The organism is Paraburkholderia sp. GAS42 (genome assembly GCF_050436565.1).
Taxonomy (GTDB): Bacteria; Pseudomonadota; Gammaproteobacteria; order Burkholderiales; family Burkholderiaceae; genus Paraburkholderia.
The window spans coordinates 170,483-227,559 of the sequence record NZ_JBNDML010000002.1; the positions used below are offsets into that span (position 1 = coordinate 170,483).

51 protein-coding genes and 1 pseudogene (1 of these 52 cut by a window edge) are annotated in these 57,077 nt (G+C 61.6%); 23 read left to right on the plus strand and 29 right to left on the minus strand.

The window, feature by feature from the left end; genetic code table 11:
* On the plus strand, window positions 1–1,130 hold the 3' portion of the coding sequence (locus P3T16_RS03375; RefSeq protein WP_429341171.1) for an aromatic amino acid transaminase. 82 nt of this gene lie to the left of the window's left edge; 1,130 of the gene's 1,212 nt are visible here — the last part of the coding sequence; its start codon lies beyond the left edge, outside the window; it ends in the stop codon at window positions 1,128–1,130.
* 52 nt (window positions 1,131–1,182) lie between these two features.
* On the opposite strand, the gene P3T16_RS03380 is transcribed toward P3T16_RS03375, so the two are convergent.
* Entirely contained in the window at window positions 1,183–2,100 is a 918-nt protein-coding gene (locus tag P3T16_RS03380; RefSeq protein ID WP_429341172.1) for a pyridoxal-phosphate dependent enzyme, read from the minus strand.
* 282 nt (window positions 2,101–2,382) lie between these two features.
* On the opposite strand from P3T16_RS03380, the gene zwf reads away from it, so the two are divergent.
* The gene (gene zwf, locus P3T16_RS03385; protein ID WP_429341173.1) at window positions 2,383–3,846 is read left to right on the plus strand and encodes a glucose-6-phosphate dehydrogenase; all 1,464 of its coding nucleotides are present in this window, start codon (window positions 2,383–2,385) and stop codon (window positions 3,844–3,846) included.
* Between the two features lie 195 nt (window positions 3,847–4,041).
* Here zwf and P3T16_RS03390 read toward each other — a convergent pair whose 3' ends face one another.
* The 9 genes from P3T16_RS03390 to P3T16_RS03430 all read right to left on the minus strand — a co-directional run bounded on the left by P3T16_RS03390 (window position 4,042) and on the right by P3T16_RS03430 (window position 15,117).
* A complete protein-coding gene (locus P3T16_RS03390) occupies window positions 4,042–6,279 on the minus strand; it encodes an NADP-dependent isocitrate dehydrogenase (RefSeq protein WP_429254205.1) in 2,238 nt (745 codons plus the stop codon).
* Between the two features lie 216 nt (window positions 6,280–6,495).
* Window positions 6,496–7,548, minus strand: a complete 1,053-nt coding sequence (locus P3T16_RS03395) for a phytoene/squalene synthase family protein (protein ID WP_429341174.1) — start codon at window positions 7,546–7,548, stop codon at window positions 6,496–6,498.
* Between the two features lie 100 nt (window positions 7,549–7,648).
* A complete protein-coding gene (locus P3T16_RS03400; protein ID WP_429341175.1) occupies window positions 7,649–8,767 on the minus strand; it encodes a purine-nucleoside phosphorylase in 1,119 nt (372 codons plus the stop codon).
* Window positions 8,768–9,053: 286 nt separating this feature from the next.
* Window positions 9,054–10,514 carry an efflux transporter outer membrane subunit gene (locus P3T16_RS03405; RefSeq protein WP_429341176.1) on the minus strand — a complete coding sequence of 487 codons (1,461 nt, stop codon included), beginning with the start codon at window positions 10,512–10,514 and terminating at the stop codon, window positions 9,054–9,056.
* Window positions 10,515–10,525: 11 nt separating this feature from the next.
* Window positions 10,526–11,668, minus strand: a complete 1,143-nt coding sequence (locus P3T16_RS03410) for an ABC transporter permease (RefSeq protein WP_429254210.1) — start codon at window positions 11,666–11,668, stop codon at window positions 10,526–10,528.
* Window positions 11,665–12,609, minus strand: a complete 945-nt coding sequence (locus P3T16_RS03415; RefSeq protein WP_429341177.1) for an ABC transporter ATP-binding protein — start codon at window positions 12,607–12,609, stop codon at window positions 11,665–11,667. Before P3T16_RS03415 ends, P3T16_RS03410 begins: the two co-directional genes overlap by 4 nt.
* Window positions 12,606–13,565: an HlyD family secretion protein gene (locus P3T16_RS03420; RefSeq protein ID WP_429341178.1), complete on the minus strand. Its 960-nt coding sequence runs from the start codon at window positions 13,563–13,565 to the stop codon at window positions 12,606–12,608. Before P3T16_RS03420 ends, P3T16_RS03415 begins: the two co-directional genes overlap by 4 nt.
* Before the next feature lie 520 nt (window positions 13,566–14,085).
* Complete coding sequence (locus P3T16_RS03425; protein ID WP_429341179.1) at window positions 14,086–14,346, minus strand: DUF4148 domain-containing protein; 261 nt, start codon at window positions 14,344–14,346, stop codon at window positions 14,086–14,088.
* 180 nt (window positions 14,347–14,526) lie between these two features.
* Window positions 14,527–15,117 (minus strand): thiamine phosphate synthase, encoded by a 591-nt coding sequence (locus P3T16_RS03430; protein ID WP_429341180.1) that lies wholly within the window; start codon window positions 15,115–15,117, stop codon window positions 14,527–14,529.
* A 141-nt stretch (window positions 15,118–15,258) separates the two neighbouring features.
* On the opposite strand from P3T16_RS03430, the pseudogene P3T16_RS03435 reads away from it, so the two are divergent.
* A pseudogene (locus tag P3T16_RS03435) lies at window positions 15,259–16,042 on the plus strand (hypothetical protein).
* A gap of 119 nt (window positions 16,043–16,161) precedes the next feature.
* Here the strand turns inward: P3T16_RS03435 and P3T16_RS03440 are convergent.
* A complete protein-coding gene (locus P3T16_RS03440; RefSeq protein ID WP_429341181.1) occupies window positions 16,162–17,070 on the minus strand; it encodes a LysR family transcriptional regulator in 909 nt (302 codons plus the stop codon).
* Between the two features lie 164 nt (window positions 17,071–17,234).
* On the opposite strand from P3T16_RS03440, the gene P3T16_RS03445 reads away from it, so the two are divergent.
* Window positions 17,235–18,113 carry an aldo/keto reductase family oxidoreductase gene (locus tag P3T16_RS03445; protein WP_429341182.1) on the plus strand — a complete coding sequence of 293 codons (879 nt, stop codon included), beginning with the start codon at window positions 17,235–17,237 and terminating at the stop codon, window positions 18,111–18,113.
* Window positions 18,114–18,231: 118 nt separating this feature from the next.
* Window positions 18,232–19,293, plus strand: coding sequence for a DMT family transporter (locus tag P3T16_RS03450; protein ID WP_429254218.1), 1,062 nt, complete (start codon window positions 18,232–18,234; stop codon window positions 19,291–19,293).
* A 42-nt stretch (window positions 19,294–19,335) separates the two neighbouring features.
* Here P3T16_RS03450 and aroQ read toward each other — a convergent pair whose 3' ends face one another.
* Genes aroQ through P3T16_RS03465 form a run of 3 tightly spaced genes read right to left on the minus strand, consistent with a single transcriptional unit; the run spans window position 19,336 to window position 22,306 of the window.
* Window positions 19,336–19,773 carry a type II 3-dehydroquinate dehydratase gene (gene aroQ / locus P3T16_RS03455; protein ID WP_429254219.1) on the minus strand — a complete coding sequence of 146 codons (438 nt, stop codon included), beginning with the start codon at window positions 19,771–19,773 and terminating at the stop codon, window positions 19,336–19,338.
* Between the two features lie 37 nt (window positions 19,774–19,810).
* Window positions 19,811–20,866: a Gfo/Idh/MocA family protein gene (locus P3T16_RS03460; RefSeq protein WP_429341183.1), complete on the minus strand. Its 1,056-nt coding sequence runs from the start codon at window positions 20,864–20,866 to the stop codon at window positions 19,811–19,813.
* Between the two features lie 33 nt (window positions 20,867–20,899).
* On the minus strand, window positions 20,900–22,306 hold the full coding sequence (locus tag P3T16_RS03465; RefSeq protein ID WP_429254221.1) for an MFS transporter: 1,407 nt from the start codon (window positions 22,304–22,306) through the stop codon (window positions 20,900–20,902).
* 339 nt (window positions 22,307–22,645) lie between these two features.
* On the opposite strand from P3T16_RS03465, the gene P3T16_RS03470 reads away from it, so the two are divergent.
* From P3T16_RS03470 to P3T16_RS03490, 5 genes are all read left to right on the plus strand, one after another.
* Entirely contained in the window at window positions 22,646–23,602 is a 957-nt protein-coding gene (locus P3T16_RS03470; RefSeq protein ID WP_429254222.1) for a LysR family transcriptional regulator, read from the plus strand.
* Between the two features lie 182 nt (window positions 23,603–23,784).
* Window positions 23,785–25,230 (plus strand): NAD-dependent succinate-semialdehyde dehydrogenase, encoded by a 1,446-nt coding sequence (locus tag P3T16_RS03475; RefSeq protein ID WP_429341402.1) that lies wholly within the window; start codon window positions 23,785–23,787, stop codon window positions 25,228–25,230.
* 200 nt (window positions 25,231–25,430) lie between these two features.
* Window positions 25,431–25,679 (plus strand): hypothetical protein, encoded by a 249-nt coding sequence (locus tag P3T16_RS03480; RefSeq protein ID WP_429341184.1) that lies wholly within the window; start codon window positions 25,431–25,433, stop codon window positions 25,677–25,679.
* A gap of 61 nt (window positions 25,680–25,740) precedes the next feature.
* A complete protein-coding gene (locus P3T16_RS03485) occupies window positions 25,741–26,373 on the plus strand; it encodes a DNA-3-methyladenine glycosylase I (RefSeq protein WP_429341185.1) in 633 nt (210 codons plus the stop codon).
* Between the two features lie 19 nt (window positions 26,374–26,392).
* Window positions 26,393–27,073 carry an alpha/beta hydrolase gene (locus P3T16_RS03490; protein WP_429341186.1) on the plus strand — a complete coding sequence of 227 codons (681 nt, stop codon included), beginning with the start codon at window positions 26,393–26,395 and terminating at the stop codon, window positions 27,071–27,073.
* Here P3T16_RS03490 and P3T16_RS03495 read toward each other — a convergent pair.
* Together P3T16_RS03495 and P3T16_RS03500 are read right to left on the minus strand one after the other, a co-directional pair.
* A complete protein-coding gene (locus tag P3T16_RS03495; RefSeq protein WP_429341187.1) occupies window positions 27,044–28,057 on the minus strand; it encodes a nucleoside hydrolase in 1,014 nt (337 codons plus the stop codon). The genes P3T16_RS03490 and P3T16_RS03495 overlap by 30 nt on opposite strands.
* A complete protein-coding gene (locus tag P3T16_RS03500) occupies window positions 28,054–28,443 on the minus strand; it encodes a cytidine deaminase (protein ID WP_429254226.1) in 390 nt (129 codons plus the stop codon). Before P3T16_RS03500 ends, P3T16_RS03495 begins: the two co-directional genes overlap by 4 nt.
* Before the next feature lie 227 nt (window positions 28,444–28,670).
* Between P3T16_RS03500 and P3T16_RS03505 the strand changes: the two genes are divergently transcribed.
* From P3T16_RS03505 to P3T16_RS03515, 3 genes are all read left to right on the plus strand, one after another.
* Complete coding sequence (locus tag P3T16_RS03505) at window positions 28,671–29,375, plus strand: YceH family protein (protein ID WP_429341188.1); 705 nt, start codon at window positions 28,671–28,673, stop codon at window positions 29,373–29,375.
* A 78-nt stretch (window positions 29,376–29,453) separates the two neighbouring features.
* Window positions 29,454–30,254: an exodeoxyribonuclease III gene (locus P3T16_RS03510; RefSeq protein ID WP_429341189.1), complete on the plus strand. Its 801-nt coding sequence runs from the start codon at window positions 29,454–29,456 to the stop codon at window positions 30,252–30,254.
* Between the two features lie 277 nt (window positions 30,255–30,531).
* On the plus strand, window positions 30,532–30,810 hold the full coding sequence (locus tag P3T16_RS03515) for an HU family DNA-binding protein (protein ID WP_429254229.1): 279 nt from the start codon (window positions 30,532–30,534) through the stop codon (window positions 30,808–30,810).
* Window positions 30,811–30,906: 96 nt separating this feature from the next.
* Here P3T16_RS03515 and P3T16_RS03520 read toward each other — a convergent pair whose 3' ends face one another.
* From P3T16_RS03520 to P3T16_RS03550, 7 genes are all read right to left on the minus strand, one after another.
* A complete protein-coding gene (locus P3T16_RS03520; RefSeq protein ID WP_429341190.1) occupies window positions 30,907–31,599 on the minus strand; it encodes an aspartate/glutamate racemase family protein in 693 nt (230 codons plus the stop codon).
* A 106-nt stretch (window positions 31,600–31,705) separates the two neighbouring features.
* Window positions 31,706–31,924, minus strand: a complete 219-nt coding sequence (locus P3T16_RS03525) for a hypothetical protein (protein WP_429341191.1) — start codon at window positions 31,922–31,924, stop codon at window positions 31,706–31,708.
* A 197-nt stretch (window positions 31,925–32,121) separates the two neighbouring features.
* A complete protein-coding gene (locus tag P3T16_RS03530) occupies window positions 32,122–34,086 on the minus strand; it encodes a beta-galactosidase (RefSeq protein WP_429341192.1) in 1,965 nt (654 codons plus the stop codon).
* Between the two features lie 28 nt (window positions 34,087–34,114).
* Entirely contained in the window at window positions 34,115–34,966 is an 852-nt protein-coding gene (locus tag P3T16_RS03535; protein WP_429254233.1) for a carbohydrate ABC transporter permease, read from the minus strand.
* Between the two features lie 18 nt (window positions 34,967–34,984).
* Entirely contained in the window at window positions 34,985–35,890 is a 906-nt protein-coding gene (locus tag P3T16_RS03540) for a carbohydrate ABC transporter permease (RefSeq protein WP_429341193.1), read from the minus strand.
* A 97-nt stretch (window positions 35,891–35,987) separates the two neighbouring features.
* A complete protein-coding gene (locus tag P3T16_RS03545; protein ID WP_429341403.1) occupies window positions 35,988–37,190 on the minus strand; it encodes an ABC transporter substrate-binding protein in 1,203 nt (400 codons plus the stop codon).
* 188 nt (window positions 37,191–37,378) lie between these two features.
* Window positions 37,379–38,527: an ABC transporter ATP-binding protein gene (locus P3T16_RS03550; RefSeq protein ID WP_429341194.1), complete on the minus strand. Its 1,149-nt coding sequence runs from the start codon at window positions 38,525–38,527 to the stop codon at window positions 37,379–37,381.
* A 240-nt stretch (window positions 38,528–38,767) separates the two neighbouring features.
* On the opposite strand from P3T16_RS03550, the gene P3T16_RS03555 reads away from it, so the two are divergent.
* The 3 genes from P3T16_RS03555 (at window position 38,768) to P3T16_RS03565 (ending at window position 42,209) form a co-directional block, all read left to right on the plus strand.
* Window positions 38,768–39,793 carry a LacI family DNA-binding transcriptional regulator gene (locus tag P3T16_RS03555; protein ID WP_429254236.1) on the plus strand — a complete coding sequence of 342 codons (1,026 nt, stop codon included), beginning with the start codon at window positions 38,768–38,770 and terminating at the stop codon, window positions 39,791–39,793.
* 236 nt (window positions 39,794–40,029) lie between these two features.
* Entirely contained in the window at window positions 40,030–40,350 is a 321-nt protein-coding gene (locus tag P3T16_RS03560; RefSeq protein ID WP_429341195.1) for a DUF4148 domain-containing protein, read from the plus strand.
* Between the two features lie 311 nt (window positions 40,351–40,661).
* The gene (locus P3T16_RS03565; protein WP_429254238.1) at window positions 40,662–42,209 is read left to right on the plus strand and encodes a methyl-accepting chemotaxis protein; all 1,548 of its coding nucleotides are present in this window, start codon (window positions 40,662–40,664) and stop codon (window positions 42,207–42,209) included.
* Window positions 42,210–42,308: 99 nt separating this feature from the next.
* On the opposite strand, the gene P3T16_RS03570 is transcribed toward P3T16_RS03565, so the two are convergent.
* Window positions 42,309–43,673, minus strand: coding sequence for a TAXI family TRAP transporter solute-binding subunit (locus P3T16_RS03570; protein ID WP_429341196.1), 1,365 nt, complete (start codon window positions 43,671–43,673; stop codon window positions 42,309–42,311).
* 256 nt (window positions 43,674–43,929) lie between these two features.
* On the opposite strand from P3T16_RS03570, the gene P3T16_RS03575 reads away from it, so the two are divergent.
* On the plus strand, window positions 43,930–44,751 hold the full coding sequence (locus P3T16_RS03575) for an alpha/beta fold hydrolase (RefSeq protein WP_429341197.1): 822 nt from the start codon (window positions 43,930–43,932) through the stop codon (window positions 44,749–44,751).
* A 259-nt stretch (window positions 44,752–45,010) separates the two neighbouring features.
* The gene (locus tag P3T16_RS03580; protein ID WP_429254241.1) at window positions 45,011–45,304 is read left to right on the plus strand and encodes a hypothetical protein; all 294 of its coding nucleotides are present in this window, start codon (window positions 45,011–45,013) and stop codon (window positions 45,302–45,304) included.
* 29 nt (window positions 45,305–45,333) lie between these two features.
* Here P3T16_RS03580 and P3T16_RS03585 read toward each other — a convergent pair whose 3' ends face one another.
* Window positions 45,334–46,833, minus strand: a complete 1,500-nt coding sequence (locus P3T16_RS03585; protein WP_429341198.1) for a metallophosphoesterase family protein — start codon at window positions 46,831–46,833, stop codon at window positions 45,334–45,336.
* Window positions 46,834–47,041: 208 nt separating this feature from the next.
* Here P3T16_RS03585 and P3T16_RS03590 point away from each other — a divergent pair, with 208 nt between their 5' ends.
* From P3T16_RS03590 to P3T16_RS03605, 4 genes are all read left to right on the plus strand, one after another.
* Window positions 47,042–49,423, plus strand: a complete 2,382-nt coding sequence (locus P3T16_RS03590; protein WP_429341199.1) for an MCP four helix bundle domain-containing protein — start codon at window positions 47,042–47,044, stop codon at window positions 49,421–49,423.
* Between the two features lie 76 nt (window positions 49,424–49,499).
* Window positions 49,500–50,234: a methyl-accepting chemotaxis protein gene (locus P3T16_RS03595; RefSeq protein ID WP_429254244.1), complete on the plus strand. Its 735-nt coding sequence runs from the start codon at window positions 49,500–49,502 to the stop codon at window positions 50,232–50,234.
* A complete protein-coding gene (locus P3T16_RS03600; RefSeq protein ID WP_429341200.1) occupies window positions 50,231–50,770 on the plus strand; it encodes a hypothetical protein in 540 nt (179 codons plus the stop codon). Before P3T16_RS03595 ends, P3T16_RS03600 begins: the two co-directional genes overlap by 4 nt.
* A gap of 58 nt (window positions 50,771–50,828) precedes the next feature.
* Window positions 50,829–51,194, plus strand: coding sequence for a response regulator (locus P3T16_RS03605; RefSeq protein ID WP_429254246.1), 366 nt, complete (start codon window positions 50,829–50,831; stop codon window positions 51,192–51,194).
* A gap of 121 nt (window positions 51,195–51,315) precedes the next feature.
* Here the strand turns inward: P3T16_RS03605 and P3T16_RS03610 are convergent, their stop codons facing one another.
* From P3T16_RS03610 to P3T16_RS03620, 3 genes are all read right to left on the minus strand, one after another.
* Complete coding sequence (locus P3T16_RS03610; protein ID WP_429341201.1) at window positions 51,316–52,461, minus strand: alpha-hydroxy acid oxidase; 1,146 nt, start codon at window positions 52,459–52,461, stop codon at window positions 51,316–51,318.
* A 169-nt stretch (window positions 52,462–52,630) separates the two neighbouring features.
* Complete coding sequence (locus P3T16_RS03615) at window positions 52,631–53,425, minus strand: SDR family NAD(P)-dependent oxidoreductase (RefSeq protein WP_429341202.1); 795 nt, start codon at window positions 53,423–53,425, stop codon at window positions 52,631–52,633.
* Between the two features lie 54 nt (window positions 53,426–53,479).
* On the minus strand, window positions 53,480–54,628 hold the full coding sequence (locus tag P3T16_RS03620) for an alkene reductase (RefSeq protein WP_429341203.1): 1,149 nt from the start codon (window positions 54,626–54,628) through the stop codon (window positions 53,480–53,482).
* A 108-nt stretch (window positions 54,629–54,736) separates the two neighbouring features.
* Here P3T16_RS03620 and P3T16_RS03625 point away from each other — a divergent pair, with 108 nt between their 5' ends.
* The gene (locus P3T16_RS03625) at window positions 54,737–55,678 is read left to right on the plus strand and encodes a LysR family transcriptional regulator (protein ID WP_429254250.1); all 942 of its coding nucleotides are present in this window, start codon (window positions 54,737–54,739) and stop codon (window positions 55,676–55,678) included.
* Between the two features lie 160 nt (window positions 55,679–55,838).
* Here P3T16_RS03625 and P3T16_RS03630 read toward each other — a convergent pair whose 3' ends face one another.
* Complete coding sequence (locus tag P3T16_RS03630) at window positions 55,839–57,077, minus strand: MFS transporter (protein ID WP_429341204.1); 1,239 nt, start codon at window positions 57,075–57,077, stop codon at window positions 55,839–55,841.

Consider the following 57,077-nt stretch of genomic DNA (forward strand, 5'->3'; position numbering starts at 1 on the left):
AGGTAAACCTGAGCATCGGCGTGTATTTCGACGATGCGGGCAGGCTGCCCGTGATGAGTGCGGTGCAGGCTGTCGAAGCCTCGCTGCTCCAGACCGTGTCGCCGCGCAGCTATCTGCCGATGGCGGGTCATACCGGCTATCGTGACGCCGCCCAGGCGCTGGTCTTTGGCGCAAACCATGACGCACGTCTTGCCGGCCGCATCGCGACGCTCCAGACGCTCGGCGGCTCCGGCGCACTCAAGGTGGCCGCTGATTTCCTGCACCGGCACTTGCCGGCTTCGCAGATATGGATCAGCGATCCGAGCTGGGAGAATCATCGCGTGGTGTTTGAAGGCGCTGGCATTACCGTCAACAGCTACCCGTACTACGACCCGGACACGGGTGGTCTGCGCTTCGATGCGATGCGTGACGCGATCGACGCCTTACCCGAGCGTAGCGTCGTCCTGCTGCATGCCTGCTGTCACAACCCGACGGGCGTCGATCTCGACCGGTCGCAATGGGCTGAACTGATACCCGTACTTCAGCGCCGGAAGCTCATCGCATTTGTCGACATGGCATACCAGGGTTTCGGCGATGGACTCGAAGAAGATGCCGCCTGTGTGCGCCAGCTGGCGGACGCCGGTGTGCCACTGATCGTAGCCAGTTCGTTCTCGAAGAACTTTTCGTTGTACGGCGAGCGTTGCGGCGCGCTGAGCGTCGTCTGCCGCGACGCTGAACAGGCGCAGCGCGTGCTCGGGCAACTAACCTTCGCGATCCGCTCGAACTACAGCAGTCCGCCCACGCACGGTGCGAAGCTGGTAGCAGGCGTTCTGTCGGATGCTTCGCTGCGCGCAGCCTGGGAAAACGAACTCGCCACCATGCGGCAGCGAATCAAGGCGATGCGCGGCAAGATCCACGGCGGACTTGCCGGGCATGTCGACGAAGTGTTGCGCGAACGCTATCAATCGCAGGTTGGCATGTTCACGTACACAGGGCTGAGCGAGCAGCAGGTCGACAGGCTGCGCGATGAACATGCGATCTATCTGCTGCGCTCGGGACGGATGTGCGTCGCGGGCCTCAATCAGCAGAATGTCGACTATGTGGCGTCCGCAATCGCATCGGTAGCCGCGAATCCCGGCGCGAAGGAATAATCAAGACGTTCGTCCGACAAATCGATCGTGCTGGTACGCCCGCGTTGCGTCGTCAGGCCGCTGCAAGGAACTGATCGAGCTGGAAGGCCGTCACGCCGACCCCACCGCAGACGATCACGAGCACCTTGCTGAAACCGTTCAGTACGGCCGCGTGGTCGTAGACCGGCGCGAGACTCGCGCCACATGCGGGTTCGACCAGCACGCGGTGATCGTCGAGAAAGCGCTTGCATGCCGTCACGGCGGCGTGGTCCGTGACTGTGACAGGCCGGATATCCGCGGTCATTGCAAGGGCGAAGGCCTGCTCCGAGACCTGCTTCGCCCCCAGCGATGTTGCGACGCTGCGAATAGCGTCCAGTTCGATTCGCCTGCCTGCCTTAACCGACTGCGCGAGCGAGGCCGCACCTTCCGTCTCCACTGCGATGATGGGAACGTGTGCGAGCCCGTTGCGGCGCAGACCTTCGTGGACGCCACAAAGCAGCCCGCCGCCGCCCACCGAAAGCACCACTGCGTCGGGTTCTTCGCCGGCTGCAACGATTTCGTCGATGACCGTCGCGTGGCCGGTCCATAGCAGTGGATCGTCGAACGGATGGATGAATGCATCCGTTTCACCGACCAGTGACAGTGCCTTACCATTCGCTTCCTGCCACGTCGCGCCGTGCACGATCACTTCGGCGCCTTCCAGTGCGATCAGGTCTTTCGCCCGCTGAGTGGTGGTTTGCGGAACGATCACAATGGCAGGCAGACCAAGCCGCCGCGCGGCATACGCTACTGCGATGCCCGCGTTACCGCCAGAAGAAGAAATGAAGCGCCGCTTGCCCCGGCGTGCATATTCTTCGCACGCGTAGCCGATTCCGCGAATCTTGAACGATCCTGCAGGCTGCAGTGCGTCGAGCTTGAGAAGGACGGAGGCGCCGGCGGCGAGGCTAAGAGGCTGGGAGGTGAGTAACGGTGTTTGAATATGGAGCGGCATTGGAAATCCGGAAAACAAGGCGTACCTGAGCGTACCTGAAATGCCCGATCGATGCGTCGCCATGGTAACGGGGCGATTCCGGCCGTCGACCGTGGGAGCAGGTTCTGCCATGAGCGGCCGGCCCCAAAACCGGCCCGCTTTTTATCTGGCTCAGCGTAGACTGGCGGAACGTCGGCGCAAGACTCGCCGCTCGCCGCCGCCTTAAAGCGCCAGTTCCCGGCGGGGCTACCTTCAGCTCGCATCCGTGTCGTCAAACGTCGTTCATCTGAAAGGATTTGCACGATGGCGAAGATCTCTCCTGGAGTGGGTCCGCGGTTTCCACAGGTTGTCGTCCTCTTCGGGGCCACAGGTGATCTGGCGCGACGCAAGCTGTTGCCCGGTCTGTTCCATCTGTCGAGTGCGGGTTTCATTCCGGGTTGCCGGATCATCGCGGTCGCGCTCGAGGACATCGCCCCCGATGCTTTTCGCCAGATAGCACGCGAATCGCTCAATGAGTTTTCTTCCCGCAAGATCGTCGAGGCGGAATGGAATACCTTCGCGGGCAACCTCGATTATCTGCCGCTAGGCGCAGGCGCGAGCGCCCTCAAGGCAGCGGTCGAGAGGGCTGAGCAGACATTCGAAGGCGAGTGCCGACGCCTGCATTATCTGAGCGTACCGCCGAGCGCTGCGTTGTCCGCCGTGCGGATGCTGAGTGAGGCGGGTCTTGTCGAGCGCTCGCGGATCATCATGGAAAAGCCCTTTGGCACCGATCTGGTGAGTTCGGTATCGCTGAACGCGAAGCTGCACGAAGTGTTCGAGGAAGAGCAGATTTTCCGGATCGACCACTTCCTTGGGAAAGAGCCCGCACAGAACATTCTCGCGTTCCGCTTCGCGAACGGTCTTTTCGAACCTATCTGGAATCGCAACTTCATCGACCACGTTCAGATCGACGTCCCGGAGACGCTCGGGCTCGGCAAGCGCGCGGGATTCTACGAGCAGACGGGCGCGTTTCGCGACATGGTGGTCACGCACCTGTTCCAGATCCTCGCGTTCATGGCGATGGAGCCGCCGACATCGCTTGAGCCTTCGCCGATCAGCGAAGAAAAGAACAAGGTATTTCGCAGCATGCTGCCCATCCAGCCGGGCGACGTCGTGCGCGGACAGTACACAGGGTATCGGGCGGAGGAGGGCGTCGGCGCCGAATCGGAAACGGAGACCTTCATCGCGCTGAAATGCTCGATCGATAACTGGCGCTGGGCCGGCGTGCCGTTCTATCTGCGCACCGGGAAGCGCATGGCGGAAGGGCAACGGATCATTTCCATCGCGTTTCGCGAGCCGCCAAAGAGTATGTTCCCGGCGGGATCAGGCGTCGGCGCGCAAGGCCCCGATCATCTGACATTCGATCTGGCTGACGCATCGAAGATGTCGCTTTCGTTTTACGGCAAACGTCCGGGTCCCGGCATGCGGCTGGACAAACTGAGTCTCCAGTTCGCGATGCATGACACGGGGCTGATTGGCGATGTGCTTGAAGCGTACGAGCGGTTGATCCTCGACGCCATGCGCGGAGATCGCACGCTGTTCACGACGGCCGAGGGCATCGAGCGGCTGTGGCAGGTGTCGACCGCATTGCTCGAATCGCCGCCACCGGTTCGCTTCTATGCGCCGGGGTCATGGGGGCCGAATGCGATCCATCAACTCGTCGCGCCGCGTGCGTGGCGGCTTCCGTTCGAGCGGGCCTGGCGGGATCCAAACAAGGCGGGGAACTGACATCGTTCGAGATGCCGGCGGGATGTTGCGAGAGGGGTGTGTGTGCCAGGAAACCGGTTCGAACTGCGGGACAGTTCTCACGATACTTCGGTCCGGTCACCCTTCCGGCTGCGAGCCGGAAGGGACGATCAACGCGGTGCCTGACAGGAGCCGGGGAGCCGCGTTGATCGACTACGACAGGCGCACCCGCCGCCTTTAACCCTGAGCCGCGGCCAGCGCGGCGTTCAGCGTTTTGCTCGGACGCATGACGGCGTCGAGCTTTTCGGCGTCCGGACGATAGTAGCCACCGATGTCTGCCGCTTCGCCTTGCACAGCCGACAGTTCGCCGACAATGGTCTGCTCGTTCCCGGTCAGTTGCTTCGCCAGCGGCGCGAACTGTGCGGCGAGCGCTGCGTCATCGGTTTGTGCCGCGAGTTCCTGGGCCCAGTACATCGCGAGGTAGAACTGGCTGCCACGGTTGTCCAGCTGCCCGGTCTTGGGCGACGGATTCTTGTTGTTCTCCAGCAGCTTGCCCGTCGCGGCATCCAGCGTCGTGGCCAGGATCCTGGCCTTGCCGTTGCCGGTCTTGATGCCGAGTTCTTCCAGCGACACAGCCAGCGCCAGGAATTCACCCAGCGAATCCCAGCGCAGGTGGTTCTCTTCCACCAGTTGCTTGACGTGCTTCGGCGCCGAGCCGCCTGCACCGGTTTCGTACATGCCGCCGCCGGCCATCAGCGGGACGATGGAGAGCATCTTGGCGCTGGTGCCCAGTTCCATGATCGGGAACAGGTCGGTCAGGTAATCGCGCAGGATGTTGCCTGTGACCGAGATCGTATCCAGACCGCGGATCACGCGTTCCAGCGTGTAACGCATCGCGCGTACCTGCGACATGATCTGGATGTCGAGGCCTTCGGTGTCGTGATCCTTGAGGTAGGTCTCGACCTTCTTGATCATCTCGGCTTCGTGCGGACGGTACGGGTCGAGCCAGAACACGGCCGGCATGCCGGAGTTGCGCGCGCGTGTCACGGCGAGCTTGACCCAGTCGCGGATCGGCGCGTCCTTGACCTGGCACATGCGCCAGATGTCACCTTGCTCGACGGTCTGCACCAGCAGTACTTCGCCCGTTGCATTGTCGACGATGCGGGCTTCGCCGGCTTCCGGCACTTCGAACGTCTTGTCGTGCGAACCGTATTCTTCAGCCTGCTGCGCCATCAGCCCGACGTTGGGCACCGTGCCCATCGTGACCGGGTCGAAGTTGCCGTTCGTCTTGCAGAAGTTGATGATCTCCTGATAGATGCGGGCAAACGTGCTTTCCGGGATCACAGCCTTCGTGTCCTTCGGACGGCCGTCGGCGCCCCACATCTTGCCGCCGATACGGATCATTGCCGGCATCGACGCGTCGACGATCACGTCGTTCGGTGCGTGCAGGTTGGAGATGCCCTTGGCCGAATCCACCATGGCCAGTTCCGGGCGATGTTCGTGACAGGCGTGCATGTCGCGGATGATTTCTTCGCGCTTGGAGCTCGGCAGCGATTCCAGCTTGTCGTACAGGTTGACGAGACCGTTGTTGACGTTCACGCCCAGTTCGTCGAACAGCTTGCCGTGTTTCTCGAAGGCTTCCTTGTAGAAGATCTTCACTGCGTGACCGAAGACGATCGGGTGCGAGACCTTCATCATCGTTGCCTTCACGTGCAGCGAGAACATCACGCCGGTTTTGCGTGCGTCTTCCATCTGTTCTTCGTAGAAGTCGCACAGCGCGTTCTTGCTCATGAACATGCTGTCGATGATTTCGCCGTCCAGCAGCGGCACCTTCGACTTCAGCACGATCGTCTTGCCGCTCTTCGTGACCAGTTCCATATTCACGTCGCGGGCGCCGTTCACGGTCATGGATTTTTCGCCATGATAGAAGTCGCCATGCTTCATGTGCGCCACGTGCGTGCGCGAAGCCATGCTCCATTCACCCATGCTGTGCGGGTTCTTGCGCGCGTAGTTCTTCACGGCGGCGGGTGCGCGGCGATCAGAGTTGCCTTCGCGCAGCACCGGATTCACGGCGCTGCCGAGGCATCGGGAGTAGCGCTGGCGAATCGCTTTCTCGGCTTCGGTCTTCGGCTCTTCCGGGAAATCCGGCACCTTGTAGCCCTTGCCCTGCAGTTCCCTGATCGCGCCGACCAGCTGGTGCACGGACGCGCTGATGTTCGGCAGCTTGATGATGTTGGTGTCCGGCAGCAACGTCAGACGGCCGAGTTCGGCCAGGTTGTCCGGCACGCGTTGTTCTTCGGTCAGAAACTCCGGGAACTCACCCAGGATGCGGCCAGCCACCGAGATATCGCTGGTGGTGACGTTGATTCCAGCCGGCGCGGTGAACGTGCGGATGATGGGCAGGAATGCACGGGTCGCCAGCAGGGGCGCTTCGTCGGTGAGGGTGTAGATAATCGTGGGTTGCTGGGTACTCATCGCGTGTCTCTAGAACAGAAAACAGGGTGGGAAAAGCCGCCGGCCGCGCACACGCCGGCACCAATGACCGAATTTTGCCTGATTTTGCATTCGCAAGGACTTTGCCTCGCACTGCAAACGCAAAAACGCAAATTTTACCTGCAGACGGGGTCGGGCGTGTGAAAGTGTCGTGTGGTCGGACTTGCCGTGCGGTGTCGGCGTTGCGTATCGCTGCGTTCAGCGCCCCAACCGGTTTTCGATCCTTCCCATCAACCGTCCGGTCCAGCCACGGATCAGTCTGTCTGACGCTACGACCGGTATCGAATACGCGATGACCTGATACACCGTGTTCCGTTTCACCTTGGAGACCTTCGCCGGATCGAGCCACGCGTCGTTATCGACCAGCAGCAATAGCGTCTCCAGCCCGATCACAATGGGCCACAAACAGGCCAGCCGCAGCCGCACCGAATGCGCCGGAATGGCGAGCGTGTATTCGACCGCCTCGCGAAAATGATCGAGCGTCTTGCGGACAAGTTCGAACATGAGCGGCTGCGCGCGAACTGAATGCTTCGGCAGCAGCAGATCCTGCGGACTCAGACCGAACGGGTCCAGCATCGTCGACGGAATGTAGCAGCGGCCAATACGCAGATCCTTGCCGCAATCGCGCAGGACGTTGGTCAGTTGCAGCGCCTTGCCGAAACGTACGCCACGATTCAACGTCGTATCGGGCTCGCCTTTGAGTGTGCCCGGGATATGCGCCCAGGTCATCTTCGTCCAGAATTCCCCGACGCATCCCGCCACCAGATACGTGTACCGGTCGAGCGCCTCGAATTCGCGTAACGCGACAATCTGCCCCGACGACTCATCTGGGAACGTACGGAGATCGAATTCCATGCCTTCGGTCAGCGTCGACACGATCTCACGCACCGCGTCCCGATCGGACTCGCTCAATTGCGCGAGTACGGCCAGAGCAGGGCCGAGCGACTCGAGCAGAACCTTTTCGTCTGAATGCGTCTGCTGCGCCGCTACTTCCACGGCCATGCGGTGCAGGAGCGCATCGTCGTCTGCGGCGCCATTGACCTGCGCGCGAAGCGCCAGCAGCATCTCCAGTCTTTGCCCGGGCGGAATCAGCGAGGTATCCGCAATCGTGTCCGCAGCACGCGCCAGAAGGTACGCGAGGCCGACCGGATCGCGCATTCCGATCGGCAGTACGCGCAGCGTGAGGTAGAAGGAACGTGAGACGCCCTTCAGGAGCGGGCCGAGAAGGAAGGCCCGGGCAGGGTTACGCATAGAGGTGGGTTCGGGTCGGTATTGGAAAATCAAACGCTGCCGGATTGTACCTGGCAAACTGCTTTCGTTCGCTCTTTCCGCGACCGGCCCGCCCGACCCGTCAACGCGACGGCACCCCCTCGCGCCATTCGCCCCAGTGCGTGGCGATGTCCTGCACGAGCGGATTGCCGGCTCGATAGAGATTCTCGATAGCCGGCCCGAAGCCACCCTGCGCCGCATAGTTGAGGAGGTTATCGGAAGCACTCTGGCCGTCATAAGGCCGATCAAAATCCGAACCCGAACGGAGCGCCGCGACGCGACTCAGATCGACACGCCCGGTGCTCGCCGCGCGCTTGAGCGCCTCATACGTTGCGTTGTCTTCCTGCTGGGTCGTGCAGTACGTGCCCTGGCCATCGGTCAGCAGCTTGGTCCAGTACCGCGCGCGCTCGCCGATGTATTTACCCGACCACCAGGTATCGCCCGCCAGCGTGTCGCACTGGATCACCTTCGGCGGCTGGTTGGCCGGCGCGTAGTTGAACTTTGCGCGCGCGTTCTGCGCGTCTGGGCTATCCAGCAGCGTCACGTTTTGCGAAAGCTTGTACGCTGTATCGGCAAGCGTTGCGTTCAGCGCGAAGACTTCAGTGCGGTAATCGAGCGGCGGCTTGTCCGTGGGCGATTTCGTGTTGATGCCAAGGAAGCCGCTGGGCCAGCTATCAGGCTTTTCGCGGGCGTCGATTTCCCACTGAATGCCGAAATCAACCAGGTACTTCGCCCATGCCGCCGATCCGAGCGTGCCCTGCGCCGGATCGATTCCCGCGATGCCCGCAATCATGAAGTACGTGCGGCGCAGGTTGAATTTATCGGAGAAGGTGAGCGCCATCAGCGATGCGGCCGCGTTCGAGTGTCCCATCCCCGTCGTCATGACGCAGATGTCCTGGCGGTTGCAATGCACTTCGGGGTAGTCGGGAGAGAGTCCGGGCACCTTGATGGCTTTCCATGGACCGAGGTGGTCGAGCCACACCTGTCCTTCCGGTCCGAACATCGAGATGATCATCACTTTCACGTCGTGGCTGCCACCGGCGGGGCGGCCGAAGGCCTCGGAATCCTGCGCGACACCCGGCAAACACACCCCGAATGTGCAGGCTGCGACGAATGTTGCCGCGATTGCGGTCCGTGCGACAGGTGTCCCGTGCGGGTTGCGGTGAACCAGGGCTTTCTTGAACTGCGTTATCACGTTCATCGGGCGGCTCCCTCAGGTTGGAAGGCGGATGTATGAGCGGGCGGTTGGACGTCGCATCCGGGACGCTGTGTCCATCCATGTTCCCGGTTGAGGAGTATAGGACGCAAAAAATCATACGGTCCACTGGATGATTCGATGGCTACGCGACACGGTATGGGCCATGCGCCACGCTTCACCGCCTGGTCAATTCTGCTCATGGATGTGCGCTGATGCGGCATGCATAGTACGATCGACCGCGCTATCCACGAACGCGTCGCGCTAGCGTCAAAGGGAGAAACGCATTCATTCATTTCAGGGCCTGGTTTTCGACGCTCTGCCAGTCGCCACCCAACGACTGGAACAGTGCAGCCGTATCGGCCAGGCGGTCGGCCTGCGCGCGGGTCCGGTCGATCGAAGTCTGTAGCACCTGACGCTGCGTGTCGAGAAGCCCAGACTGGCTGACTCCGCCCGCAGCATATTGCGCATGCGCGATGTCGAGGCTCGCTTGCGCCTGCTTCGCGGCGTCGTCGCGCGCCTGCAGTTCGCGTGCGTCTTCATTTAGCGCTGTCAGCGTATCCGCGACCTGTTGCAGTGCCTGGAGCACCGTTTGCTGATAGCCGGCGAGCGCGGCGTCATAGGCGGCCTGTGCCGAACGCTTCTTTGCCCGCAGCTCGCCGCCGCGGAAAACAGGTTGCGTGAGATTCAGCCCAATGTTCCAGATGTTCAATCCGCTCACCACGTCCTGCACATTTGTGCGCTCCGAACCGATCCCCGCTGAGAGCGAAAACTGCGGATACAGATTGGCCGTCGCCACGCCCACGTTCGCGCTCGCCTGATGCAACAGCGCCTCAGATGCACGGATGTCGGGACGCTCACGTGCGAGCGTCGACGGCAGCGTGAGCGGCACAGTGTCGGGCAGATGGAGCGAATCCAGCGTGAGTTCGGCGAAGTCCGCTTTCGATGGCGCCACGCCAAGCAGGATCGCAAGTTGATGATCGGCCTGGGCGAGTTGCGTCCTGAGCGGCGGCAGCGATGCGCGCGTCTGGGCCAGCAGCGTGCGCTGGGTGCGCACGTCGAGTTGCGAAACGCCACCCGCCGCGAAGCGTGCCTCGATGATGGCAAGCTGGTTTGTCTGCGTGTCGACGAGCTGCTGGGTGAGCGCAATCTGTTGTTGCAACGATGCGCGTCGCACGGCGGTCGAGACGACATTGCCCGCAATCGAAAGCCGCGCTGCGTCAAGTTCGTACCCCGCGTAATCGACCTGCGCCATGGTCGCCTCGAGCGCGCGACGGTTGACGCCAAAAATATCGAACGCGTATGACACGCTAACGGACGCATTGAACAGCGAAAACGGCCCCGGATTCTGCACGTGCGGAATGCCGAATGCAGCGAGATCGACCTGTTGCCGCGTGCCGGAGAGGGTCGCATCGACGCTCGGGAACTGCGTCGAGCCGAACTGTGCGTTGTAGTCTTCACGCGCTTCGACCAGTTTTGCACGGGCCTGTGTGAGAGTGGGGCTTTGCTGCAAGGCCTCGTCGACGATACGGTTGAGCGAATCCGAATGGAATTGCTCCCACCACATCGGCGTGGCGTGCGCGGCCGTAGTCAATGTTTGCGACGATCCTGCCGCGCCACTGGCAGCTGCGGTCGTAGCAGGCAGCGTTTCGCGCGTATAGGTCTCACTGTCTGGCGCGGCGGGAGCGTGAAAATCCGGGCCGACGGTGCAGCCGCACAGCGCGATGGCGCACAGGAATGCGAGGGGTTTCATCGACGTTTCTCCTAGTCGAGCGTGCGCCGATAGAAGCGCAGCGCAATCGCCATCACGATCACCGTAAAGAGTGCCACCGGCCACACGGAGGGCCAGAGGTCCGCCCATCCATTGCCTTTGAGCAGGATGCCGCGAATCAGCCGGTTAAAGTAGGTGAGAGGCAGCAGGTTGCCAAGGAACTGCGCCCATTTCGGCATGCCCGCGAACGGGAACATGAAGCCCGAGAGCAGGATGTTCGGCAGGAAATAAAACACGGTAAGCTGCATCGCCTGCAACTGGTTTTGCGCAAGCGAAGATAACGTGATGCCAACCGTCAGATTTGCCGCAATAAACAGCAGCACTGCAAGGTAGATGGCAATCGGGCTGCCCACGAATGGCACGTGAAACACGTAACGCGTCGCGGCGAGAATGATCGACGCCTGAATGAGGCCGATGATCACGTAAGGTACGATCTTGCCGGTCATGACTTCAATCGGCAAAACGGGCGTCGCGAGCAGGTTTTCCATCGTGCCGCGCTCGCGTTCACGCGTGATTGCGAGGCCGGTCATCATCACGAGCGTCATCGTCAGGATCACGCCCATCAAACCGGGCACCACGTTGTATTGCGTGATGCCCTCGGGGTTATACAGGCTGTGAACCTGCACGTTGAATGCCGCCGGGCTGCCGTTCAGATGCGCGAGCGGTCCGGTGATGTCCTTGTCTGCGACCGGCTGCACGAGGCCCGGCAGCGCGGCAACTGCGGTGTTCGTCGCGGTTGGATCGGTGGCGTCGGCTTCGACCAGCAATGATGGATGCTCACCGCGTAGCAGACGTCGCGAGAAATCGGCGGGCACATTCAGCACGAACTGCACGCGACCCTGCGCGAGCGCACGGCGGCCGGCTTCCTCGTCGGGCAGCGTTTCGACGATATTGAAATAGTCGGAGTTCTTCATCGCTTCGACGAAACTGCGCGAAAACGCGCTCTGCTCGCCGATGATGAGCGCGGTGGGCAGATGCTTCGGGTCGGTGTTGATCGCAAAGCCGAACAGTGCGAGCTGGATGACCGGCACACCGATGATCATGCCGAACGTGACGCGGTCGCGGCGCAACTGGAGGAATTCCTTGAGGACGATGCTCCACCAGCGCGTCAGCGAAAACAGGTTGAGTGTGCTCACGATGGCGCTCCGAAGTTGTCCTTCGAGTGACTCATCAGATAGATGAACACATCTTCAAGACCGGTTTCGATGGGTTCGATGCGCAGTGCCGTGCCTGCCGTCGCCTGTTTGATTGCGTTTTCAAGCGCGGCATGGTCGCGACCGCTTGCATGCAGCGAAGAGCCGAATACGACGGTCTGGTCGACGCCGGGCGTCGCGCGCAGTTGTTCGGACAATGTGCTCAGGTGCTCGCCGTGGATCGCCCACGTCGCGAGATCCTGCGATTCGATCACTTCGCTCGACGTGCCCTTCGCGAGCAGCCTTCCATATGCGATATAGCCGAGCTTGTGACAACGTTCCGCTTCATCCATGTAATGCGTGCTGACCAGCACCGAAATGCCGCGTGCCGCGAGACGATGCAGTTCTTCCCAGAAATCGCGTCGTGCGGTGGGGTCGACGCCAGCAGTCGGTTCGTCGAGCAGCAGCAGTTTCGGCTCGTGCAGCATGCATGCCGCGAGCGCGAGCCGTTGTTTCCAGCCGCCTGACAGAGAACCCGTCAGCTGTTTCGCGCGGCTTTGCAGCCCGAGGGATTCGAGCGAGCGGTCGACAGCTTCGCGCCGGTTGCGCATCTGATAGACGCGTGCGACGAAGTCGAGATTCTCGCGAATGGTCAGGTCGTCCCAATACGAAAACTTTTGCGTCATGTAGCCGACGTTGCGCTTGATCTGCGCGCTCTCGCGCCGGATGTCGTAGCCGAGACACGTGCCGCTGCCGGAATCGGGCGTGAGCAAACCGCACATCAGGCGGATCGACGTTGTTTTGCCGCTGCCGTTCGGCCCGAGAAAGCCGAAGATCTCACCACGCGCGACCTGCAACGACACATCGTTGACGACGTGCTTGTCGCCGAAGTGCTTGTTCAGGTTCTGCACGTCGATCACAGGGTCCTGCGTGGAGGTGCTCATTGCAGTGACACCGTGACGGGCTGGCCCGGATGAAGTTTAGTTGCATCGGCAACCGATGGATGCGCTTCGACGAGAAACACCAGCTTCGCCCGTCTTTCGTTGCTGTAGATAACCGGCGGCGTGTATTCGGCCTGGTTCGATATGAAGGTCACTTTCGCGGGTATGTCTGCTGCGCAACCGTCGCAATGGACGGTCAGAGTCCGGCCGGTTGCGAGCTGGCCGACCATCGCCTCAGGAACAAAAAAGCGCACTTTCACGTTTTGCGGTGGCAGCATCTGTACGACCGGACTACCCGCCTGCACCCATTCGCCGAGGCGATAAAGCGTGTCGTAGACGAGACCTTCAGCAGGTGCGTTCACACGTTTCTGATCGAGCTTCCATTGCGCCTGTGCAACGGTGGCCTGCGCGGCGGCAACCTGCGCGGTCTGCGCGGTGATCTGCTGCGAACGGCCGGGCAGTCGTGCGACGTCCACCTGACTGGTGAGCTCGCGTACCTGGGCGGCGGTGGCATCGGCGTTGGCGCGTGAATCGTCCAGCTGCGCCCTGGCAATACCGCCAGCACGGAACTGTGCTTCGTCGCGCGTCAATTGCAGGGACGCCTTGCGTGCATTCGCGATGGCTTCGGCAAGTTGCGCCCGGTTGATGTTGACCTCGGGCGCGCGCTTGCCGGTCTGGATATCCGCGAGCTGTGCGCGCGCGGCAGCGAGTTGCTGCTGGGCCTGCTGGAGCGCCGCGGCTTCATCGGTCGATTCGAGCGTGAAGAGCGGCGTGCCTGCCTGTACGGTCTCGCCGCGCGTGACTGACAACTGCGTCAGTTTGCCCGACTGCGTCGAGCCGAGATAGACGAATTCGCCCTCGACGTAACCCTGATATGCGTTGCTCTCGTGGTGTGAGCATGCCGACAGCACAACCGCGGCAAACACCAGCGAAAGCGGGACGCAGTAAATGCGGCTCATAACATGCTCCGTGACGAAGGGCGCGCTTGCAAGGGCGCCCGCTGCGGCCGCATGCCGCCTGGAAAGTGGGTGAGAGGACAAACCTGTTGAAAGGTCGACCCGGCTCGATGGAAACTATTTTCGTCGCTTTAGTTTCCTGGGTCAATCGAAACATCCGAAACCCGGACGGATCGAACGGAATTGAGTGCCGAGGTAGCGCGCAGGCGGGAAGGCGAACGTTCTTCGTCCGTTCTGTTTTAAGCGAACTTTGAAATAAGGTTATTGAACAGGATCGCAGCCCGCATCGTCTTAACGAAGATGTGGGACGTCGATAACCGGGGATGAAGTTCAAATCGTTTAGCGCAAGCGCGGAATGTCCGGTGATCCGCATTCCTGCAATTGGCTTTGAACGCTTGGGGAAGCAATGGAAGGAGGCAAACCTGATCCCGCGCTACTTGAAGCGTTTGGGCGTCGATGGGACGCCGACTTTCTGGGACCGCCGCTCGCGCGGCCGTGATGCTGCGCGATCCTGCTGGCGCTTTTACTGCCCGTTGCTGAGCCCCGCCGCCTTCGCGCGCTGTGCTGCGACGATGCGGCCGGCGCGGATCGCGTTATCTGGATAGTCGAGCCAGTCCAACGGATCGTAGCCCGCAGCGCGCCACGCCACGAGGTCTGCGCGGACCTGAGCGCGCGTCAGCGGACCTGATGGGTCATAAGAGCCCGACGGAGTTTGCGCGAATGCCGACCCAAGACACAAAGCGCCGACGAGCACCCCTGACGTAATACGAATAGCCGATTTCATGACATCACCTCGAGCGGTGACAACCGCCCTTTCATGTTAGGTGATGCGTCGAACAGAGCAAAGGCGGCGGGTCGTGTGAAAGAGGGCATCGCGCAATGCGATGAGTGAGCGATGCCTGTGCCCGTAGTCGCATCGGCGCGTGTCGCTGACTGGTATACCACTCATGAACGACGAGACGCTTTAGCTGCGCGGACCCGGCCACAAGCTGCCAATCGCCGCGATCCCGAGCGCGCCAGCTGACTGCGCCTGAGCGATGTGTACAGGCTCCATGCCGCCGAGTGCGTACGCAGGCGTCGACGTCAGCGCAAGCAGATCAGCGAACGCGTCCCAACCTAGTGGCGCGGCATCTGGGTGGGTCCGTGTTTTCAGCACCGGCGAGAGCGTGACGAAATCCGCGCCAAGCACTTCGGCCTGAGACAGTTGCGCGGCATTGTGACAGGCGGCGGAAAACAGAATGTTGCCTGAAACAGGGCGTTTTCTTTGCATCATCAGGTGCTGGCTGCCGATGTGAATTCCATCCGCACCTAGCGTGTCGGCAACGAAGGCGATGTGATTCACGATCATCCTGGCGCTAAAGGTACGACAGACATCCAGCGCCTGTGTTGCCAGCGCTGCATATTGGTCGGCGCTCATCGTTTTGCTACGCAGTTGCACGAGCGCAATGCCCGATTGGAGCGCCTGCTCCAGCCGATCGAGGAAGAAGTCCGCTTCGAATGCAGCCGGCTCGGGCGTGATCAGATATCGGTCCGGCAGGTTAAGAGTGGTTTTCATCCGGGCATCGCCAGGTTTCGCAAGCGCACAGTGTAAAGGCAGACAGCAACCCGATATCGGCCGTCGCCAGTGTTGTCTGGTAATGCCCGATACATCGAAGCGGTTTGGTAGTATCTGACTTTATATCCGCGCGTTTTTGCCATGCTTGCACTCAAGCTCACGCTGGTACCTTTGTTTCTGCTGTTCGTTTCGATGTCGGGCAAATGATGGGGCCCATCGATCGCGGGATGGCTTGCCGGTCTGCCTGTCGTTGCCGGTCCCATTCTTTATCTTCTTGTCCTTGAACACGGCCCCGCGTTCGGCGCGCGTGCCGCGACGCTGTCGCTTTCAGCGATTCTCGCCTCCGAAGCATTCAATTTCGCCTATGCATGGACGTGCCGCTCGCGCCCATGGCCGACCGCGCTACTGGTTGCACTGGCAACCTGGTTCGTCGCCGCCTGCGTCCTGTCGCTTCTGCCCGTGTCGCCAGTATGGGCGGTGTGCGTTGCGCTGACCGCAGTCCTTTTTGGTCAATCCTTCCTGCCACGCAGTGCCGCCATTTCGGCTGGGGCACCGCCTGATCGCACCGATCTGACGGGAAGAATGCTCGCCGGTGCGGCGCTTACGCTATTCGTCACTGCGCTATCGGGACGGGTTGGCGCGACGTGGAGCGGATTGCTTGCGGTTTTTCCCGTTACTTGGGATTGTGCTGTCGGTCTCGTCGCATCGTGCTCATGGATCTGAATTCGTTGTCTCGCTGCTGCGTGGCATGGTGCTGGGCCGCTTTTCGTTCGCTGCGTTCTGTCTGTTCCTTTCGCTCGCGTTAAACCATCAAGATCCGACTACAACATTTGCCGAAGCGGCGGTGCTTGCGATGTTCGTGCAGTGGTGCACTAAACGCATGGGCAAGCCCGGCTCGCATGGAAGCACGGCCGTACCGGAATGAGCCGGCCTTTAAAGCAGATATAACCCGCGCTAAAGCCAGTCTGACGACAGCAGAATCCGCGCGCTGGCGATGCCAGACTCCTCGTCGTTTGTGGCGGGTGGCGTCGGGCGCAACGCACGTTATGGTGCTTTCTCGCGCGTCTCCTTGATGAAATCGACGAATGCCCGCAGCGGTGCGGGCATGTAACGTCGGCTCGGGTAGTAGAGCAATGGCCCGGTAAAGTGATACGACCAGTCTTCGAGCACAGGTTCGAGTGCTCCGCTATCGATCGCCGGTCGCAGCCACTCCTCAAACAGAAACACAATGCCCAGGCCCGCAACGGCTGCACTGACGCTGACATCCGAGGCCGCGGCCGTCACGATCAGCGGGCCGGTGGGGTCCACTCGTACGATCTTCCCGCGTCGTTCGAATTCCCACAGGGTCATCGCACCGCTGGTGAAGCGCTGGCGTATGCACGCATGCGCGAGCAGATCGCGCGGATGTTGCGGACGTCCTTTGCGGTCGAGATAGGCGGGCGAGGCGGCGGCCACAAAACGTTGCATGCGAGGGCCAAGTGGCACCGCGATCATGTCCTGTTCGACGCGTTCCTCATAGCGCACGCCGGCGTCGCAACCTGCGGCCAGCACGTCGACGAAAGTGTCGTCCACGGTGATTTCGAGCTTGATATCCGGATGCGCGAGCAGGAACGCCTCGATGACCGGCGACAGAAAAAGCCGCGCGACGACCGCAGGCACGTTCAGCCGTAACGTGCCGCGCGGACTGTCACGAAAGCCGTTGACGACGTCCATCGCGGCTTCGACCTCGCCCAGCGCTGGCACCAGTCGTTCGAGCATCTGGGTGCCGGCCTCGGTCAGCGTGACGCTGCGTGTCGTGCGTTGTAGCAGCAGAACGCCAAACTGCGCTTCAAGACGGCGCACGGCCGTGCTGAGCGCTGACGCCGAAAATCCGCTTGCACGCGCCGCTTCCCGGAAACCCCGATTGCGCGCCACGGCCACAAAGGCTGCGAGATCACCCAGTTCCACCGCCATGATTCGGTCCCTTTAAAGTCTGCACGAGACGCCGACCTTTGCCGCTCGCCTTCCCGCCGGATTGTGCGGATTTTTGCACAACCCGTGCGTAGTGTATGCACTTATCGTACAGCTGGCCAACGCCTATAGTGACCTCACTATCGTGAAAGCAAGGAGGCATTGAAATGACGTCGCATACGAATCTCGGGGGCACTTTTAAACTGGCTGGCGGCGCGCTCAACGTGAACCGCGTCGGATATGGCGCGATGCAGCTGGCGGGTCCGCACGTCTGGGGGCCACCGAAAGATGTCGAGGGCGCGGTTGCCGTTCTGCGCGAGGCGGTGGCTGCTGGAATCAATCACATCGATACGTCCGATTTTTACGGTCCGCACGTGACTAACCAGATCATCCGGCAGGCTCTGCATCCGTATCCAGAGGGACTGGTGATCGTCACGAAGGTCGGCGCCCGTCGCGCGCCGGATCAGTCATGGCCGGTTGCGCTATCGGCAAAAGAGCTGACCGACGCCGTGCACGACAATCTGCGCAATCTGGGCCTCGACGCAATCGATGTCGTCAATCTGCGCGTGGGCGCGGTCGACAGACCGTCCTATGCGCCGCTCGAGGCGCCGCTTTCGGTGCTTGCGGATCTGAAGCGGCAGGGGCTGATTCGCCACATCGGGTTAAGCAATGTCAACCAGCAGCAATTGTCTGAAGCACAGGCGATCACCGAGATCGTCTGCGTGCAGAATCACTACAACCTCGCACGTCGGGATGACGACGGGATGATCGACGACCTCGCAGGAAAAGGCATCGCATTCGTGCCGTTTTTCCCGCTAGGGGGATTCACGCCGCTACAGTCTTCGGTTTTGGACAGTGCTGCGGCTTCGCTGCAGGCCTCGCCGATGCAGGTCGCACTCGCATGGCTTTTGCAGCGCTCGCCGAATATCCTGCTGATTCCGGGCACGTCGTCGGTTGCGCATCTGCGTGAGAACCTCAAGGCCGCTGAGCTCAAGCTTTCGCCGGAGATTCTGGCGAAGCTCGATGCGATCGGGGCGAGCATGTGAAGGATGCCGCGACGTCATGTGTTCTGGGGTTCCCTGCGTCTGGCATTATTGCAGGGTGATTCCAGGCGGTGCCTGGCGCTTTGCTCCATCCGGTTTCGACATTCAGGCCGACACACCCATGACCGCCCGTTTCAATGCCGCGCTGACAGCGCTTGTCGCGGCCGCTCTGTTCGGCGCCACCACGCCGCTTGCCAAGGCACTTCTCGGCTCGCTTTCGCCATTCATGGTTGCGGGTCTTTTTTATCTGGGAAGCGGCATCGGGCTTGGCGTCTCAATGCTCATCCGGCGGACGTGGCGCTCCGCGCAAGCGCATCAGAACGAAAGCCGCATTCCAGCGGCGGACGTACCGTGGCTGCTCGGTGCGATCGTCGCGGGTGGAATCGCGGGCCCTGCGCTCCTGATGCTCGGGCTGGCTTCGACGCCGGCGGCAACGGCTTCGCTCCTCCTGAATCTGGAGGGCGTGCTGACAGCCGTCATCGCGTGGGTCGTGTTTCGCGAGAACGTCGATCTGCAGGTGTTTCTCGGGATGGTGGCGATTGTTGCCGGCGGGGTGTTGCTGTCCTGGCATCCGGGCGCAAGCGCCATCCCCGTCGGCGCGCTTCTGATTGTGTGCGCCTGCCTGTGCTGGGCCGTCGATAACAACCTGACGCGCAAGGTTTCCACCCACGACGCGACGGTCATCGCGTGCATCAAGGGGCTGGTCGCGGGTACGGTGAATCTTTCGATCGCGTTGATCGTCGGCGCACATGTGCCTTCAGCGGGAAAGATCCTTGCCGCAATGACGACGGGCTTCGCGGGCTATGGCGTCAGCCTTGTGATGTTCGTCGTCGCGTTGCGTAACCTTGGCACAGCGCGAACCGGCGCGTATTTTTCTGTAGCGCCGCTCTTCGGCGTCGCGCTCTCGCTCGCGATCTGGCCGGAACGTCCGTCGATTTTTTTCTGGCTCGCCGCGATTTTCATGGCGCTCGGTGTGTGGCTACACATTCGTGAGCGTCACGCGCATCTTCATACGCATGAGCCGCTCGAGCATACGCACCCGCATCGCCATGATGAGCATCATCAGCATGCGCATTCGTTTCCGTACGATGGGGAAGAACCGCATGTTCATCCCCATCGTCACGTGAGTGTCACGCACTCACACGCCCACTATCCGGACATTCACCATCGTCACACGCACTGAGTGCGCGGCGGGCGATGCTGTAACCATCACGAAAGCGCGGCGTCAGGCTGTCGCCGCAACCGCCGCTCTCAACCCGAGCAGATAGCTGTCGACGCCAAAGCCGCAAATCTGTCCTTTGACGATTTCGCCGAATACTGACTGGTGGCGGAACGCTTCACGCGCATGGATATTGGACATGTGGATTTCGACGATGGGCACGGTGAGAATCGCCAGCGCATCGCGGATGCCGTAGCTATAGTGCGTCCACGCGCCGGCGTTGATGAGCACGCCGTCGGCCTTGTCGGTGAACGCCTTGTGGATGCGCAGGCACATGTCGCCTTCGCTGTTGGTCTGATACGTCTCCACTTCAACGCCAAGCTCCTTGCCCAGCGCCTGCAGCCTGTTGTCGATTTCTTCAAGCGTGATGGTGCCGTACTGCGCAGGATCGCGTTTGCCAAACATGTTGTGGTTGATGCCGTGAAGCATGACGAACGTTTTCATGAGCCTTCCTTCGGGTGGTCCAGGGACGTCGATGACGTCAGTGAGCAGGGCTTGTATCGACGATCGACCCCGTGCTTGCGGCCTCGGCGATCGCTTCTGTAATCCGCAGATTCTGCAGGCCGTCACGCACGCTCACGAGCGGCTCGGCTTCGCCGCGAATGACGCGCGTGAAGTGCTCGATCTGCAGCTTGAGCGGGTCATCGCGTGTCATATCGGCGACGCTGGTTTCGAACGGCTTCCACCACGAACGGTCTTCCGCCTTGCCATAGGTTTTCATCCGCATCGTGGGCACTGAAAGCGAACCGAACGTTCCCGCGATCACGTAGCAATCTTCGTCCGGGTACGTTGAGTAGGCCTTGTTTTCCTGCGACGTCTGCTCCCAGCTGCGCGCGCTGGCTGCGGTATCGGACAGCATGAAACTGCCGAGCGCGCCGCTTGCGAAGCGCAGGTTGATCGAGACCGTATCTTCGACCGGAAAGCCGCGGGTGGCGCGCGATGAAAACGCCTGCACCGCGACGATGTCGCCGCACAGCATCCGCAGGTTGTGCACCTCGTGAATCATGTTGAGCAGGATCGGCCCCGCGCCCGGTTGCCGACGCCAGGGCGCATCGGCGAAATAGTGGTCCGGCTTGAAAAATACCGCGCTGCCCATCACGGCGACGAGCTTGCCCAGACGCCCTTCGTCGATCAGCTGCTTTGCCCGCGCCATGATCGGACTGTGCGCGCGATGATGGCCGATCAGCACCTTCACGCCCGTGCGATCCACTTCCTTCGCCAGCTTCTCGGCTTCCGCGACAGTGGGCGTGACCGGTTTTTCGAGCAACGTCGGCACCCGCGCCTGGAGACACGTCAACGTGTGCTCGAGGTGCAACTGGTTAGGCGTGGCGAGAATGACGCCGTCAGGGCGATCCTTCTCGAACAGCTCTTCGAGCGACCTGTAGAGCGGAACGCCTTGTTTCGCCGCAATCGCCTCTGCCGCAGGCGATGGATCGACGATGGCCGACAGCGTGCACATGTCGCTCTGCTGCGCGACGGCCATATGAGCGAGCCCGATATAACCGGCGCCGGCTACGGCAATCCGGGTCTTCTCCATTGCACTCTTCCTTTTAGATCCAGACGGTACGGCTTACGCGAGGGCTTTCTTCGTGTCCGCCATGGTTTTCGCGCGCAGCTGCTCATAATCCGCTTTATCGATGGGCACCGCATTGGGCTCGCCCAGATCGGACAGCCGGATGCGGTAGCTTTCCCGTGCGGTGAATGCGGCAATCGCAGCGATGATCGTTACGCCAAAGGTGATGGCGCCGATCGTCAGTGGGACATTGTTAGAACCCGGAGGCGCGACCAGCGCGAAGAGCGCAGGCAACAGCGCCGTGATCATCGTGCCGACGTTCTGGCCGATGGCCATGGCGGTCACGCGCGAGCGGGCCGGGAACAGTTCCGGATAGAAGCTCGGAAAAATGGCGTTATAGCCCTGATAGATGATGCCCCACATGAGTATGGACATCACAATCGCAAACGGCACGTTCTTGATACTGATCGCATACAGATAGCCGAACGCAAGCAGCCCCGAACCCAGCGCACCGACAACGATCGGCAGGCGCCGGCCGATCCTGTCGGACAGATTGCCCACGAACGGAATGACCAGCACCGCAACGATGTTACCGATCACAGGAATCCACAGATACACGCTCTTGTGAAAGCCAATGCCGTATGAAGCCTGCACCGCATACGCCGCGCCAAAGATGGTCGCGACGACCGGGATGACGTTCATGAGCGCGCAGCAGACCACGCGAAGCATGTCTGCCCAGTTATGCCGGAATGCTTCGGCGATCGGCGATTTCGGCACGGCGCCGCTAGCGTCTTCCTTCGTGAAAACCGGCGTTTCCTTTACTTCACGGCGAATGATGTAGCCTGCGACAAGCACGCCCGCGCTAAGCAGGAACGGAATGCGCCAGCCCCATGAATTGAATGCATCCTCTGGCATGTAGTACGCGAGCGGCAGGAAGACGGCGGCGGCAAGGATCTGCCCAGCCTGCACGCCTTGCAGTGTGAAGCTCGCGTAGTAACCACGTCGCCCGAATGGCGCGTGTTCGAGAATCATCGAACTTGCACCCGAGATTTCGCCGGCCACGGCAAAGCCCTGGATCAGGCGAAGCACGACGAGCAACGTGGGCGCAAGCATGCCGACCTGATGGTAAGTCGGCAGCAGGCCGACGGCCATCGTCGAGATGCCCATCAGGAACATACAGACCAGCAGCACGTTTTTCCGGCCATGCGTGTCGCCCCAATGTCCGAGTACTAGCGCGCCGATCGGCCGCGCGACGTATCCCACGCCATACGTCGCCAGCGAGGCGACGATTGCGATCTTTGGATTGCCCGACGGAAAGAACAGCTGGGGGAAAATCAGGGCGGCGGCCTGAGCGTAGATAAAGAAGTCGTAGTACTCGAGCGCCGAGCCGATCCATCCGCTGGCCGTCGCCTTACGCGCCTGCGAGCGATGCTCGCGTTCGCCTGATGCTGTCTGCGTGTTCATGTTGTCTCCTGACCTGAAATGTTGGATCAGCTTCTATGGCTGCTTGATATTCCTCGTTGCAACGAAACCTTATAAGACGGGATTTACCCGACAAACTTATTTCAACTTCCAGCTCAAGGTTTTCCCTGGGTCCAGACTGGCGGGAGGCGCTCAAAAAAGCGCCGGCACGCCGTTTAGCCTGGGGATAACTGGAAGAGCACCCGGACAACGGCGGTCAACACAGCGTGATGGCGCGTCCGGGTGCGTCTCCGTGATGTCATTGTGTGAACCGGCATCGCTTGCGTGATGGAGCGGTTACGGCTAGGGTAATGTGCTTCTGAACGGACACAATGCGGCCAGATGGAAAATCAGAATGCGCTCACAGCCACGAATGATTCCTTCCTGCGCGATCTGCAGCTGTTCTGCAATATCGCGCGAAAGGGGAGCTTTGTCGCCGCGTCGACCGAAATGGGGCTGTCGCCTTCGCATGTCAGCAAGCGCATCGCAATGATGGAGGCGAGTCTTGGCGTCAAACTCTTCCAGCGGACCACGCGAAGAGTCAGCGTGACCAGCGACGGCGAGGCTGCCTTGCAGTGGGCGCAGAAAATTCTCGACGACGTACAGGGTATGGCCGACACCTTCGCCAACCGTCGCAGCGAATTGCGTGGCGTGCTGCGTATCAGCACGAGCCTGCGGCTGGGGCGTAACCATGTATCGCCGATTCTTTCGATGCTGCGAACGCTCCATCCCAATCTCGAACTCTGGCTGGAACTGCTCGATCGACGCGCCGATGTCGTCGGCGAAAACTTCGACATCGACATTCGTGTGGGTGAAGTGCAGGAGCCGCACCTGATCGCGCACAAGATCGTGGAGAGCACGCGCATTCTGTGCGCCGCGCCGGCGTATCTCGAACGCCGCGGCGTACCGGCCGAGCTGACTGACCTTGCCCAGCACGACTGTCTGCTGTTTCGGGGGCGCGACGACCGTTTCGGCGTCTGGCGCCTCACCGGGCCGCATGGCGAAAAGAGTGTGAAGGTGACGGGCACGGTCGCGTCGAATCACAGCGACATCGTCGTGCAGTGGGCACGCGACGGCTTCGGCGTCGTCATGGTGTCGATATGGGACGTTGCGGACAGCCTGCGCTCGGGTGAACTGGTGCGCGTGTTACCGGATTACGTGCAGTCGGCCGATGTGTGGGCCGTGACGTCGGAACGGCTGTCGTCATCCGCGAAGATTCAGGTCTGCATCGACTTCCTTAAGGCGCAGTTGACGAACGGTCCGTACGCGCTGGTTACGCGGGGCGTTGGCGGGTTGTAAGCCCTGCGGGCAACAAACGCCCTCATACCTGCACCCGCCTGCACTCACCTGCACCCAGCCGGCAAAACCGCGCTGCCGACGCCTCGACACGCATTCGGATAACATTAACGGTTCAGCGGCTTGTTTCTCACAGGCCCGCAGACGGATCGCGGCCTGACATTCCTCACTATCTGGAACCCGACATCGTGACATCGACCTATACCGATACCCGACTCCTGATCAACAACGAATGGTGCGACGCCGCAAGCGGCAAGACGCTTGACGTCATCAATCCCGCAACTGGCCAACCCATTGGCAAGGTTGCGCATGCCGGTATTCCCGATCTCGACCGCGCGCTGGCCGCCGCACAAAGTGGTTTCGAGGCATGGCGCAAGGTCCCCGCCAACGAGCGTGCCACCACGATGCGCAAGGCCGCTGGGTTCGTGCGCGAACGTGCTGCGGACATCGCGCGCCTGATGACGCTGGAACAGGGCAAGCCGTTTGCGGAAGCGCGCGTCGAAGTGCTCGCCGCAGCCGACATCATCGAATGGTTCGCCGACGAAGGCCGTCGCGTATATGGCCGCATCGTGCCGTCGCGCAATCTTTCGGCGCAACAGATGGTGTTGAAGGAGCCGATCGGCCCGGTAGCCGCGTTCACGCCGTGGAATTTCCCGGTCAACCAGATCGTGCGCAAACTGAGCGCCGCACTGGCGAGCGGCTGCTCGTTCCTCGTGAAAGCGCCGGAAGAAACCCCCGCGTCGCCGGCAGGCCTGCTGCAGGCATTCGTCGATGCAGGCGTGCCGCCGGGCACGGTGGGTCTGGTTTTCGGCGATCCGGCCGAGATTTCCAGCTACCTGATTCCGCATCCGGTCATCCGCAAGGTGACGTTCACCGGCTCGACGCCGGTCGGCAAGCAACTGGCCGCACTCGCTGGCCAGCACATGAAACGCGCGACGATGGAACTGGGCGGTCACGCGCCCGTCATCGTCGCTGAAGATGCGGACGTGGCGCTGGCCGTGAAAGCGGCGGGCGGCGCGAAGTTCCGCAATGCCGGGCAGGTCTGCATTTCGCCGACGCGTTTCCTCGTGCACAACAGCATTCGCGAAGAATTCGCCCGCGCACTGGTGAAGCACGCTGAAAGCCTGAAACTGGGCGATGGTCTCGCCGAAGGCACAACGCTCGGGCCGCTCGCCAATGCGCGTCGTCTGACGGCGATGAGCAAGGTGGTCGACGACGCGCGCGCGACGGGCGCCACGGTCGCGACCGGCGGCGAGCGCGTGGGCGCCGAAGGCAACTTCTTTGCGCCGACCGTGCTGACCAACGTGTCGCTCGAGTCCGACGTGTTCAACAACGAGCCGTTTGGCCCGATCGCGGCAATCCGCGGTTTCGACACGCTCGAAGAAGCGATCGCTGAAGCGAATCGCCTGCCGTATGGGCTTGCGGGTTATGCGTTCACGAAGTCGTTCCGCAATGTTCACCTGCTGTCGCAGCAGATGGAAGTCGGGATGCTGTGGATCAATCAGCCTGCAACGCCGTCGCCGGAAATGCCGTTTGGTGGCGTGAAGGATTCAGGCTACGGTTCCGAAGGCGGCCCGGAAGCGATGGAGGCTTACCTCGTGACCAAGGCTGTTTCGGTGATGGCTGTATAACTCGCGCTTTATCTGCATTGCCGCCGCCTGACACTTTCCACCAGCCCGGGCGGCGAAGTGCATCTGCTTGACGGCGGCCACTTCGTGCCCGATGAAACGTGCGATGAAGTGGCCGCTTTGACGAAACGGTTTCTGAACACCCGCGCTGAAGAACGCCGTTGCTGGTCGAACCGCAATGGCAACCGTGCAGGAGAGCGATAATGTCCCGTGCTCTTGGTATCGCGCGCGTCATGCTATTGGCCGCGTTGCTCTCGCATACATGTGTTGCGCGATCCGCCGAGCCGGTAGCGCAAACCGCGTCGACGTCGAACGCGAAGGCTGAAACGCCGAAGACGCTGAAAGAAAGACTCAGCGACAAGGCGAGTGACGAGCAGCGCATTGATAACTGCAAGGTTCCAGTGGAGCTCAGGGGTTCGAAATCAAGACCCGACGCCTGCAGCCATCCGTAACGCCGGGTCCATCGATGAAAGAAGACTGCGTTGCAAAACCGCGCAGCGTGAATATGAAACCATGAGTTCGAATCCAGACACGGTTGCGCTGACAACGGGCAGCGTCGTCATCGGCGAAGATGGTCTCGCGCGTCCGCCGTGGGCCGCTGTCGACCCGCTGTTGCAGCACTATTACGACACCGAGTGGGGTATGCCGGTTCGCGACGAGCGGGGCATGTTCGAACGGCTCGCGCTGGAAGGCTTCCAGTCAGGTCTGTCATGGCTGACGATCCTGCGAAAGAGAGAGGCATTCCGTGCCGCGTTTCGCAACTTCGATCCGGACACTGTCGCTGCATTCACGCAGACCGATGTCGAAAGGCTGCTGGCCGATAGCGGCATCATCCGTAATCGTGCGAAGATTCTGGCCACGATCGGCAATGCCGCTGCGACCATCGCACTGCGGGAGGACGGTGGCCTGGTCAATTTCATCTGGTCGTTTCAACCTCGCACCACGCCCGAGCCTCGTACTATTGCTGACGTTCCGACGACTTCGGACGCATCGACAGCCTTGAGCCTGGCATTGCGCAAACGTGGCTTCGCGTTTGTCGGCCCGACCACGATGCACGCGCTGATGGAAGCGACGGGCATCATCGATACACATTTGCTCGATAGCCATCGTCGCGGCAGTTCTGGCGTCTGGCCACGATCTTCCTGAACCTGCGGAGCTGCCCCCTATGACTGATCTTTCGTCGACAACCGAAATCGAAACCACGCCGAACCCTGAGTTTGCTGTGATTCTTCTGCATGGACTCGGTGCCGATTCGAGCGACTTCGTGCCGCTCGCGCCTGAACTGAGCATTGCTGGTTTGCCCGGCGTGCGCTTTGTGTTTCCGAACGCGCCCGAGATCGCGGTCACCGCGAACAACGGCTATGTGATGCGCGCGTGGTACGACATTCTGTCGTTCCAGGGCGTCAACCGGCAGGTCGACGAAGCGGGCATCGAAGCGTCGCGTACGACCGTGCGTCAGCTGATAGCCGCGCAAAATGCGCGCGGCATTCCCACTTCGAAGATCTTTCTCGCAGGATTTTCGCAAGGCGGCGCGATGACATATTCAGCGGGGCTTACGCATCCTGAAGCGCTTGCGGGACTGATCGTGATGTCGGGCTATGTGCCGTCGCCCGGCTTTATTGAAAGCAGTTTTGGCGCGGCAAATCGCGACACGCCGATCTTCGCCGCACACGGCACGCACGACGACGTGCTGCCAGTTCGCCTCGGCGAAGCCGCGCGTGACTTCGCCATCGCGCAGGGCTGCAAGGTCGAATGGCACGCATACCTGATGCCGCATTCGGTGTGCGCGGAAGAGATCGATGCGATGCGCACGTGGTTAGGGGCGCGCATCGCAGCGCTTGCCTGAAGCTTCGCTAAAGCGCTTTTTAAAGCGTCCGCAGAGCGTCTTTTCGTATAGCGCGAGCATCGCCGGCGCGTCGACACCCATGCAGACCTTGCATGCAGGTCGGCTGTCCCAGTCGGGTGCGGGCACGGGCATCGTCAAAGGCTTCTGGATCGTCTGGCCAACCGCGATGCCATCTGTCAGCACGCGCACGGGACCGCTGCGCGTGGTGTACAGATGAGGCGCGAGCACATACGCGACCGCCGACGGGTCGTGCACATAGGTGCCGGACAGTTGCGCGCTCTTCTCGTGGAAGGCTTCGTAATGACGCGACACGTCCCACACGAAACGCCCCGCATCGCCGCCACGATCGCGAATCGACGCGAGATACGCGGTCGTCATGATGGTGTTCTGCGTGACGTCGAGTCCGACAATCGCTACCGGCCACGCCGCGCCCAACACCACATCCGCCGCATCCGGATCGCCGAGCATGTTGGCTTCGGCTGCGGGCGTCACGTTGCCCAAGAGACCATCGGTACCGAACGCGCCGCCCATGATGACAACCTGCTTCACCAGCGTCGCGATTTGCGGGTCTTCGGCGAGCGCAAGCGCGAGATTGGTCAGCGGGCCGACTGCGATCAGTGTGACCTCGCCGGGTTGTGCGCGCACCGTGTCGATGATGAAGCGATGTGCCGGACGCGGGTCGAGCGTGGTGTCGGCGCGCGCTTCCAGTTCAATGTTGCCGAGGCCGTTGTCGCCATGAATCCACGCGAGCGGCTCGGGCGCTCTGCGCCTGAGCGGCGCCGCGGCACCCCGCGCGACCGGCACGCCTGGCGCGAATTTCGCGGCCAGGTAGAGCGCGTTGCGCGTGGTGGTGTCGATGGTGCCGTTGCCGAACACGCTCGTCAGGCCAAGCAGTTCGATGTCGGGATGCAGCGCCTGAAAGACGAGCGCCATTGCGTCGTCGACACCGGGGTCGGTGTCATAGATGACCTTGTGCGTGCTCATAGGTAGAACGCGTCCGGTAGCTGTTCGCGCGCGGTGGTGTCGCGCGTCGCGCCGCGCAGGTTGCCGAGACGGATCGGCAGCTCCGGGCCACCGAGTTCGATGATGACCTGCCGGCACGCGCCGCACGGTGCGATCGGGCCGTCGGTATCGCCAATGACGGCGAGCGCGGCGAACTGATCGCGTTTATAGCCAGCCGCAATCGCGCTGAAAAACGCGGTGCGTTCTGCGCAGTTGCACAGTCCATACGATGCGTTCTCGACATTGCAACCTTCGAACACATGGCCGTCGCTGGTCAGCAGGGCCGCGCCGACCTTGAACTTCGAATAGGGTGCATACGCCTTCTCGCGCGCGAAACCCGCGCGTTTCAGCAGTTCTTCCATGGTCATATCAGACTCCTCAATTGGGCGTGACGAACATGCCCGCAATGGTCGCGCTCATCAGGTTCGAGCGCGTCGCGGCCAGCACGACACGTAGCCCATAGCGTGCGACTTCCCGCGTCGGTCATGTCTCTGCACGGTTGTCTAGACGTGGCTCCGATGCTAAACCAAACTGGCGCCGCCATGCGCGATATCATGGGGCTCGCCGTAAGGTACCCGCACGCAGACGCCCACAAATGAATTCCACACCCGAGTCTTTTTCGCGCCCGCCGCTTCGTTCCCTGACGCCGCTCGAAGCACGTGTACTGGGTGTGCTGCTCGAGAAAGAGCACACGGTTCCCGACACGTACCCGCTGTCGTTGAACGCGCTCACGTCCGGCTGTAACCAGAAAACCGCACGAAGCCCGGTGATGAACGTCACCGAAGCCGAAGTGCTCACGACGATCGATAGCCTGAAACGCCTGAGTCTGGTTTCCGAAGGCAGCAGCAGCCGCGTGCCGCGTTTCGAGCACAACATGCTGCGCGTGCTTGGCGTGCCGAGCCAGTCCGCCGCGTTACTGACGACGCTGATCCTGCGCGGACCGCAGACGGCCGCCGAACTGCGGCTGAACAGCGCGCGCCTGCACGGCTTCGCGGATATCTCGTCGGTCGAAGTGTTTCTCGATGAACTCGCTACCGGCGAACCTGCACGTGTGATCAAACTGCCGCGCACGCCCGGCGAGCGCGAAAGCCGCTGGATGCATCTGCTGTGTGGCGAAGTTGTTGTGCCGGAAGCGCCCGAGGGCAGCGCCCTCGATGAATCTATATCGCCGTCTGAGTTCGAAGCATTCAAGGCGGAGCAGAAGCAACTTCGCGAAGAGTTGAACCGGCTTCGGACGATGGTCGAGAAAATGGCAGCAGAGCTTGGCATGAGTATCGACAAGGACGCGAGCCAGCCATAAAACGCCTGGCGATCCGCTTCCCGCGCCTCGTCCCTGCATGCCGCGGCGGATTTGACAGCGCTTCCTGGAGATCAACGCATGTCCAGACTTCGAATTGCGACGTTCAATATCAACGGCATTCGGTCGCGCCTGCCTGCGCTTCTTGAGTGGCTCGAACGCGAGAAACCGGATGTCGCGTGTTTGCAGGAACTGAAATCGCCCGATAGCGGCTTTCCTGTGGATGCGCTCCGGGAAGCCGGCTATGGCGCGATCTGGCATGGACAAAGCGCGTGGAATGGCGTCGCGATTCTGGCGAAAGGCGTTGAGCCGGTTGAAAGCCGGCGCGAGCTGCCAGGCGATCCCTCCGATACCCAAAGCCGCTACATCGAAGCCGCCATCGAGGGCGTAATCGTCGCGTGCCTCTATCTGCCGAATGGCAATCCACAGCCGGGTCCGAAATTTGATTACAAGCTCGCCTGGTTCGACCGGCTGATGAAACACGCTGCGGCGCTGCTAAAAAGCGGCCATCCTGTTGTGCTGGCAGGCGACTTCAACGTCGTTCCAACCGATGAGGACATCTATAACCCGAAGTCATGGTTAAAGGATGCGTTGTTGCAACCCGAAAGCCGCGAACGATATCGAACGCTGCTCGCGCAGGGATGGACCGATGCGTTGCGTGAGCACTTCGGCGATGCACGGATCTATACGTTTTGGGATTATTTTCGCCGTCACTGGGAGACGAATTCGGGGTTGCGCATCGATCATCTGCTGTTAAGCCCCGATCTCGCGCCGCGATTGCGCGAGGCCGGTGTCGACCGTTGGATGCGCGGCGAGCCGCATGCGAGCGACCATGCGCCCACATGGATCGAACTGGATATGGGCAAACGCACGCGGGCGTGACGTGCCGGATACGGCACCTGGACCAGGTAGCAAATCTCCTGCCTGCGCGTTGTAACCCGGTCGACGAGGGGTGCAACTGCCTGAATCCGCTTGCTTTTGGGGCGTTTAAATCACCGTTTTCAGGGGTGGATTGGCCCCGTTATCCCCCGCCTGAGGCCGCCGGCAGGGCTCGCCCGCCCCATCACAGATTTGCGCAGACGCGCCCGTATGGGTTAGGGTGTCGGTCCGGGCGCCATTTTGCGTGCGCTCGAATCACAATCACCGAACGGGATGAGTAATGAACAAACAGGAACTGATTGACGCAGTCGCAGCAGCGACCGGCGAAAGCAAGGCAGCAACCGGCAGCACGATCGACGCGATCATCGCAGCCGTGACCTCGGCTGTTGCACAGGGCGACACCGTCCAGCTGATCGGCTTCGGCTCGTTCTCGACGGGCGCTCGTGCAGCGCGCGTCGGCCGTAACCCGTCGACGGGTGCCGAAATCCAGATCGCCGCCGCGAAAACCGTCAAGTTCACGGCCGGCAAGTCGTTCAAGGAAGTCGTGAACGCGTCCTGATGGACCGTTCGTGGCGCTGCGTCTTTCAGGGCAGCGCCAGCTTCTGGCTGGCCCGTTTCTGTGGTGTTTCTGCGGTGTTCTGGCAGATGAAACGGGTCAGGCCAGCGCCCGGCTCACTGCGGCCTGTGCATGCAGCGCGGTGGTATCGAAGACGGGCAAGGTCACATCTTTCTGCGCGATCAGTAGCGCAATTTCGGTGCATCCAAGAATCACGCCACCCACGCCCTGCGCCTGCATGTTGGCGATGACGCGTTTGTAAGCTTCGCGCGACGCGTCGCGCACAATGCCGTGGCACAACTCGTCATAGATCACCTCGTGGACGAGCGCGCGTTCCGCTGTGTCAGGCACGACCACCTCGATGCCATGCTGATCCAGCATGCGACCACGATAGAAATCCTGCTCCATCGTGAAAGCGGTGCCCAGCAGGCCGACGCGACGAATGCCTGCATCGCGCAGCGCTTCGGCAGTGGGATCCACGATGTGCAGGAAGGGAATGTCGAGCGCGGCCTCTACAACGGGCGCGACACGATGCATGGTGTTCGTGCAGAGCAGCACGAAATCCGCGCCGGCCTGCTGCACCTGCAGCGCTGCCTGCTTCATGTGCTCACCGAGCTCATCCCAGCGCTGCGCGTGCTGCAATGCCTTGATCTCTTCGAAACTGACCGTGACCATCACGCTGCGTGCGTTGTGGTGTCCGCCCAGCCGCTGCTTCATGTCCTGATTGATCAGGCGGTAATACTCCGCTGACGATTCCCAGCTCATTCCGCCGATCAGTCCAATTGTTTTCATGCTGGCTTACCTCGTTGGCCTCGCGCGGGCCGCGATCGTTCAAACCGACGCCAATATGGCAGCGCACGACGTGATGCTGGCATCGTGCGATGCATTCAGCCTTGCATTATTTGAGCCACTTCCGCACGTCGCTTTCCCATGCTGGATCGCCGCATCCCGAAGGATTTTCCGGTCCGAGCACGGTGATATAGCCTTTCGATTTCATGCATGACTCGTAGGCGCGGATTTTCGAGCATTGCCCTGTGCCTGCATTGCGAGAAATCGATTTGCATTGGGCCATGGTCTGATCCATCGCTGCGAAGTCGGGGTCGTCGGTGCGGGACATGGAGGGCGCATTGGCTCCGCCTGCGGAAAACTCAACGGGCCCCGTATGCGTACACGCGACGAGCGGCAACACCGCCGCCATTGTTCCAGCGACCAGAAACGACCTGCCCGATTTCATATCTGCATCTCCACGCGATTGAAGCCGTGATGATACGCCGGCGTCCGCGTACCTGACCGCAGAACGCCGGCGACGCATCGTCACGCGTCGAGCCACGCGCATACGTCGGCCGTGCGGAGTTCGCGTCCGCCGAGCACAAAGCGCGCATTGACTGGAGCGGGCGCAGCGATAACGTCCGGTCCAAAGTTGAACGCGAACGTCACGTTGCCGCGACGACGCAAGCGCAATCCTTCAGGCAGTGTCGCGATTTCGATACGCGCATCGCGCGCGGCGTCTTCGAGCAGCACGCGATGCAGCGCGTGATCGAACCACGCGCCCGCATAGCGCACGCGCCCGTTCGACACGACAGCAGGCCAGCCATCATCGAAACTCGCCAGAACCTTTGTTTCAGCGCCCGGCTGAAGATGCTCGCGCCAATGGACGGCGGTTCCGTCGACGCCATTGATCGAGGTCGCCGGCGTCAGCGTCGGACGCAGCGATTCGACTTCGAGCACCTGAACCGGTAACGCGGATTGCAGCGGGCCAGGCGGCAGCGTAGCCGGAATCGCGAACTCCGTGGTTCGCGATCCGCTGCGCGGTCCAAACACCCATTGCGCTGACGAACGCCCGATAGCCTCCACGAGATCGTCCGTCATCACAGCGAGGCTCGGAACGACCACGAGCCTGTATTGCGAAAAGTCCGCGTTGCGCGAAACGATATCGACGTCCAGCGACATTTCGCGCAGCGCCTGGTAGTAGTCGAACGCAAGCGTCTGATAGTCGAAAGTCTTGCCGTGACGCTGGATCTCGAACATCCATTGCGTCTCATAGTCGAACACGAGCGCTACCTGTGCGCGTGATGCCGGCGCGAGATCGGACAGTACCGTCGAGTCCGCTATTTCCTTTGCCGCACGCGCGATTTCGAGTCCGCCCGGCGACAGCTGGTTGTCCGGCAGATTCAGTCCCGAATGCATCTGCTCCTGCGCATACGGACACTGACGCCAGCGGAAATACGAGACCAGTTCGGCGCCGTGCGCAAACGCCTCATACGCCCACAGCCGCACCATGCCTGGCGCCGGGACAGGATTCCACGGCGCCCAGTTCACCGGACCGGCTTCCTGTTCCATGATCCAGAAGCGGCCCGCGCCGATCGCGCGATACCGGTCGTGGTCGAACGCGGAGACATCAGGATGGCCTGTGCGTGCGTAGCGCGCCTTGTCTTCTTCCGGCAACGCGATGACTTCGGTGCGTGCGAGCGGATAGCTGTCCCACGCGGCAACATCGACGCTACCATTCTCGACGAACCGGTAGTGATCGAAGGTCGTGAAAAAGCCCATGAAGTTGTGCAGCACGTCAGCGTCGGGCGCGTATTGCCGCAGTACGTCAGCCTGTTCACGATGAAAGCCGGCGACTTCATCCGACATGAAACGGCGGAAGTCGAGCAGATGAATCGGATTGGCGTCGGTGGGCGTGAGGTTCGGCAGTTCGATCGCATCGAACGATGCGTACTCCATGCTCCAGAATACGTTGCCCCACGCGCGGTTCAATGCGTCAGCGGTTTCGTAGCGGTGTGCGAGCCATGTCCTGAAGCGCGTAAGCGCAGCCTCGGAATAGCTCGGCACAGTGTCGTGACAGCCGAGTTCGTTGTCGGTTTGCCACGCGATAACCGACGGATGTCGCCCATAGCGTTGCACCATCGCAGTGACGATGCGCACGCATTCGTGGCGGTAACGCTCGCTCGACACGTCATAGTGGCGACGTGAACCAAAGTTCCAGCGCGTGCCGTCGGCGCGCACAGGCAGGATCTCGGGATGCGCGTCGACCAGCCATTTCGGCGGCGACGCTGTCGGCGTGCCGAGTATGATCTTGAGTCCGGCGGAAGCAAGCGTATCGACCGCTTCGTCGAGCCATGCCCAGTTGTATTCATTGGCGCGCGGTTCCATCCGGCTCCACGCGAATTCGGCGATACGCACATGCGTAATGCCGAGTTCGACCATTCGTTTTGCGTCGTCGGCCCACATCGACTGGGGCCACTGTTCCGGGTAATAGCAGACACCTAGCTGCATCAGGATTCTCTCAGGTAAAAGTAGTCGGTCAGCCTTTGCTTGCGCCGAACGTCAGGCCCGCGACGAAGTGCTTTTGCATCGCGAAGAACATCAAGACGGAAGGCAGCGCGGCGAGCACAGAGCCCGCCGCGACGAGATTCCACGCGGTCGTCCACTGGCCTTTAAGCGCTGCGACGCCGACGGTGATCGGCGCGGCTTGATCGCCTTGTGTGAGACACAGTGCCCAGAAGTAGTCGTTCCAGACAAACGTGAAGACGAGGATGCCGAGCGCCGCAAGCGCAGGGCGAATGAGCGGCAATACGATGCGTGCATAGACGGTCCACTCGCTCGCGCCTTCCACGCGTGCCGCTTCGATCAGCTCGAACGGCAGCTGCTTGATGAAGTTGCGCAGGAACAGTGTGCAAAAGCCCGTCTGAAATGCGACGTGAAAAATCACAAGCGCCCATACCGTGTTGTACAGACCGACCTTGAGCGCCATCTCGCGCACGGGGATCATCAGGATCTGCACCGGCACGAAGTTGCCCGCGACGAACGCAAACAGCACGGCCGTGTTGCCGCGAAAGCGATACGTCGCGAGCGCAAAACCCGCCATCGACGCCAGCACGATCGCGCCGAGTACCGAAGGCACCGTAATCAGCACACTGTTGGCGAAGTAGTGAAGCATCGGCGTCTGCGTGATTGCCGAACTGTAGTTGTCCCACAGTGCGAAGTGTTTGGGCCACGTCCAGTAATCGCCTTGCGAGAGCTCTTCAGAAGAGCGTATCGAGGTCAAAAGAACGGCCAGCATCGGCAGCAGCCAGACAAACAGCGCGAGCGGTAGCGACGCCTTGTATAAGGCGCGATTGAATGGTTTCCAGCGATCGACAGGAAGCGGATACATGATGAAGGTCTCCGTAGATCAACGTTCTTCGCGCAACATGCGGCGCAGGTGGAACACGATGTAGACGAGCATGATCAGGAACAGCACGACCGCAATCGAAGCCGAATAGCCTTCGCGGTAGTACTTGATCGCCTGGTCGTACATGTAATAGGCGAGCACGGTGGAACTGTCGAACGGACCGCCGCCGCTCATCACCGCGATCAGATCGAAGCTGCGCAATGCGCCGATTACGGTCAGCACGACGGCCATGAACGTAGCGGGCCTGAGTTGCGGCAGGATTACGTGCCACAGGAGCCGCGGGCCTTTCGCGCCTTCCATGCGCGCGGCTTCGACGACTTCCGGATTGATTGCCGTCAGGCCCGTGAGATACAACACCATGCAGTAGGGCGTTTGGGGCCACAGCGCGGCGAAGACGATTCCGAACGTGACCGTATGCGCATCGCCCAGCACTGGAATGCCGTGTCCGATGATCAGCTTCAGCAAGCCGAACGTAGGATCGTAGAACCAGCTGAACACAAGGCCGACCACGACGCCGGACAATACAAAAGGCGCGAAGAACAGCGACTTCACGAGACGCATGCCTTTGACCTGCTGGTTCAGATACAGCGCGAACAGCAGGCCAAGCGGCGGCGCGAGCAGGAAAAGTGCAAGCCAGATCAGATTGTTCTTCAGCGCCACGTAAAACACATCGGCATGAAACAGCTCGATATAGTTCGCGAAGCCGACGAAGGTCTTTGGCGTCATGCCATCCCAGTCGTAGAAGCTGAGCGAGATGCTGTTGATGACCGGATAGATCACGCACAGGCTGAAGAGCGCGCACGCGGGCAGCAGGAAGAAAAACGCTGCACGGTGCTGTCGTCGCACCGTTTTGGGCGCGCGCCGGCCCCGAGCCGCCGGCAGGGTGCGGGCTGCTGAAGTAGACATTCGAATGGTCTCGTAAAGTCCGCGGAGAATGCGGATGAGCCTTGAATCCGCGCCCGACGCGCGGATGGCCGCGAGTCGGGGCGCCTGCACAAAGACGTTACTTCTTGTAGATGCGTTTGCGCGTCGCTTCGAGTCGCGTGAGCAGCGAATCGAGTTGCGACGGATCGCTATAGAACTGCTGCATCGCTTTCATGCCTTCGTCGGCCATTTCTTTCGTCATGTCGCGATCGTAGAACTGCGCGATGCCGCCCGTTGTGCCCGCAAGCGTCTGGAAGCCGACCTTCGAGATGGGATCATCCGGTTCCGCTGCCTTGCTGTTCGACGGCAACTGGCCCCAGCCGCGTGCGAGATCCGCGTTGATCTGCGGAGTTTCCATGAACGCAAGCAGGCGGCGCGCGTCGGCCTTGTTCTTTGCTTTCGCGGGAACCAGCAGCACGTTGACCGGGCCGTCTTCGGCAGTCGGTACGCTGGCGTCCACAACCGGGAAGCGGAAGAATCCGGTTTCCGGCTTGATCGAAGCCGGAATGCTTGCGGAGAAGAACGTGCCCATCAGCATCATCGAAGCCTTGCCGTTCGCGAGGAACGGCGCGATCGAATCGAGATCGTAGGAAAGCGCGTTGTCGATGAAGTAGTGCTCGTCCATCAACGTCTTCCACGTCGTGTAGACCTTCTTCACGCGCGGGTCGGTGTACGGCACATCGCCAGCCATCAGTTTCTGATGGAACGCATTGCCGTTGATGCGCAGGTCGAGATAGTCGAACCATGCGGCGAGCGTCCAGCTGTCGCGCGCGGCGACGGCGATCGGTGCGACGCCGCTGGCTTTCAGCTTCTTGCAGGCGTCGAGAAACTCGTCCCACGTTTTCGGTTCACCCTTGATGCCGGCCTTCTCGAACAGATCCTTGCGATAGAAGAAACCGTATGCGTCGTAGCCGAGCGGCGCCGCATACTGTTTGCCCTTGTACGTCGATGCTTCCTTCACCGAAGCGTATTGCTGGCTCCAGCCGTTCTTGTTCCAGTCCGACGAGAGGTCTTCGAGCAGGCCGCGCTGCGCGTAGTACGCCATGCGCTCGCCGTCGTGCCACGACACGATATCAGGCGGATCGGTGGCGAGCCAGCCGCCCATCTGCACCTTGTACGTTTCCTCGGTGATGTACGTCACTTTCAGATCGACGTCCGGGTTTGCTTTCTTGAACTTGTCGAACGCGTCCTGCCATGTCGAGCGCTGGTTGGCGCGTGCCGACACGTTGACGTTCAATTCGCCGGCCTGAGCCGTCACGCCGGATAGCAGGGCGGTGACCATCGCGAGCGCGGCGACGGCGGTGGAAAGACGCGTCGCACGGCGGACAGGCCCGCAGTGTGCAACGCGGCTCAAGTGGCTAAAGCGGCTTGTTTTCATCTGCTGTCTCCTTGACTACGTTGTGTGCCGGCCGCATCGTGCGGACGGTCGATCCTGCCGGCTCTGCGGCCGGCGCATGCTTAAAGCAACCTTCACGCAACCTGCAGCACGGGCAGTGCCGAACCCGTGACCGTACGTTCGAGCGCAATGCCATCGGCGTCGAACAGATGGCACGCGTCAGCGGGAATGCGTATCGCGATGTGCTCACCCGGCTGTGTCGAGATATCGCCAGGGGCCTTGAAGACGAGTGCGCCGCCAGCGTAATCGACGTGGATATAGCTGTGTTCGCCGAGTTGTTCCGTAAGCGTCGTGACAGCGCGAATCGATTGACCGTCTCCGTCGGTACGCACGTGCTCGGGACGAATGCCCAGCGTCACAGGTTGATCGCGCACGAGACGCGTCCCGTCGACATGAACCGCGAGCTTCCCGTCGCCCTGCGCGAGCTTCACGACAACCCGGCCCGGCTCGATCGAATCGACGCGTGCATCGATGAAGTTCATTCGCGGCGAGCCGATGAAGCCCGCTACAAAACGCGAGCGCGGACGATGATAAAGCTCGAGCGGCGCGCCCACCTGCGCGATGCTGCCGAACCGTTGTGTATCAGCGCCTGCATGCAGCAGCACGATGCGATCCGCGAGCGTCATCGCTTCGACCTGATCGTGCGTCACATAGACGACGCTCGCCTGCGCAAAGCGCTGATGCAGGCGAGCGATTTCGATACGCGTCTGGCCGCGCAACGCAGCGTCGAGATTGGAGAGCGGTTCGTCGAACAGAAACACGCCCGGCTCGCGCACGATCGCGCGGCCAATCGCGACGCGCTGACGTTGCCCGCCCGAGAGCGCTTTCGGCTGGCGCTCGAGCAGGGCGTCGAGTTGCAGAATGCGCGCGGCGTCACGCACCTTGCGATCGATGATGTCCTTTGGCGTCTTCGCGAGACGCAGCCCGAACGCCATGTTCTCGAACACCGTCATGTGCGGGAAAAGCGCGTAGCTCTGGAACACCATCGCGACGCCGCGCTCAGCAGCGGCGACACCGTTCATCAACGTGCCGCCGATATGCAGGTCGCCTTCGCTCAGATCTTCGAGACCGGCGATGATCCGCAGCAACGTGGATTTGCCGCAGCCCGACGGGCCGAGGAAAACGCAGAACTCGTGTTCGGCGATATCGAGATTCAGACGCCGGATCACCGGCACATGGTTGCCGTACGACTTCTCGACGTTCGTAAGACTGATTGCTGACATGCTTGCTCCCTGCGATTTAAGCGCTTAAATTCCGCTGCAAAAAAATCGGCGAAGTGCTTGCCGTACGGACATTTAAGCGCTTAAATTCGAAACTGGGATTTGAAATCACGATGTCTGTCTCCGGAGTATTTTCATGAAACTTAACAAAGGCTGCGCCAGCCGTGCAACATCTGGTTGTGGTTCCCTGAATATGGGATGGCGGATCGGCAATGCCTGTGGGTTTTCCCGGATCGGGCAGTCATGGTCACGTTGACTGAAGTCGCGCGCCGCGCGCGCGTCACGGCCGCAACCGTTTCGAACGTGCTGCGCAATCGCGAGAAGGTGCGTCCCGAAACGGCCGAACGCGTGTTGAGCGCAATCCGCGAACTCGGCTACCGGCCGAACCTGAATGCGCGGGCGCTTGCAGAGGGCCGTTCATCGACGCTCGCGTTGATGCTGGGGAATATCGCGAATCCGTTCTATCCGGAGTTCGTGCTCGCGGCTGAACGTGCGGCGCGTCGAGAAGGCTATTTCCTGATGGTCTGCAATACCGACGACGACGCCGAAACCGGTCGCGCCTATCTCACCCAGGTCGCCGGCACCCTTGCTGAAGGCGTGATCGTGTTGAACACCGACATCGCGATCAACGAACTGTGCGCTTCGGCGGCGATCGGTGCGCCGATTGTGCTGAGCCTGTGGGAGCACCCGGAATCGCCGCCAGGTTTGCCGTGCGTTGCCGTCGATTTCGCGCGCGCGGGCGCGCTCGCGGCCGGGCATTTGCTGGAACTCGGGCATCGCAACATCGGCATGCTGGTCGGTGACGGCTGCGGCGGTTTGCAGGACGCGCGCGCGAATGGCTTTCGCGAGGTCGTGCGTGCCGCGGGCATCGAACCGGACGATGCGGCGGTGCTGCAGATCCGCGACACGATCGATGCGGGTTACGAAGCGTGCATTCAGTTGATGTCGAACACGCCTGGCCTCACGGCGATCTTCGCGACGAACGATCTGCTCGCGATCGGCGCGATGCAGGCGCTTGCGTCGCTCGGTCGTCAGGTGCCTGAGGATGTCTCCGTGATCGGCATCACCGATATTCAGCTCGCACACCAGGTGCGTCCAGCGCTAACCACGGTCGCGATCAATACGAGCGAGATTGCCGGGCTGTCCATCGATCTTCTGATCCGCCTGATGCAGAAGGGACGCGTCGATGCCATGCCCGCGATGCTGCAGGGACCGCCGCCGAAGCTGATCGTCAGGCAGTCGACACGCCACGTTGCGAAGCCGGAATGAGGGCGCGTGGCGGGTTGCGGGACACGTCTCCGGCTGGCCTCCGGCTTCCGCAAGCATGGCTTGATGCGTCTGAAAGGCCCGCCAGGCAAGGCTGTGCCATTGGTCTGTTTTCGAGAACAGTGATTTCGCCTTTAGGGTCTTTATCCCGAGGTACTACCGCTCCTACACTCGCCTCAATCGCTGCAAACACACCGGTTTGCAGCCCGGTTAAGGCAAATTATTCGGAGGTAGTTATCATGAAATCGCTCATCAAGGCTGTCGCTCTGGCTGTCGTGCTTACCGCTCCGGTTGTTTCGTTCGCACAGTCGAACGGCCCTGTCACCCGTGCTCAAGTGCGTGCTGACCTCGTTCAGCTGGAAAAGGCTGGCTACAACCCGAACCTCGACTCGATCACGTATCCGGACAACATCCAGGCTGCAGAAGCCCGCGTCTCCGCTCAAAAGGCTGCTGCACAAACCAGCGGTTACGGCCCGTCAACGACTGGTTCGTCGCAGGCAGGCGTGCGTCAGGAAGTAACGGTTAGCTCGTACTCGCCGCCGGTCTACGTTGCACATTGATACGAACTGACTAAAACAGTTGTGACTGTCGAAAGCCCGCATTGGCGGGCTTTTGTCGTTTTCAGGGCCGCGAATGCGGCGACAGTGTCAAATCTTCATCAACCCGCGGACCCGCGGAAATCCTGCCGAAACAATAATAATCGGGGCGCAATCTGATTCGCTCAAGCGCAGCCATTCGCTGCCGTAAAAGCGTACGCATCTCGCATATTGGGACCGCGAATGTCCTGCGCGGCTCTGCATTCCGCAGACGAATGCGAATACCGATTACCTGTAGCACCCATGCTTCAGTCAATGCTTCAGTCAGGAGAACCGTGAAACTCTCAATCAAACTTCCATTGGCATTTGCCGCTGCACTTTTCCTGATGTTTGCGGGGGCCATGTACGGCATCTTTTCGCTGAACCGGTCGATCGGGCAATACAACACGACCGTGCAGTCGAATGTGGCTAACGAGCGTGTCGTGTCCTCGACATTGACGACGTTCAGGCTGCAGGTGCAGGAATGGAAGGACACGCTCCTGCGTGGCAAAGACCCCGCGAAACTCGACAAATACTGGACCGCTTTTGGTGAGCGTGAGCGCGTTGTCGATGAGCGGGTTAAACAGTTGCAGGCCGCGCTTCCGGCTGGCAAAAGTCACACGTTGATCGACCAGTTCGCAAACGCGCATGCCGCGATGGGCATCGGTTATCGAAAGGGATTCGATGCATTCAAGGCCGCCGGCTTCGACCCGACGGTGGGCGACGCGGCTGTCGCAGGCGTTGATCGCGAGCCTGCGCGGCTGCTTGAAGAGGCTGCACGCGAGATCGCGGCGGAAAGCGCCGTCGTCTCTGCCGCGACCTCCGCCGATGCAGCGCGCGCGTCGGAAATCAGCGTCGCGCTGATGCTGGTGGCGTGTACCGGCGGCCTGATCGGTGCCGTACTGTTCAGTCGCACGATCACGCGTCCGCTCGATCATGCGGTGGGCGTCGCGCGCACCATCGCGGTTGGCGACCTGTCCACGCAGTTCGATGCGCCGGGCTCGGATGAAATCGCCATGCTACGGGCGGCGCTGATGGACATGCAGGGCAGCCTGTCGAACGTCGTGAGTAACGTGCGTCAGAATGCGGAGGCGGTGTCGACGGCCAGTTCGCAGATCGCCGCTGGCAACCTGAGCCTGTCGTCCCGCACCGAAGAGCAGGCCGCTTCGCTCGAAGAGACGGCGGCCAGCATGGAGGAACTGACCGCGACGGTGCGTCAGAATTCCGACAACGCGAAGCAGGCCTCGTTGCTCGCCGCGCGTGCGTCCGATACGGCGGCGCGTGGGGGCGATGTGATGGTCAACGTCGTGCAGACGATGCACGGTATCGCGGAAAGCTCCTCGAAGGTCGGGGAAATCATTGGCGTGATCGACAGCATCGCGTTTCAGACCAACATCCTGGCGCTCAACGCTGCGGTCGAGGCGGCGCGGGCCGGAGAGCAGGGGCGTGGATTCGCGGTCGTCGCGGGCGAAGTTCGGACGCTGGCGCAACGCAGCGCAGCTGCGGCGAGAGAGATCAAGAGTTTGATCGGGCAATCCACTGAGCGTGTCGAAGCGGGCTCGAAACTCGTCCACGGCGCGGGCGAAATTATCGGGGAAATCGTGCGCTCGGTTCAGCAGGTTACGCAGATCGTCGGGGAAATTTCATCTGCTTCGACTGAACAGAGCACAGGCATCGAGCAGGTGAACACGGCTGTCGGCCAGATGGATGAAGTCACGCAGCAAAACGCAGCGCTGGTCGAAGAAGCATCGGCTGCGGCCCAGGCGATGGCCGAACAGGCTGCGTCGCTGCGCGAAGCGGTCGCGTTCTTCCAGATCCGGGGAGATGTCCTGCGTGCGGCGTAGTGATGAGGCGTGAGTTCACATCACGCCGCCTTCACGACACCCGGCATCACGCCGCTCTTCAGGAACGCCCGCACCAGTTCATGCGCCTGATGCTTGTGCTTAACCCGACGCGCGGTCAAAGCCCGGCCGCCGCTCGCCCGTCAGCCGGAAGCGCACGAATCCGACGTGCTCGCGCAGCACGTAGAACGCGTCCGCGTAAGCGAGCGGCATCTTGAGCCGGTTGATGCTCTCCTCGATATGATCGAGTTCTTTCAGCAGCGCGTCGCGTTCTGCGCCCGATGCCTTCGCCAGCGCGCCACGCTCGATGGCGATCAGCGAGCCATACCAGCGATAGATACGCGAACGCACGCGCCATCGGTAAAGCCCTGGAATCGTGCGCAACGCGGGAACGAGCAGTACCAGCGCGGGCAGCAGCACGACCAGCATCCGGTCGGCGAGGCTCGCGAGCCAGAAGGGCATACTGCGATAGAAGAAGCTCTTGCCGGAGCGGTAGTACCGGGCGGCGTCTTCGCTGATCCGGTATTCATGCGCGATCGGGCTCGGAAACTCGCCGGCGCGCTGCAACAGGCTAGCGGTGCCGTGAACCTGCTGCGCCGCCTCGATCACCAGATCGGAGACCGCGGGATGAAGACTGGAGCGCGCGACGATTTCTACCGTCGGACTCACCAGATGAATGGTCTCGGGCGGAATTTTCCGGCCGAGGTCCAGCACGCCCGGCGGAAGATCGATCTCGTTCAGGTAGGGAAAGAGCCGCGTATAGGCAGCAGCCTCGGAAAAGTCCATCACGGAGACGCCGGGCACCCGCAACAGCCGCAGCATCATTGCCCGCGTGGCTGAATCCCCGTTAAAGATGGCGGCATCCGCGTTGCCTTCCACCACCAGTTTTGCGGCCTGCTCGCCGTCGAATGGCAACAGCGTCGTCGCGTCGCCGGGCTCGATGCCGTTCGCCCGCAGCAGCGCGAGCGAGAGCCGACGCGTGCCGCTGCCCTCACGGCCGATCGCGATGCGTTTACCCGCGAACTCCGAGAGCCGGTCTATGCCCTTTCCCCGATAGAAGACCACGACGGGCGCGTAGAACACACTGCCGAGTGACATCAGCGACGACGTATCCACGCCATTGGTGATGCCACCCTGGACGAGCGCAAGATCGACGTGCTGTTTCGGATCCAGCAGGCGTTGCAGGTTCTGCACGGAGCCATCGGAAGTGAGCACCTTCAGCGTGATGCCGTTGCGCGCGAGGATCTGGCGATAGGCCTCGGCGGCGGGCAGCAGCGAGCTTTCCTGCGGCCCCGCGCTCATGACGATGACTTTGGGTGGCGCGGGATCGACGAGCCAGATGAAGAGCCCGACCGCGAGCGCGACCAGCACGGTGGCGGGCCCCCACACCAGGAGAAGGTCATGCCACCACGTCGCAGTGTGGTTATGGCGCCGGTGCGGGAAGTCCTGCTGGTGACGATCGCTCATAGGTCATTCCCCGGATAACTGTTATAGACCCGCCAGTCGCATCTGCAACACGCCGGTCGGGCCGGGCGTTGCCACGCCGGTGCGGTGCAAATACGGACGATAAATCAGAACCGCCCTGATGGGCGCACGGGCAGTCTGGCAGCGAGTGCGACAGCATCAAAATGATGCGCTAGTCTTTCTGGAGGCCTGCCGCATGGGCAGCAGGACCACGGTCAACTCATCCACCCACCGATGCATCCATTCAGGGGATCATTTCATGAGCACGATCACGACGAAAGATGGCGCTGAGATTTTTTACAAGGACTGGGGTACGGGACGCCCCGTCGTGTTCTCGCACGGCTGGCCGTTGACCGCCGACGCGTGGGACGCGCAGATGCTGTTCCTTGCCCAAAAGGGCTTTCGGGTCATCGCGCACGATCGCCGCGGACACGGCCGCTCCAGCCAGACATGGACCGGCAACGACATGGACACCTATGCGGACGATCTCGCGGCGCTGATCGAACATCTGGATCTGAAGGACGCCATGCTCGTCGGTCATTCGACGGGCGGTGGTGAGGTCGCACATTACATCGGCCGCCACGGGACGAAGCGCGTCGCGAAGGCCGTGCTGATCGGCGCGGTGCCGCCGCTGATGGTGAAAACGGAGGCGCATCCCAACGGCGTGCCCATGGACGTGTTCGACGGTATCCGCAAGAGCGTCGTGGAGGACCGCTCGCAGTTCTACAAGGATCTGGCCATGCCGTTCTACAGTTATAACCGCGCGGGCGCGAAGGCGTCGCAGGGCGTGATCGATTCGTTCTGGGCGCAGGGCATGCTCGGCGCGATCAGCGGGCAGTACGACTGCATCAAGCAGTTCTCCGAGGTCGACTACACCGAAGACCTGAAAAAGTTCGACGTACCGGCGCTGGTGCTGCACGGCGACGACGATCAGATCGTGCCGATCGACGAGGCCGGCCGTCTGTCCGCGAAGATCATTCCCAACGCCACGTTGAAGGTCTACGCCGGCGGTCCGCATGGCATGTGTACCACCATGGCCGACAAGGTCAACGCTGATCTGCTGGAGTTTCTCCAGTCGTGATGCGGGCAGTCTGACAACGGTCGTTTATCCGTTGTTCACGCAACCGCCGGTGCCGTCACCATCGGCCCGCGCGGTTGCCCCAGAAAAGGGCGGAAAACCGGTGCGATGTGACACGTATTGTGCGTCGCACCATTTTTCCGGATTTCAAGTATAGTGATCGATCAATGGTGTCTTCCCGACTGCAGAGGGCGTCTTACAACGAGCGTCCGACGCATATGCCTTTCGCGTGGCCATGACGCACAGGCAAGGAGAGATCAGCATGTTCGATGCCGAAATTGCAGCCACACTTCTAAACCGATGGGATCGCAAGCCGGCGCGCGCCGGACGCGACGCATACCTCAACCTGTTGCGCGAAGGCAACCTCGACTTTACCCATCAATTGGGACGCGTCAGCGTTGGCGAAGCGGCCGATGACAGCGCGCTCAACATCGAGTCGCTTGTTTTCGTCGACGGCTCGCGTGCTGTGCGGATCGAGGCGCCTGATCAGGGGCCCGGCTGGACCCGCTGGGCCGCGTTCGAGCCGCCTTCCGTCCTCGTACCGGACTTCGCCTGACGCGCAGGCGTCTTTCCATTGCGCTCGCCCTAACTACGCATCATTGCGCGTGCGGCCGCCGCTGCCTGTGAATGCCCCAGATCCGGCGCCTCAAAGTGGGCAATCCTCCGATCCGCGAGACTGACTGTTACGTAGTCGGTGGGTGCTTTTGCTGCCGCGCCATCCGACGCACGGTGGTACTCGATGCGAAGCTGCGTCGCCGTCGCGACGACGCGCAGATAGCCATAGTGGCTGTCGTCGTAGTTTTCCAGTGCGACCTGATCCGTCGTCGCGGACGCAACCTGGATGACCTGCGGTGCGCGAAGCGCCGGAGCGCCGTGTTTCGCGAGTTTGATCAGGCCGTGACCACCATTTCCACACACCACGTAGGGAATCTGCGCACCGTCCGCCTGGCGCGTGCGGGTGAATCGCTGATAGTTGTGCGCGTGGCCCGACAGAAATGCATGCGGCCAGACGTCGTTCGCCCGGCACACTTCGTCGATCTGCTCAAGCATTTGCACGCTCGACGCATGAGCGCCCACCGAATATGGCGGATGATGGTCCGCCATGATGAGCGCGCCCGCAAACTGTTCGGTCTTGACGCGTTTGAGCGCCGCGTCGAGAAAGTCCAGCTGGCTTGTGCCGATATGCGGGTCCGCGATCACGCCTGGATCTTCCAGCGTGTTGCTGTATAGCGCCAGAATCCGCACGAACGGCGCATCGAAGGTGAAGAACACACCGGGCTGGATCTGCGCGGTGCGCGACAGACCGCCTGCTTCGGGCGTAACCGCAAACGTCTGCGCGCAGAAGTTGCGCAGCCATGCGTCAAGGCTTGTCGCGTGCGCTTCGGGTGACACCATCCCGTCATGATTGCCCGCGCACGAAAGAATCGGCGCGGGATAGTCGCGATACGGGTCGTAAAACTGGTCGTAATAGTATTTGCCCTCGCCGAAGCTATAGACAACGTCGCCCAGTAGCAGCGAGAACTGCGGGACTTCGCCAGGACTCGCCTCGGCGAAGTCAGCGGTCATCTTGTCCGCTACCTGGTTTTGCGTATTGGGTCCGGTCGTGTTCCCGCAATCGCCTGTCGCATGAAACACGAGTTGCCCGGTTGTGGTGATACGGTCTACGGCCCGGGTGTTGCCGCCGAGCACGTCAGCCAGCGCAAGCCGTGGTTCGACGCCGCCCCTTGGCGCCGGGAACGGTAATGGAAAGAGCTTGTGCTCGGCATTGAGTTTGTCGATCTCCTTGTACGCGGCGTCGTCGGACGGATGAGGGACGCGAAACACGGTCGGATCCGCGGTGGGCTGCGGCTGCGCGAAGACCGGCTGCGCCAGGATCCGGGTGCCCAGTGGCGTCTGGGCCGTGGCCGGGCTCAGTGCGTCACGCGTTGCGGCGGACGATCCACGTGTCGTTTGTTTGCCCGCAGGGGCGGCGGCCGGCTTGCGCTTCCGGCTTCCTGTTTCGCCGCTGGTTTCGCCGGTCTCCGGCTTCGTTTTGGCCTTCGTTTTCGCTTTCGCTTGTGCCTTCGATGTCGGTCTGGATGGCATACGACACTCCCAATGAAAATATCGCTGCGTGCGCAGAGGTGTTTAATCTACGCCGGTTAGAAGAGAACTATATGTCGATAGTTTGCCGTCATTCATCGATCCGTCACATCCCTCCCGAATAATCACCGCGCTCGACCATTCGAAATATCTAGAAGGCGACGTGTCCGTTACGCGGACCCGATACGCTGGTTGACCCCGGGGGTTGTACATGACTATCCGTCATCGCATTACGCTGTTGGTAGTTCTGATGTTTGTCGCGTTGTCGGCCATTGGCGGCTATGCCGTCTACCAGACGCGGCGCAGTGCCGCCGAGGTCAGGCAGGTGACGGAAGGCGTCGTGCCAGGCACGCTGGCTTCGGCCGATCTGGTTTCGCAGGTCAAGGACGTGCAGCTGGCTACGATGACGCTTGTCTATGCACCCGACGGCAACGTGGTCGCTCAGGCGCAGGACGAACTCAAGGCGAAGAAAGCCTCGCTGCAACGCGCGCTCGCGGTGCAGGATCGCGCGGCTGCCAGTCACGCGCAGAAAGGCCTGGTTTCGCAGGCGCGAGACAGCCTGGAGAACTACTTCGCGGCGATCAACGAGACGGCGAAGATGAAAGCCGCCGGCAAGAACGAACTCGCGCAGGCCTTCCTGTTCGCCAACGTCGCGCAGTATCGCGATGAACTCGAAGGCATCGTCGAGACGCTACGCGTCGAAAAGAACCGCGAGAAAGACGACGCCATCACGTCGCTCAACAACACGCTTTCGACCACCACTACCGCGATCGCGATCGTCACGGGTATTGCCGTCATTCTGCTGACGTCGATCGGTTCGCTGCTCTATCGACAGATCACCCGCCCGCTGAGCCGCATGCAGGCGATGATGAGCGAGATCGCGTCGAACCAGGATTTCACGCGTCGCGTGCCGGTGGGACGCATGGATGAAATCGGTCATTCGATCGTCGCGTTCAACGGCATGATCGAAAAGATTCAGGAAAGCTCGGCGCTGCTCAAGCAGAAAACCGCCGACATTCAGGCGATGTTGCAGAACATGCAGCAGGGCATTCTGACCGTCGTCGACGGCGCGGTGATTCATAGCGAGTACTCGGCGTATCTGGAAGCGATCTTCGAAACTGACGATATAGCAGGACGCGGCCTGATGGATCTGGTGTTCGCCGGCACGGATCTCGGCGCGGACGTCCTGTCGCAGATCGACGCCGCCGCTCACGCGTGCCTCGGTGAAGACTGCATCAACTTCGCGTTCAACCAGCATCTGCTGGTCAACGAAATCAATCTCCGCATGCCCGATGGTCGCGTGAAGACGCTCGACCTCAGCTGGTCTGCTATCACCGACGACACCGACACGATCGTGCGTCTGATGCTGTGCGTGCGTGACGTCACCGAATTGCGCAAGCTCGCCGCCGAAGCGGGCGAGCAGAAGCGCAGGCTGGAAATGATCGGCGAAATCCTTGCCGTGAGTGAAGAGAAGTTCCATCAGTTCATCGAGAGTTCGGCAGGCTTCGTCAGCGAGAACGAACGGATCATTCGCAAGCATTCGCAGGCGGATGGCGCGGCGATCGCCGAACTGTTCCGCAACATGCACACGATCAAAGGCAATGCGCGCACGTACAACCTGCAGTATCTGACCAACGTCGTACACGAAACCGAGCAGCGCTATCACGAACTGCGCCAGGCCGATGCCGATCGCGCGTGGGATCAGGAAGACCTGATGCAGGAACTGTCGCGTGTGCGCGAAGCGATCGAGAGTTACGCGACGATCAACGAGGTGAGCCTCGGACGCAAGGGTGCGGGTCGCCGCGGCGATGTCGAGCGCCATCTCATGGTCGACAGGGCGCACATCCGCGAAAGCCTGCATCTCCTCGAAACCGCGAACGTGGCGAGTATCGACGAGCTGATTTCGATGCGCGACGCTGTGCGTCAGACGTTGCGTCTGGTGGGAACGGAAAGCGTGGGCGAGTCGCTCGCAGGCGTGCTCGACTCGTTGCCTTCGCTTGCGCAGGAACTGGGCAAGGTCGCGCCCGTGGTGCGCATCGACGACAACGGCTATCGCCTGCGTAGCCAGGCGGGCGGCACGTTGAGGAACGTATTCATGCATCTGCTGCGCAATTCGATCGATCACGGTATCGAAACCGGCGACGAGCGTATCGCGAAGGGCAAGCTGCCGGCGGGTGCTATTGATATTGAAGTCGGTGTCGACAACGACATGCTTCAGGTCACGCTCAGCGACGACGGCCGCGGCCTCGCGCTTGCGCGTATCCGCGGCATCGCGATCGAGCGCGGCTGGGTTGGCGCCGAAGAAAAACTGGACGACGAAGCCATTGCACAGCTGATTTTCCGTCCGGGTTTTTCGACCGCGCACGCGATCACGGAAGTATCCGGGCGTGGCGTCGGTATGGATGCCGTGCGGGATTTCCTCACCCGCGAAAACGGCCGCATCGAGCTGCATTTCACGGACGATCGCGAGGGTGCTGACTTCCGCCAGTTTCAGACGGTCGTGTGTCTGCCGGACACGCTTGCGGTTGATAGTCTCGGCACGGATGCGCGTCGCGACGTCAGCACATTGCAGACCGGCGCGCTCACGAGCTGAGCCGGAACACTGAGCCGAAACACCGGGCTGGCGACTTTTTTCCTTATCGCTCGATGGCAATTCAGAAGGACAGGTTGTGATTGAACAGTATTGTGTGGCGGCACTGGCCGGGGGGGCGGTGACCGGCGCGCTGGCATTCGTGGCGCACCGGCTCTACAGCATCAATGTGCGGGCGCGGCATCGATCCGAAACAGACGCGCAGATCGAGACGCGCGCGAACGCCGACGCGCAGCAGCGCGCGTTGATCGATCAGGGCGCGCACGAAAAGCAGCAGCTCGAAGCGCTCGTCGCACAGTTGCGTGAAGAACTCGCGCAGCAGTCCGGCGTAGCGGAAGACATCCGCGCGTCAATGCACGCGGCGACAGAAGACCGGCATCAATGGGCCGCGCTCGCGGAACAGATCGGCAGCGAAGCCTCGCGTCTGAAGAGCCTGGGCGCGACGTTCGAGCGCTGGCACGAACAGATGATCTCGCTGATGACGCAAAACCAGGACATGCACGCGAAGAATCAGGAACTGTCTTCGATCGTCAGGCATGTGGTGATTGTCTCGCTGAACGCATCGATCGAGGCCGCGCGTGCCGGCCCGGCCGGGCGCGGCTTCGCGGTCGTGGCGAGCGAGGTGCGAGCGCTGGCGGCGCGTTCGGAAGAACTGTCGAAGAGCTATCGCGACAGCCTGTATCGAAGCGATCTCACGACAACCGGTACGTTCCAGGACATTCAGGCCGGCGGAAAAATGATTACGGCATCGCTTGGCAGCGTCGCATCGCTGGCCAGCCAGTTCCAGTCGCGATTCGATCAGGCCTCGACGTGATCAGCCACCACGCGAAAGAAAGCTTCGAGCGCATTTTTTACAAGGCGGCCCGCGCACGGCTGCCGGTGGATGCGGGCGACGTCTGCGAAATCGTTCCGGTGGGCGAGGGTCACGCTCAGGGCAAGCCAGCGGATAACGTGGTTGTTCTGACGATCTCATCGATCGTGTTCAGGCTGCTGCTGGTGCTGCATTTCGATGAAGACGACACCACACGCGATTACTTCGTCAGGAACGCCGACGGGCCATCGTTTCGCGAAGTGTTCCTGGAGATCTGCAATCTCTGCTGCGGCGCAATGAACCAGGAACTGCTTCACTATTTTCCCGATCTCGGCATGTCGACACCCTATGTGCTGAGCGCGCGCTGCCTGCCGCATCTGGAGGAGCTGAAGCCCGGGTATCTGTCCTCGTTCGCGGTCACGATCAACGGGGCTGTTCAGCTTGGCGCGACCGTCTGCGTCTGCGCGCACGCGCCGCTCGACTTCATCGCCGATGTCGCTGCTGCCGAGGAAACCAGCGGCGAACTCGAACTGTTCTGAAACAGGTTGCCGCGACGGCGAATGAAAAACATTGCAACTGACGTCACAGGAAAAAGTTATGTCGAAAATTCTGGTGGTGGATGACTCGAGCACCGTGCGCGACGAGGTCGCCGGTTTTCTGCGGAAGAACGGACTGGATGTCGACACGGCCGTCGACGGCAAGGACGGTCTCGCGCGACTGAAGGCAAGCCCCGGCATCCGGCTCGTGATCAGCGACGTCAACATGCCGAACATGGACGGCCTGACGATGGTCGAGAAGATCCGTGGCGAACTCGCGAATCATTCGGTGAACGTGATCATGCTGACCACGGAAAGCAGCCCGGCGATGAAGGAGCGCGGAAAGGCGGCGGGCGTCAAGGGCTGGATTGTGAAGCCATTCAAGGGCGATGCCGTGCTGGAAACGTTCAGGAAGCTGGCTGGCTGATGTGAAGCGGGAAGGGCCGCAGCGCGACGTCGACTGCATACGCCGCCGAACCGGGGCGGCCGGCTAATGAGTTCTAGACCCCGGGTTGGTGAAACCTGTCGCAGGCGCCGCGTGTCAGTCTTCAACGCGTCCCAGGCAGCAGGATCCGCTCGTTCACACGGCGGATGTCGGTGTGCCCGCAAAAGGCCATCGTGGTGTCCAGTTCCTTGTGGATGATCTGCAGGCACTGCGTAACACCGGCCTCGCCCATCGCACCCAGACCGTAGAGGAAGCTGCGGCCGATCAGCGTGCCTCTCGCGCCGAGCGCAACGGCTTTTAGCACGTCCTGTCCGCTGCGGATGCCGCCATCCATCCATACCTCGATGCGCGAGCCGACCTCACGTGCGATCTCAGGGAGCGCGGAGATCGACGACGGCGCACCATCGAGCTGGCGGCCGCCATGGTTGGAGACGATCAGTGCGTCGGCACCGCTGTCGGCGGCAAGGCGCGCGTCTTCGACATCCATGATCCCTTTCAGGATGAGCTTGCCGCCCCACAGCTTCTTGACCCATTCGACGTCTGCCCAGCTCAGCGCCGGATCGAACTGCTCGGCAGTCCATGAACTCAGGGACGAGAGATCGCCTACGCCCTTCGCATGGCCGACAATGTTGCCGAAGCTGCGCCGCGGGGTGCCGAGCATGCCGAGACACCAGCGTGGCCTGGTCGCCAGGTTCATGAGGTTCACGAGGGTCAGTTTGGGCGGCGCCGATAGCCCGTTCTTGATGTCCTTGTGACGTTGACCGAGGATCTGCAAGTCCAGCGTGAGCATCAGGGCGCTACACCGGGCCGCCCGGGCGCGCTCAATCAACCGCACGATGAAATCGCGGTCGCGCATCATGTAGAGCTGGAACCAGAACGGTTTGCTGGTGTGTGCGGCAACATCCTCGATCGAGCAGATGCTCATCGTGGACAAGGTGAACGGGACGCCGAACTTCTCCGCCGCGCGCGCCGCGAGAATCTCGCCGTCGGCGTGTTGCATGCCAGTCAACCCGGTTGGTGCAAGCGCCACCGGCATGGCGACATCCTGCCCGACCATCTCCGTGCGCGTGCTGCGGCCCGCCATGTTGACCGCCACGCGCTGGCGCAACTTGATGCGCTGGAAGTCACTTTCATTGGCGCGATAGGTACTCTCGGTCCACGAGCCGCTGTCGGCGTAGTCGTAGAACATGCGCGGCACACGCCGCTGCGCGAGCACACGCAAATCCTCGATGCAGGTGATGGCAGGCACGATCTCTCTCTCAGCGCGGGAACGGACGATGAGTATACGTGCTCGAAGCGGTCGCCCGTCATTATGGGAAACGCAAAGGCTTTTAACGCCGTTCGGTATGTTCTCAGACGCAAACGACTTGCCCGCGCGGCGATCGCGCCCGAGACGGGCCGGGCACAGTCAGATGCATTCAGCCGTGAAGCCCCATCTTGCCGCTGGCTATTGCCGCGATGCGAACGGTGAGCAATCGAGGAAGCAGTCGCGACAACCAGGTAGTGGCTCGCACGCTTGTCCGCCCCGGGTAGACGACGGCTTTCCTTCGATCGAAGGCCTGGAGTGTTTTCTGAACGACCGATTCCGGGCTATCCATGTCCTTGGGCGACACATTGGTCGACACCCCGTCAAAGAAGCGCGTTGCCGTCGGCCCTGGGCAAGCTGCCATCACGTGGACGCCCGTGCCGGCGAGCTCAAATTGCAGGGCCTCGCTGAAGAAGAGAACGAAAGCCTTGGTCGCAGCGTAGGTGGCCATATAAGGGAGTGGTTGAAAGCTCGCGTTGGAAGCGAGGTTGATGATGCCGCCGCTGCCACGTTTTGCCATAAGGCTGCCAAACAGGTGGCTAAGCGCGACAACCGCCTGAACGTTGACCTGGATCGCCGACTGTTCTTTCGCGAGATCGTGCGAGAGGAAGCTGCCGGTCAGACCAAGCCCAGCGTTATTGACCAGCAGGTCCACCTGAATGCCGCGGCGCTCGAGTTCCTCACTGATCTGCATGGCTGCATCCGGATTGCCCAGGTCGGCGTTGAGCGCGACGGATTGCACAGCGTACCTGGCGGTTAGATCTTCCGCCAGGGCTTGCAAAGCGTCGCCGGACCGGGCGACTAGCACGAGGTTCATGCCGCGTGCCGCAAGCGTCTCTGCAAAGACTTTTCCAAGCCCTTTCGATGCTCCGGTAATCAGAGCGGTCGAGCCGCGATAAACAAACATTTGCTGCTCCTTGCTGCGAGGTGAACCGGCATGAGTGCTGCGGACAACCGGGGTTCAGGAAAGGCTGACTGCGTCACGGGCCTGATTGGATAACGCTGCTTGCGGCGAAGGCGGATAGTCGGTGTAACCACGCTCACCCCCGCCGAACAGCGTGCTGCCGTCGAAGCTGGCCATCGGCAGACCATCGGCGAGCCGGCGCGGGAAGTCCGGGTTGGCGACGAATGGCCGGCCGAAGGCGACCAGGTCGGCGTAGCCGCTGGACAGAACCCACTCGGCGCGCGCCTTGTCGTAGTTGCCGGCGACGATGATGGGCCGCGTGAACCGGGCGCGGATGGCCTGGCGGAATGCCTCAGTGAATTGCGGCGCATCGTCCCAGTCCGCTTCGACCAGATGCAGATAGCCAATGCCGCGTGCCTGCAGAAACTCAGCGGCTTCGAGGATGGTCGGCAGGATGTCAGGGCACGCCATGCCACGCGCAGTCAGAAACGGCGCGAGGCGAATGGCGGTGCGCTCCGCGCCCACTTCGTCCGCCACGGCGTTGATGACTTCCTTGAGAAAACGCAGTCGGTTTTCACGTGAGCCACCGTATTCGTCAGTGCGCACGTTGGACGTCGTACGCAGGAACTGGTCAATGAGGTAGCCATTGGCGCCGTGGATCTCGACGCCGTCAAAGCCCGCATCGATTGCATTGCGAGCGGCCTGGCGGAAATCCGCCACGACGCCCTTGATCTCGTCGCGGGTGAGTGCGCGCGGAGTCGGGGAGGCGACCATGGCGCCGACGCCGGTGGCGGGGTCGACCTTCCAGATCTGGCCGTCGAAGGGAACGGCGGAGGGCCCCACCGGCAACTTGCCGTTGTGAAAATCCGGGTGGGACATGCGGCCCACGTGCCAGAGCTGCAGGAAGATCCGGCCGCCTGCCGAGTGGACCGCGTCGGTCACGAGCCGCCATCCGGCAACCTGCTCGGGGCTGTAGATGCCCGGCGTGAAGGAATAGCCCTTGCCCTGTGGCGAGATCTGGGTCGCCTCGGTCACGATCAGGGCGGCCGAGGCACGCTGCGCATAGTAGCGGGCGTTTGTCGCGTTGGGCACGTCGCCGGGCTGGGTGCTGCGCGAACGCGTCATGGGTGCCATGACGACACGGTGAGCGAGCGGGTGGCCGGCGACGGCAATGGGCGTGAAAAGCGGCGACGCGGTAATCGACATGATGCTGATCTCCGGACTTCGTTGAGGATGTGACGCATTGTGCGGAGCCCGGTGCCGTTTGATAATTGGGATACCATTTGAATCATTTTCAAAAAAAACGGAAATATCGTGGACAACCTTGGCGACATCCGGCTTTTTGTTGAAGCGGCAAACCTGGGTGGGCTGTCGGCAGCGGGGCGCAAGCTCGGGCTCTCTCCCGCAGCCGCGAGCGCACGTCTTGTCAAACTTGAGGCGACCCTGCATACGCGGCTTTTCGAGCGCACGACGCGCCAGTTGCGGCTGACGGAGGAGGGCAGGATGTATCTGCTCCATTGTCAACAGGCGCTTCAGTCCCTTGATGATGCTCATGCGGCGCTACAGGCGGGTCGCAGCATCGTTCGCGGAAAGATCCGGATCTCGGCGACATCCGACTTCGGCCGTCACGTTCTCAAGGGCTGGCTCGATGAGTTCAACGTGCAGTATCCGGAGGTCAGTTTCGCGATGGTGTTATCGGATTCGTTGCTGAATCTGTTGCACGAGGACATTGACCTTGCCATCCGGTTTGGCGTGCCGCCGGACAGTTCGTTTGTCGCGCGGCGCCTCGCGCCCAATCGACGCGTGCTGTGCGCGTCGCCTGAGTATGTCGCGACGCATGGGGCGCCCGAACGTCCCCAGGATCTGGAGCGTTTCGATTGCATCGTCCTGGGGTCGGCATCCGGGCTTGCAAACGAATGGCGGTTCGCGCGCGGCGCCGAGGTCGAGACTTATACCGTGCCCCTGACAGATTCTCGAGAGACCAACGACGGTGCACTCGCTCGCGAGTGGGCTGTGGCAGGTCATGGCATCGCGATGAAATCGATTTGGGACATCGGATCTGATCTGCGCTCGGGGAAATTGACGATCCTGATGCCGGAGTGGCGGTCTCCGGATGTCCCCGTGCATGCGTTGTATCAGCGTAGCCGGTACATGGCGCCGCGCGTCCGGGCGCTTCTCGACTTCCTGGTAGAGCGCTTTTCTACGGCAGCCGGTGACCTCGATGCCTGGTTGAACGTCGGCACTGCGGCAGGCTGAAAAATGGGACGATCAACGTTTCGTAAAACGAACGAAACGGGCCGTCGCCGATGACGGGCCGCTACCGTCGCGAAGAACGCGCGGCGCGCGAGCGCGCTTTCAGCATGTTGCGATTTGTCGGACTGGAGAGCGAGCCATTAGAGGGCATGTGTTGAAGGCGTCAAGGTTGGCGCTTTCGCGGCGCGTAATCGGCGCGTAGCTGGCCCGCAGTGTCCGGCGTCCGTCTGGACAACAGCAATGCGATGGTCAGGAAGCAGAAGCCCGCGCCTGCATGGAACGTGACGGCTGCGCCAAAGTGATCCCACAAGGTGCCGGCTATCACGCTGGACACGAGCGTGACGACGCCGCTCAGCAGGTTGAAGAAGCCAAACGCGGTGCCGCGCAGTTGTGCGGGCGCGGTCTGAGCGACCATCGTGGCCAGCAATCCCTGTGTCATTCCCATGTGCAGGCCCCACAGCGCGACACCCACGAGCACGACGCTCCAGTGCGTACCATGCGCAAGCACCATATCTGATGCAATCAAAATAACGAGGCCCGCGACCAGCAAGCGGGCGTGGCTCATCGTGTCAGCGAGTTTCCCGAACGGATAGGCCGACAACGCATACGCGACGTTCATCGCGACCATCACGAGCGGAACCAGCGCAATCGGTACTCCGCTTCCCATGGCTCGCAACACGAGGAAGGCTTCGCTAAACCGGGCCAGTGCAAACACGCCACCCACGACGACGACCCACCAATAGTTTTTGCCGAGGAGCTTCACGTTGTCCCAGCGGATCGGATTGACCCGCTTCATGCCTGGCTCCCGCGCCGGCTCTTCGATACCAAAGGTCAACAGGGCGACGGCGAGCATCCCGGGAATAACCGCGAGCCAGAACGCGAGCCGAAAGTTATCCGCCCACATCAGCATGATGACAACGGCCAGCAGCGGTCCGAGGAATGCGCCGATCGTGTCGAGCGACTGGCGAAGTCCGAATGCCGCACCTCGCAGATGCGGCGGCGTGACATCGGCCACGAGCGCGTCCCGCGGCGCCCCTCTGATGCCTTTGCCCACGCGGTCTATGACGCGCGCCGTCACCACGACACCAATGGTTGGCGCCAGCGCGAATAACGGTTTGCTTAGCGCACCCAGCGCATACCCCGCGACGGCGAGCCACTTGCGGTTTCCCAGGTAATCGCTGAGGGTGCCGGAGAACACCTTGACGACGGGGGCCGTCGCCTCAGCGATGCCCTCGATGAGGCCTATTGTGGTTGCACTGGCACCAAGGCTTGCCATGAGGAACATCGGCAACAGGCTATGGATGATTTCAGATGAAACATCCATGAGCAGGCTGACGCAGCCAAGCACCCAGACACTGCGTGGCATTTGTCGCAGAACACTCGCTTGAGGCCCGGTTTGCAT

What these genes read in the sequence shown, in the direction of transcription:
- P3T16_RS03400 (WP_429341175.1), bottom strand. Translation starts at nt 8,767, where the DNA reads ATGAACGTGATAACGCAGTTCAAGAAAGCCCTGGTTCACCGCAACCCG.
- P3T16_RS03390 (WP_429254205.1), bottom strand. Translation starts at nt 6,279, where the DNA reads ATGAGTACCCAGCAACCCACGATTATCTACACCCTCACCGACGAAGCG.
- P3T16_RS03530 (WP_429341192.1), bottom strand. Translation starts at nt 34,086, where the DNA reads ATGCAGCTAGGTGTCTGCTATTACCCGGAACAGTGGCCCCAGTCGATG.
- P3T16_RS03445 (WP_429341182.1), top strand. Translation starts at nt 17,235, where the DNA reads ATGACGTCGCATACGAATCTCGGGGGCACTTTTAAACTGGCTGGCGGC.
- P3T16_RS03500 (WP_429254226.1), bottom strand. Translation starts at nt 28,443, where the DNA reads ATGACCATGGAAGAACTGCTGAAACGCGCGGGTTTCGCGCGCGAGAAG.
- P3T16_RS03615 (WP_429341202.1), bottom strand. Translation starts at nt 53,425, where the DNA reads ATGTTTGTTTATCGCGGCTCGACCGCTCTGATTACCGGAGCATCGAAA.
- P3T16_RS03555 (WP_429254236.1), top strand. Translation starts at nt 38,768, where the DNA reads ATGGTCACGTTGACTGAAGTCGCGCGCCGCGCGCGCGTCACGGCCGCA.
- P3T16_RS03405 (WP_429341176.1), bottom strand. Translation starts at nt 10,514, where the DNA reads ATGAAACCCCTCGCATTCCTGTGCGCCATCGCGCTGTGCGGCTGCACC.
- P3T16_RS03580 (WP_429254241.1), top strand. Translation starts at nt 45,011, where the DNA reads ATGTTCGATGCCGAAATTGCAGCCACACTTCTAAACCGATGGGATCGC.
- P3T16_RS03480 (WP_429341184.1), top strand. Translation starts at nt 25,431, where the DNA reads ATGTCCCGTGCTCTTGGTATCGCGCGCGTCATGCTATTGGCCGCGTTG.
- P3T16_RS03540 (WP_429341193.1), bottom strand. Translation starts at nt 35,890, where the DNA reads ATGTCTACTTCAGCAGCCCGCACCCTGCCGGCGGCTCGGGGCCGGCGC.
- P3T16_RS03550 (WP_429341194.1), bottom strand. Translation starts at nt 38,527, where the DNA reads ATGTCAGCAATCAGTCTTACGAACGTCGAGAAGTCGTACGGCAACCAT.
- P3T16_RS03545 (WP_429341403.1), bottom strand. Translation starts at nt 37,190, where the DNA reads ATGGTCACCGCCCTGCTATCCGGCGTGACGGCTCAGGCCGGCGAATTG.
- P3T16_RS03380 (WP_429341172.1), bottom strand. Translation starts at nt 2,100, where the DNA reads ATGCCGCTCCATATTCAAACACCGTTACTCACCTCCCAGCCTCTTAGC.
- P3T16_RS03630 (WP_429341204.1), bottom strand. Translation starts at nt 57,077, where the DNA reads ATGCAAACCGGGCCTCAAGCGAGTGTTCTGCGACAAATGCCACGCAGT.
- P3T16_RS03520 (WP_429341190.1), bottom strand. Translation starts at nt 31,599, where the DNA reads ATGAAAACAATTGGACTGATCGGCGGAATGAGCTGGGAATCGTCAGCG.
- P3T16_RS03470 (WP_429254222.1), top strand. Translation starts at nt 22,646, where the DNA reads ATGGAAAATCAGAATGCGCTCACAGCCACGAATGATTCCTTCCTGCGC.
- P3T16_RS03420 (WP_429341178.1), bottom strand. Translation starts at nt 13,565, where the DNA reads ATGAGCCGCATTTACTGCGTCCCGCTTTCGCTGGTGTTTGCCGCGGTT.
- zwf (WP_429341173.1), top strand. Translation starts at nt 2,383, where the DNA reads ATGGCGAAGATCTCTCCTGGAGTGGGTCCGCGGTTTCCACAGGTTGTC.
- P3T16_RS03605 (WP_429254246.1), top strand. Translation starts at nt 50,829, where the DNA reads ATGTCGAAAATTCTGGTGGTGGATGACTCGAGCACCGTGCGCGACGAG.
- P3T16_RS03460 (WP_429341183.1), bottom strand. Translation starts at nt 20,866, where the DNA reads ATGGAGAAGACCCGGATTGCCGTAGCCGGCGCCGGTTATATCGGGCTC.
- P3T16_RS03415 (WP_429341177.1), bottom strand. Translation starts at nt 12,609, where the DNA reads ATGAGCACCTCCACGCAGGACCCTGTGATCGACGTGCAGAACCTGAAC.
- P3T16_RS03490 (WP_429341186.1), top strand. Translation starts at nt 26,393, where the DNA reads ATGACTGATCTTTCGTCGACAACCGAAATCGAAACCACGCCGAACCCT.
- P3T16_RS03505 (WP_429341188.1), top strand. Translation starts at nt 28,671, where the DNA reads ATGAATTCCACACCCGAGTCTTTTTCGCGCCCGCCGCTTCGTTCCCTG.
- P3T16_RS03560 (WP_429341195.1), top strand. Translation starts at nt 40,030, where the DNA reads ATGAAATCGCTCATCAAGGCTGTCGCTCTGGCTGTCGTGCTTACCGCT.
- P3T16_RS03450 (WP_429254218.1), top strand. Translation starts at nt 18,232, where the DNA reads ATGACCGCCCGTTTCAATGCCGCGCTGACAGCGCTTGTCGCGGCCGCT.
- P3T16_RS03515 (WP_429254229.1), top strand. Translation starts at nt 30,532, where the DNA reads ATGAACAAACAGGAACTGATTGACGCAGTCGCAGCAGCGACCGGCGAA.
- P3T16_RS03620 (WP_429341203.1), bottom strand. Translation starts at nt 54,628, where the DNA reads ATGTCGATTACCGCGTCGCCGCTTTTCACGCCCATTGCCGTCGCCGGC.
- P3T16_RS03575 (WP_429341197.1), top strand. Translation starts at nt 43,930, where the DNA reads ATGAGCACGATCACGACGAAAGATGGCGCTGAGATTTTTTACAAGGAC.
- aroQ (WP_429254219.1), bottom strand. Translation starts at nt 19,773, where the DNA reads ATGAAAACGTTCGTCATGCTTCACGGCATCAACCACAACATGTTTGGC.
- P3T16_RS03495 (WP_429341187.1), bottom strand. Translation starts at nt 28,057, where the DNA reads ATGAGCACGCACAAGGTCATCTATGACACCGACCCCGGTGTCGACGAC.
- P3T16_RS03535 (WP_429254233.1), bottom strand. Translation starts at nt 34,966, where the DNA reads ATGTATCCGCTTCCTGTCGATCGCTGGAAACCATTCAATCGCGCCTTA.
- P3T16_RS03525 (WP_429341191.1), bottom strand. Translation starts at nt 31,924, where the DNA reads ATGTCCCGCACCGACGACCCCGACTTCGCAGCGATGGATCAGACCATG.
- P3T16_RS03570 (WP_429341196.1), bottom strand. Translation starts at nt 43,673, where the DNA reads ATGAGCGATCGTCACCAGCAGGACTTCCCGCACCGGCGCCATAACCAC.
- P3T16_RS03585 (WP_429341198.1), bottom strand. Translation starts at nt 46,833, where the DNA reads ATGCCATCCAGACCGACATCGAAGGCACAAGCGAAAGCGAAAACGAAG.
- P3T16_RS03590 (WP_429341199.1), top strand. Translation starts at nt 47,042, where the DNA reads ATGACTATCCGTCATCGCATTACGCTGTTGGTAGTTCTGATGTTTGTC.
- P3T16_RS03485 (WP_429341185.1), top strand. Translation starts at nt 25,741, where the DNA reads ATGAGTTCGAATCCAGACACGGTTGCGCTGACAACGGGCAGCGTCGTC.
- P3T16_RS03465 (WP_429254221.1), bottom strand. Translation starts at nt 22,306, where the DNA reads ATGAACACGCAGACAGCATCAGGCGAACGCGAGCATCGCTCGCAGGCG.
- P3T16_RS03430 (WP_429341180.1), bottom strand. Translation starts at nt 15,117, where the DNA reads ATGAAAACCACTCTTAACCTGCCGGACCGATATCTGATCACGCCCGAG.
- P3T16_RS03425 (WP_429341179.1), bottom strand. Translation starts at nt 14,346, where the DNA reads ATGAAATCGGCTATTCGTATTACGTCAGGGGTGCTCGTCGGCGCTTTG.
- P3T16_RS03395 (WP_429341174.1), bottom strand. Translation starts at nt 7,548, where the DNA reads ATGCGTAACCCTGCCCGGGCCTTCCTTCTCGGCCCGCTCCTGAAGGGC.
- P3T16_RS03510 (WP_429341189.1), top strand. Translation starts at nt 29,454, where the DNA reads ATGTCCAGACTTCGAATTGCGACGTTCAATATCAACGGCATTCGGTCG.
- P3T16_RS03440 (WP_429341181.1), bottom strand. Translation starts at nt 17,070, where the DNA reads ATGGCGGTGGAACTGGGTGATCTCGCAGCCTTTGTGGCCGTGGCGCGC.